46 protein-coding genes and 2 pseudogenes (2 of these 48 cut by a window edge) are annotated in these 57,671 nt (G+C 53.2%); 37 read left to right on the forward strand and 11 right to left on the reverse strand.

Features of this window, described 5'->3' with window-relative positions; genetic code table 11:
• From V8L70_RS12615 to V8L70_RS12695, 17 genes are all read left to right on the forward strand, one after another.
• On the forward strand, positions 1-259 hold the 3' portion of the coding sequence (locus tag V8L70_RS12615; RefSeq protein ID WP_336269499.1) for a glycosyltransferase. The gene continues 3,563 nt to the left of window position 1, outside the view; only the last 259 of its 3,822 coding nucleotides appear in the window; its start codon lies off the left edge, out of view; the stop codon is at positions 257-259.
• Positions 260-378: 119 nt separating this feature from the next.
• Positions 379-834, forward strand: coding sequence for a Stf0 family sulfotransferase (locus V8L70_RS12620; protein WP_336269500.1), 456 nt, complete (start codon positions 379-381; stop codon positions 832-834).
• 62 nt (positions 835-896) lie between these two features.
• The gene (locus V8L70_RS12625) at positions 897-1,121 is read left to right on the forward strand and encodes a hypothetical protein (protein ID WP_336269501.1); all 225 of its coding nucleotides are present in this window, start codon (positions 897-899) and stop codon (positions 1,119-1,121) included.
• Between the two features lie 174 nt (positions 1,122-1,295).
• On the forward strand, positions 1,296-2,303 hold the full coding sequence (locus V8L70_RS12630; RefSeq protein WP_336269502.1) for an NAD-dependent epimerase: 1,008 nt from the start codon (positions 1,296-1,298) through the stop codon (positions 2,301-2,303).
• A gap of 29 nt (positions 2,304-2,332) precedes the next feature.
• On the forward strand, positions 2,333-3,499 hold the full coding sequence (locus tag V8L70_RS12635; RefSeq protein ID WP_336269503.1) for a nucleotide sugar dehydrogenase: 1,167 nt from the start codon (positions 2,333-2,335) through the stop codon (positions 3,497-3,499).
• Between the two features lie 121 nt (positions 3,500-3,620).
• Positions 3,621-4,655, forward strand: a complete 1,035-nt coding sequence (gmd, locus tag V8L70_RS12640; RefSeq protein ID WP_336269504.1) for a GDP-mannose 4,6-dehydratase — start codon at positions 3,621-3,623, stop codon at positions 4,653-4,655.
• A gap of 27 nt (positions 4,656-4,682) precedes the next feature.
• Positions 4,683-5,585: a GDP-mannose 4,6-dehydratase gene (locus V8L70_RS12645; RefSeq protein ID WP_336269505.1), complete on the forward strand. Its 903-nt coding sequence runs from the start codon at positions 4,683-4,685 to the stop codon at positions 5,583-5,585.
• 54 nt (positions 5,586-5,639) lie between these two features.
• Complete coding sequence (locus V8L70_RS12650) at positions 5,640-6,539, forward strand: hypothetical protein (protein ID WP_336269506.1); 900 nt, start codon at positions 5,640-5,642, stop codon at positions 6,537-6,539.
• 91 nt (positions 6,540-6,630) lie between these two features.
• Positions 6,631-7,437, forward strand: a complete 807-nt coding sequence (locus V8L70_RS12655) for an alpha/beta hydrolase (protein WP_336269507.1) — start codon at positions 6,631-6,633, stop codon at positions 7,435-7,437.
• A gap of 120 nt (positions 7,438-7,557) precedes the next feature.
• On the forward strand, positions 7,558-8,631 hold the full coding sequence (rfbB, locus tag V8L70_RS12660) for a dTDP-glucose 4,6-dehydratase (RefSeq protein WP_336269508.1): 1,074 nt from the start codon (positions 7,558-7,560) through the stop codon (positions 8,629-8,631).
• A complete protein-coding gene (gene rfbD / locus V8L70_RS12665) occupies positions 8,628-9,500 on the forward strand; it encodes a dTDP-4-dehydrorhamnose reductase (protein WP_336269509.1) in 873 nt (290 codons plus the stop codon). Before rfbB ends, rfbD begins: the two co-directional genes overlap by 4 nt.
• 50 nt (positions 9,501-9,550) lie before the next feature.
• The gene (gene rfbA / locus V8L70_RS12670; RefSeq protein WP_336269510.1) at positions 9,551-10,438 is read left to right on the forward strand and encodes a glucose-1-phosphate thymidylyltransferase RfbA; all 888 of its coding nucleotides are present in this window, start codon (positions 9,551-9,553) and stop codon (positions 10,436-10,438) included.
• 30 nt (positions 10,439-10,468) lie between these two features.
• Positions 10,469-11,020, forward strand: a complete 552-nt coding sequence (gene rfbC / locus V8L70_RS12675; RefSeq protein ID WP_336269511.1) for a dTDP-4-dehydrorhamnose 3,5-epimerase — start codon at positions 10,469-10,471, stop codon at positions 11,018-11,020.
• 127 nt (positions 11,021-11,147) lie between these two features.
• A complete protein-coding gene (locus V8L70_RS12680; RefSeq protein WP_336269512.1) occupies positions 11,148-12,209 on the forward strand; it encodes a hypothetical protein in 1,062 nt (353 codons plus the stop codon).
• An 88-nt stretch (positions 12,210-12,297) separates the two neighbouring features.
• Positions 12,298-13,122 carry a SapC family protein gene (locus tag V8L70_RS12685; protein ID WP_336269513.1) on the forward strand — a complete coding sequence of 275 codons (825 nt, stop codon included), beginning with the start codon at positions 12,298-12,300 and terminating at the stop codon, positions 13,120-13,122.
• A gap of 2 nt (positions 13,123-13,124) precedes the next feature.
• Entirely contained in the window at positions 13,125-13,322 is a 198-nt protein-coding gene (locus tag V8L70_RS12690; protein WP_336269514.1) for a hypothetical protein, read from the forward strand.
• Positions 13,297-14,601, forward strand: coding sequence for a glycosyltransferase (locus V8L70_RS12695; RefSeq protein WP_336269515.1), 1,305 nt, complete (start codon positions 13,297-13,299; stop codon positions 14,599-14,601). The genes V8L70_RS12690 and V8L70_RS12695 overlap by 26 nt, the downstream gene beginning before the upstream one ends.
• A gap of 73 nt (positions 14,602-14,674) precedes the next feature.
• On the opposite strand, the gene V8L70_RS12700 is transcribed toward V8L70_RS12695, so the two are convergent.
• Positions 14,675-17,014 carry a DUF4214 domain-containing protein gene (locus V8L70_RS12700; RefSeq protein WP_336269516.1) on the reverse strand — a complete coding sequence of 780 codons (2,340 nt, stop codon included), beginning with the start codon at positions 17,012-17,014 and terminating at the stop codon, positions 14,675-14,677.
• A 215-nt stretch (positions 17,015-17,229) separates the two neighbouring features.
• Between V8L70_RS12700 and V8L70_RS12705 the strand changes: the two genes are divergently transcribed.
• The 13 genes and pseudogenes from V8L70_RS12705 to V8L70_RS12765 all read left to right on the forward strand — a co-directional run bounded on the left by V8L70_RS12705 (position 17,230) and on the right by V8L70_RS12765 (position 37,310).
• Positions 17,230-21,798: an ExeM/NucH family extracellular endonuclease gene (locus V8L70_RS12705; RefSeq protein ID WP_336269517.1), complete on the forward strand. Its 4,569-nt coding sequence runs from the start codon at positions 17,230-17,232 to the stop codon at positions 21,796-21,798.
• A 220-nt stretch (positions 21,799-22,018) separates the two neighbouring features.
• Positions 22,019-23,449 carry a phosphomannomutase gene (locus V8L70_RS12710; protein ID WP_336269518.1) on the forward strand — a complete coding sequence of 477 codons (1,431 nt, stop codon included), beginning with the start codon at positions 22,019-22,021 and terminating at the stop codon, positions 23,447-23,449.
• Between the two features lie 688 nt (positions 23,450-24,137).
• A complete protein-coding gene (locus V8L70_RS12715) occupies positions 24,138-24,485 on the forward strand; it encodes a hypothetical protein (RefSeq protein ID WP_336269519.1) in 348 nt (115 codons plus the stop codon).
• A 42-nt stretch (positions 24,486-24,527) separates the two neighbouring features.
• Positions 24,528-25,784 carry an ISL3 family transposase gene (locus V8L70_RS12720; protein ID WP_289143716.1) on the forward strand — a complete coding sequence of 419 codons (1,257 nt, stop codon included), beginning with the start codon at positions 24,528-24,530 and terminating at the stop codon, positions 25,782-25,784.
• 1,227 nt (positions 25,785-27,011) lie between these two features.
• The gene (locus tag V8L70_RS12725) at positions 27,012-28,577 is read left to right on the forward strand and encodes a hypothetical protein (protein ID WP_336269520.1); all 1,566 of its coding nucleotides are present in this window, start codon (positions 27,012-27,014) and stop codon (positions 28,575-28,577) included.
• The gene (locus V8L70_RS12730) at positions 28,577-30,916 is read left to right on the forward strand and encodes a tyrosine-type recombinase/integrase (protein ID WP_336269521.1); all 2,340 of its coding nucleotides are present in this window, start codon (positions 28,577-28,579) and stop codon (positions 30,914-30,916) included. The genes V8L70_RS12725 and V8L70_RS12730 overlap by 1 nt, the downstream gene beginning before the upstream one ends.
• Before the next feature lie 900 nt (positions 30,917-31,816).
• Entirely contained in the window at positions 31,817-32,428 is a 612-nt protein-coding gene (locus tag V8L70_RS12735) for a hypothetical protein (protein WP_336269522.1), read from the forward strand.
• The gene (locus V8L70_RS12740) at positions 32,425-33,969 is read left to right on the forward strand and encodes a DEAD/DEAH box helicase (RefSeq protein WP_336269523.1); all 1,545 of its coding nucleotides are present in this window, start codon (positions 32,425-32,427) and stop codon (positions 33,967-33,969) included. The genes V8L70_RS12735 and V8L70_RS12740 overlap by 4 nt, the downstream gene beginning before the upstream one ends.
• Positions 33,970-33,982: 13 nt before the next feature.
• Positions 33,983-34,972, forward strand: coding sequence for a site-specific integrase (locus V8L70_RS12745; RefSeq protein ID WP_336269524.1), 990 nt, complete (start codon positions 33,983-33,985; stop codon positions 34,970-34,972).
• A 257-nt stretch (positions 34,973-35,229) separates the two neighbouring features.
• Complete coding sequence (locus V8L70_RS12750) at positions 35,230-35,490, forward strand: type II toxin-antitoxin system HicA family toxin (protein ID WP_253926974.1); 261 nt, start codon at positions 35,230-35,232, stop codon at positions 35,488-35,490.
• On the forward strand, positions 35,487-35,822 hold the full coding sequence (locus V8L70_RS12755; RefSeq protein WP_336269525.1) for a type II toxin-antitoxin system HicB family antitoxin: 336 nt from the start codon (positions 35,487-35,489) through the stop codon (positions 35,820-35,822). The genes V8L70_RS12750 and V8L70_RS12755 overlap by 4 nt, the downstream gene beginning before the upstream one ends.
• 85 nt (positions 35,823-35,907) lie before the next feature.
• A pseudogene (locus tag V8L70_RS12760) lies at positions 35,908-36,772 on the forward strand (IS630 family transposase); the annotation flags it as partial.
• A 13-nt stretch (positions 36,773-36,785) separates the two neighbouring features.
• A complete protein-coding gene (locus tag V8L70_RS12765) occupies positions 36,786-37,310 on the forward strand; it encodes a transposase (protein WP_431313220.1) in 525 nt (174 codons plus the stop codon).
• A gap of 512 nt (positions 37,311-37,822) precedes the next feature.
• Here the strand turns inward: V8L70_RS12765 and V8L70_RS12770 are convergent.
• The 4 genes from V8L70_RS12770 to V8L70_RS12785 form a co-directional block, all read right to left on the reverse strand.
• On the reverse strand, positions 37,823-41,332 hold the full coding sequence (locus V8L70_RS12770; RefSeq protein ID WP_336269526.1) for a DEAD/DEAH box helicase: 3,510 nt from the start codon (positions 41,330-41,332) through the stop codon (positions 37,823-37,825).
• Between the two features lie 457 nt (positions 41,333-41,789).
• Entirely contained in the window at positions 41,790-42,947 is a 1,158-nt protein-coding gene (locus V8L70_RS12775) for an RNA-guided endonuclease TnpB family protein (RefSeq protein ID WP_336269527.1), read from the reverse strand.
• A gap of 207 nt (positions 42,948-43,154) precedes the next feature.
• Positions 43,155-43,877, reverse strand: coding sequence for a GntR family transcriptional regulator (locus tag V8L70_RS12780; protein WP_336269528.1), 723 nt, complete (start codon positions 43,875-43,877; stop codon positions 43,155-43,157).
• A gap of 38 nt (positions 43,878-43,915) precedes the next feature.
• On the reverse strand, positions 43,916-45,703 hold the full coding sequence (locus V8L70_RS12785) for an IlvD/Edd family dehydratase (RefSeq protein ID WP_336269529.1): 1,788 nt from the start codon (positions 45,701-45,703) through the stop codon (positions 43,916-43,918).
• Between the two features lie 208 nt (positions 45,704-45,911).
• Between V8L70_RS12785 and V8L70_RS12790 the strand changes: the two genes are divergently transcribed.
• From V8L70_RS12790 to V8L70_RS12820, 7 genes are all read left to right on the forward strand, one after another.
• Positions 45,912-46,883, forward strand: a complete 972-nt coding sequence (locus V8L70_RS12790; protein ID WP_336269530.1) for a tripartite tricarboxylate transporter substrate binding protein — start codon at positions 45,912-45,914, stop codon at positions 46,881-46,883.
• Positions 46,884-46,931: 48 nt separating this feature from the next.
• A complete protein-coding gene (locus V8L70_RS12795) occupies positions 46,932-47,435 on the forward strand; it encodes a tripartite tricarboxylate transporter TctB family protein (RefSeq protein WP_336269531.1) in 504 nt (167 codons plus the stop codon).
• Positions 47,436-47,536: 101 nt separating this feature from the next.
• A complete protein-coding gene (locus V8L70_RS12800) occupies positions 47,537-49,042 on the forward strand; it encodes a tripartite tricarboxylate transporter permease (protein WP_336269532.1) in 1,506 nt (501 codons plus the stop codon).
• A 27-nt stretch (positions 49,043-49,069) separates the two neighbouring features.
• Positions 49,070-50,191: a mandelate racemase/muconate lactonizing enzyme family protein gene (locus tag V8L70_RS12805; RefSeq protein ID WP_336269533.1), complete on the forward strand. Its 1,122-nt coding sequence runs from the start codon at positions 49,070-49,072 to the stop codon at positions 50,189-50,191.
• Positions 50,192-50,219: 28 nt separating this feature from the next.
• On the forward strand, positions 50,220-51,149 hold the full coding sequence (locus V8L70_RS12810) for a dihydrodipicolinate synthase family protein (RefSeq protein ID WP_336269534.1): 930 nt from the start codon (positions 50,220-50,222) through the stop codon (positions 51,147-51,149).
• A complete protein-coding gene (locus V8L70_RS12815) occupies positions 51,142-52,158 on the forward strand; it encodes a 2-hydroxyacid dehydrogenase (protein WP_336269535.1) in 1,017 nt (338 codons plus the stop codon). Before V8L70_RS12810 ends, V8L70_RS12815 begins: the two co-directional genes overlap by 8 nt.
• On the forward strand, positions 52,158-53,321 hold the full coding sequence (locus V8L70_RS12820) for an alpha-hydroxy acid oxidase (RefSeq protein ID WP_336269536.1): 1,164 nt from the start codon (positions 52,158-52,160) through the stop codon (positions 53,319-53,321). The genes V8L70_RS12815 and V8L70_RS12820 overlap by 1 nt, the downstream gene beginning before the upstream one ends.
• 93 nt (positions 53,322-53,414) lie before the next feature.
• On the opposite strand, the pseudogene V8L70_RS12825 reads toward V8L70_RS12820, so the two are convergent.
• From V8L70_RS12825 to V8L70_RS12850, 6 genes and pseudogenes are all read right to left on the reverse strand, one after another.
• Positions 53,415-53,775: pseudogene (locus V8L70_RS12825) on the reverse strand (IS5 family transposase); the annotation flags it as partial.
• 3 nt (positions 53,776-53,778) lie between these two features.
• A complete protein-coding gene (locus tag V8L70_RS12830) occupies positions 53,779-54,411 on the reverse strand; it encodes an Rpn family recombination-promoting nuclease/putative transposase (RefSeq protein ID WP_336269537.1) in 633 nt (210 codons plus the stop codon).
• Between the two features lie 212 nt (positions 54,412-54,623).
• Positions 54,624-55,301, reverse strand: a complete 678-nt coding sequence (locus tag V8L70_RS12835; RefSeq protein WP_336269538.1) for a GntR family transcriptional regulator — start codon at positions 55,299-55,301, stop codon at positions 54,624-54,626.
• 107 nt (positions 55,302-55,408) lie between these two features.
• Positions 55,409-56,362 carry a 2-hydroxyacid dehydrogenase gene (locus V8L70_RS12840; RefSeq protein WP_336269539.1) on the reverse strand — a complete coding sequence of 318 codons (954 nt, stop codon included), beginning with the start codon at positions 56,360-56,362 and terminating at the stop codon, positions 55,409-55,411.
• Positions 56,363-56,396: 34 nt separating this feature from the next.
• Positions 56,397-57,557: an alpha-hydroxy acid oxidase gene (locus V8L70_RS12845; protein WP_336269540.1), complete on the reverse strand. Its 1,161-nt coding sequence runs from the start codon at positions 57,555-57,557 to the stop codon at positions 56,397-56,399.
• Between the two features lie 74 nt (positions 57,558-57,631).
• Positions 57,632-57,671: the 3' end of a TRAP transporter large permease gene (locus tag V8L70_RS12850; protein WP_336269541.1), read on the reverse strand. The gene runs 1,235 nt beyond the window's last position; the window shows 40 of its 1,275 coding nt (coding positions 1,236-1,275); its start codon lies beyond the right edge, outside the window; the stop codon is at positions 57,632-57,634.

Genomic DNA, 57,671 nt, shown 5'->3' on the forward strand with positions numbered 1-57,671 from the left:
AGGGTTATGCTTAATGGATCTAAATTCAAATGCCCCCCCTAAGAGTCCTCCTCTTTTAGGCGATGACGTGCCTGTTGCTAATTTTGATGATTTAAAAATCAAGAATGATATAAGAATGATTAAGATGTATTCGCTTGTGAAGCATAGCAGACAGCTTACTGATATAGAGAGTCTTAAATTAAGAGAGGATGATGAATTTATGAGCGGCATGAATGCTTTTTTAAATGAAAAAGCCATTAATAATGGTGGTGCCTTATAGCTGTTTTTTTAATTTTCTCTAAGACATGGTGTTACAGCTATTGTGTTAGTTCAAGTTTGTATCGGCTAAAAATAAAAAATATCATATTCCATGTTTACTTTTTTTTAAGGGTTTTTAGAATGCGAGACATAATAGTTTTATCAACACAAAGAAGTGGTTCGACTTTTTTTTGTGAAAGCTTAGAAAATACTGACATTCTAGGTATTCCGAAAGAATGTTTTCTTTTTTTAGAAAGAAAAAAGCCAATTAATAGTGATGCAAGGAAAATTCAAAAAAAATACCCTTTACTGGATATTTTAAAAGAAGAGCGGGAGAAGCATACTACTAAAAATGGTATTGCTAGTCATAAAATTATGTGGACTAGTATGAGTAAAATATTGGCTAAAAACGGGGAGAATGAGTCAAATGGTTATAAGACACTAGAAGATATCAATTCAGTTTACAATAATCCTTTGTTTATTTTTTATCGTCGAAGAGATGATTTTGCACAGTGTTTATCACATTCTAAGTTAAGAAAAACAAAGCTGGCCCATATTCGCAATAAAAATCAAGAGCTTGAGTACAAAAAAAATTAGATGACATAAGTATTACGCTAGTAGATGTTTTGACTGATTATAGAAGGCTCAAAAGTTATGAGTTGTCTTGGATTAACGTAAATGAAATTGAACCTCTGGTTATTTATTATGAAGATTTTGTTGATAATCGAAAGAAAATTATAAGTGATATAGCAATGCTCTGTAGTGCTGGAGAATTTAACAGCTTGCCCAATGTTGAAATAAAAAAAATGTCTGCAGAAAAAAGAAGAGAAGACCTTTTGTTGCACGAACAGTATATGGCTGTTAAGAAAAAATATAATATTTAGTCTTGCTGCCTCGAATTAAGCTGCTGTGAGTCAATTTTAATGCAGCATCACCAAGCACAAAGGTTAATCATGGGTTCTTTAATTACCTAAATTATATTCACTTGCGCATCATTATTGCAATTTTTTATGGAGTGCAAGCTAAGCAATTCAACTAATCCGTAATGACGAGGCTTAATGTCAATTCTTGTAACCGGTGCCGCTGGCTTTATTGGCTCTGAACTCTGTCAGCGTTTGCTGGATCGAGGTGATACAGTGCTGGGTTTAGATAACCACAATGATTACTATGATCCAGATTTAAAAGAGGCTCGACTAGCTCGCCATATAAATCACCCTAATTATACGCATGTGCGCTTAGATTTAGCCGATCGTAGTGGGGTGGAGGCTTTGTTTGTCAAGTACAAGCCTAAGCGGGTGGTCAACCTAGCAGCTCAGGCAGGGGTTCGTTATTCTATTGATAACCCCTTGGCCTATATTGATAGTAATATTCTGGGTTTCGCCCATATTCTGGAAGGCTGCCGCCATCATGGTGTTGAGCATTTAGTGTATGCCAGTAGTTCCAGTGTTTATGGTGCCAACAAAAACATGCCTTTTTCTGTGCATCATAATGTTGACCACCCCTTAAGCCTTTACGCTGCCAGTAAAAAATCCAATGAGCTGATGGCACACACCTATAGCCATCTTTATGGCTTGCCTACCACTGGACTGCGTTTTTTTACTGTCTATGGCCCATGGGGTCGCCCTGATATGGCCCCCTTCAAATTTGCTAAGTCAATTCTGGCTGGCGAGACGATCAAAGTTTACAACTACGGCAACCATCGACGGGATTTCACCTACATTGATGACATCGTGGAGGGTGTGATTCGTGTACTGGATAAACCTGCACAACCCAACCCGAACTGGGATGCATTTCAACCTGATTCAGCAACCAGTACCGCGCCCTGGCGAGTGTATAACATTGGTGGTCACCGTTTAACGGGATTGATGGATTTCATCAGTTCGATGGAATCAGCATTAGGGTTAGAGGCTAAAAAAGAGTTTTTACCCATGCAGCCAGGTGATGTTCCCGATACCTATGCCGATGTTGAGGATTTGGTGACTGACTTTAACTATCAGCCCAACACGACTGTTGAGGCAGGTGTGCACCAATTCGTTGACTGGTACAAAGGTTTTTATAGGTTTTAAGTTTTTGAAATTATAAAGGAAGGTTTTAAGTGAAAATCGCTATCGCAGGAACCGGGTACGTGGGTTTATCTAATGCCATGTTATTGGCCCAGCACCACGAGGTGGTGGCGCTGGATATAGATGCCAAAAAGGTAGCGCTGCTTAATGCCGGTCACAGCCCAATTGAGGATACTGAAATACAAGAGTTTCTGGCCGAAAAAGCGCTTAATTTTACAGCGACCTTGGATAAGCATCAGGCTTATGCAGGAGCTGACTTTGTGATTATCGCTACCCCCACCGACTATGATCCGGAAACCAACTATTTCAACACCCGCACGGTGGAGTCGGTGATTGCCGATGTGAAGGCCATTAACCCTCAAGCGGTGATGGTCATCAAATCCACGGTGCCAGTGGGTTTTACCCAGGAAGTCAGTGTGCGCCTGGAGACTAGCAACTTGATCTTCTCACCGGAATTTCTGCGGGAAGGTAAAGCACTGCATGACAATCTGTATCCTTCACGGATTATAGTCGGTGAGCGTTCCAAACGTGCAGAGCGCTTTGCCGACCTTTTGCGTGAAGGGGCTATCAAGCAGGAAGTACCAACACTTTTTGTGGACAGCACCGAAGCCGAAGCCATCAAGCTGTTTTCCAACACCTACCTGGCAATGCGTGTAGCCTACTTTAATGAGCTGGATACCTATGCAGAAACCCACAACATGAATACCCGGCAAATTATCCAAGGTGTTGGGCTGGACCCGCGCATTGGCAGTCATTATCACAATCCCAGTTTTGGTTATGGCGGTTACTGCCTACCCAAAGACACTCGCCAGCTATTAGCCAACTATCAAGACGTACCCAGCAACCTGATCAAAGCCATCGTTGAAGCCAACAGCACCCGTAAAGACTTTATTGCTGAATCCGTCCTGCGCCGTAACCCTCAGGTGGTGGGAGTTTACCGCCTGATTATGAAAACTGGATCGGATAACTTTCGTGCCAGCGCCATGCAGGGGGTGATGAAACGCATTAAAGCCAAAGGCATTGAAATCGTGGTGTACGAACCCGTGCTGGAAGAAGGCACCTACTATGGCTCGCGTGTTGAGCGTGACTTGGGTACTTTCAAAAACCAATGTGATGTCATCTTGGCTAACCGCCTAGCCGAAGACCTGCTGGATGTGAAAGATAAGGTATATACGAGGGATCTGTTTGGTAGTGATTGAGGCTTAGGCGCTTTCTTTTTCTATCATAAAAGGTATTCGTCAAGCTAAAAAATTAGTAAAGAACACCAATGCCAGTGGTTGGTATATTCGATTGTATACAAAAAATTAGAAGGAGAGAGTAATGAAAAAAGCTATTGTTACTGGTGTCACGGGCCAAGACGGCGCTTACCTTTCAGAGCTTTTATTAGAAAAAGGCTACACCGTTTATGGCGCCTTCCGTCGTACCAGCTCAGTCAATTTCTGGCGTATTGAAGAGTTAGGTATTCAAGACCACCCTAACTTCCACCTTATTGAACATGATTTAACCGACCTTTCCTCAAGCATTCGGTTAATGCAAACGGCTCAGCCAGATGAAGTGTATAACTTGGCTGCCCAGAGCTTTGTGGGGGTGTCTTTCGATCAACCTATCACAACCGGTGAAATTACCGGGCTAGGCGCGGTCAATTTGCTGGAAGCGATTCGTATCGTGAATCCAAAGATTCGCTACTACCAAGCTTCTACCTCTGAAATGTTTGGTGAAGTGCAGCAAATTCCGCAAACTGAAGTTACCCCCTTCTATCCTCGTAGCCCTTATGGTGTCGCCAAGCTATATGCCCACTGGATGACCATTAATTACCGCGAGTCCTACGGCATTTTTGCTACCAGCGGCATTCTGTTTAACCATGAATCGCCATTGCGTGGCCGTGAATTTGTCACGCGCAAAATTACCGATGCCGTGGCCAAGATTAAGCTGGGTAAATTAGATACGTTGGAACTTGGCAATATGGATGCCAAGCGCGACTGGGGCTTTGCCAAAGAGTACGTGGAAGGTATGTGGCGCATGCTTCAAGTGGATAAGCCCGATACCTATGTGTTAGCCACCAACCGTACCGAAACGGTGCGCGACTTCGTCACCTTGGCGTTCAAGGCTGTGGATATGTCTATTCGCTGGGAAGGCGAAGCGGAGGATGAAATTGGCATCGATACCGCCACGGGCAACGTTGTTGTTAGAGTAAACCCTAAATTCTACCGCCCGGCTGAAGTTGAGTTACTCATCGGTAACCCACAGAAGGCCAAGGACGACTTGGGCTGGGAGCCGACCACCAGCCTGGAAGATTTATGCAAAATGATGGTAGAAGCTGACCTACGCCGTAACCAGCAAGGTTTTTCTTTTTAAGTAACCCTACCCACAGGAGCTAAGCCAATGCCTACCGCATTAGTGACAGGCGCGTCCGGCTTTACCGGCCACTACATGGTTGAGGCACTTGTGAATGAGGGGTTTCAGGTGGTGGGGCTGGGTAGCCGCCCCACCGCTGCCCATCAGACCCTGGCCTGTGACTTAACCGATGCTTCAGCGGTTAAAGCCTGTATTGAACGCGTCAAACCAAACTGGGTCATTCATCTAGCGGCCCTTTCATTTGTAGGCCATGAAGATCAGCGGGCGTTTTACGATGTAAATGTGTTTGGTACGCTCAATCTTCTGCAAGCATTAGCATCGCTTGAAACTCCCCCTGAGCGTATTTTGGTCGCCAGTAGTGCCAATGTTTATGGCACACCCGATATGGGTGTCATCGATGAAAGCATATGCCCAGCGCCCGTCAACCATTACGCTTGCAGCAAACTAGCTATGGAACACATGGTAGCCAACTGGTTTGAACGTTTACCGATTGTGATTACTCGCCCTTTTAACTACACCGGCCCAGGGCAAGATAGCCGCTTCTTGATTCCCAAGATTGTAGAGCATTTTGCACAAGAAAAATCAGCGATTGAGTTGGGCAACATCGATGTAAGCCGTGATTTTTCTGATGTGAGAGATGTGGTGGCGGCCTATATGGCGTTGCTGGAAAGCACCGCACAAAACAAGGTGGTTAATATCAGTTCAGGTACTGATACAGCGCTACGAGCCATTATTGAAAAGATCAGTGCCTTAGCAGGGTATGATATTGAGGTCAGCGTGAACCCGGCATTTGTTAGGCCCAATGAAATACCTCGGTTATGCGGTGCAAATGCAAGGCTGAAGCAGTTAACCGGATGGGAACCCTGTTACCATCTTGATCAAACGCTTGAAGATATGTTGAACGCTAGCAGGAATACGCGTGTTGAGTAGAGCCTTCGAGAAGACCAGTAGGGCTCATTTGGTGGTTAGAGGAACATCACGTTAATGACAACCATAGATGGCTTCATCGAAGCCACCGAATTCGAACGTCTTGCTTTGGATCGTTACCTGCCTTTGATAGGAGAAGAGCCTGGAGACACCTGGGATTTTCGCCAAGCGATGGAAGGTAGCGGCCCAATATGCCTTCAAGTGCATTTTGTCACTGAAGTCTCTCGGCGTGATGATGCGTTGCGAGCTGCGTTGTTGCCTCTCGTTTTCGGTGCCGCTTGGAAAGTGCTGGATCTGTTATTGGAGCTGGCGTTCTCTCGCGCAGGGCGCAAACCGGATCAAGAACGGGGCTGGTCTATCAAAAAGAAGTGTCGCCTAGCGAAGCAAGGTGCCGGAGATATTTCGCTGCTTGGTACGGAGGCACTCACTTGGCAAGCCATAGCTCAGCTTTATGCAGAGACTGCAGAACATCGACACTGCTTGGTGCACCGTACCGCTTCTTTTTCCGTTAGCCCCCTTCAATTAACCGGCACCAGTCAGGCTGGCGCTTTATTGCCACTGGATGAGCAAGAGCTCTATGCCTTTATTCATCTGGCACAGTTGGTGGCAGATGGGGTACGAAATGGGGGTGTATCACAACGCTCCGTCGATCACCTTCACCTTTGTTTGAGAAAGCTTGAGCGCCACACTGGCGTAAAAATGGAAGAAGGAGCCCCATTGCAGCCACCTCTGAATGCTAGGATAGCCCTTGAGTTGAATTCTCATGGGTTATGGCTAGCTGATTTTGCTTACCTGCATGAGCAACTAGCAAGACGCGCACCGCACCAACATGTAGACGTGCGGATAGAGATTCCCGGTGAGTCTGGCTATGAGTTGTTTGGTCATGTAGAGAACATTCCACAACAAACTGTAACTATCGACCTCAGCAAGCTTCCAGATTATTTGGCACGACGCTGAGTTCTAAGTTCCTGCTGCCTGCATGTATGGGATTGCTTCGTCGCAGGCTTCTCGCAATGCCACACCGGCCTTGGGAATGTTAAGGGTGTTTATGTACCAATTTGGCAACTTTGGCCTTTCGGTAGCACCGAGTGACCAGCCTTACGCGATGATTGTCTGCGCAGGCATTGGCGATATGGAAAAGGAAACGCCTGCCTTCGAGATGCGCGATAGCTGCCAAGAAGCGTTTGGACAGTCGGTTCATCAACTGTTTGTGCGTGATACCTCTCGAACGTGGTACCAGCGCGAACAAGGCTGGAGCGAGTTGGTAGAAGCCATTAGCAGTTACCTGCTTGAACACACCGTTGAGCATGTGGCTATCGTCGGCTTGAGCATGGGAGGCTATGGCGCGTTAGAACTTTCTCGCGCCCTCCCCCCTTCGGTCACCACATCATTAACTACCTTCAATGTGGTAGCGCTTTCTACCCGTACGCAGCTAATACCTATTCCTGAATTTGAAACACGTAACACTGAGCTAATACAGCAGGTGTATCAGTTACGCCAGCCTGCGCTCTGGCAGTCGCTTCACCCAAGCGCTTGTTACTCGCTCGTTTTTGCTGTGGATGAGTTGGAAGATACGCTACATGCGTGGTACGTGGCTCAGCGTCAAGGTATCCAGCTTCTGGCCTCTCCCGGTAGCCATAATATTGCGCATCGATTGCGTGTCGAGGGAAAGCTCACTCGTTTTTTGCAGCAGTTATTTTCCCCCTTGTTGCATGACAAGCTAGTTGATGAGATTGGCTTTTTCCCGCCAAAACCAGCGCATTTTGCATTAGCCATGGCACGCCACAACGGTGCCGCTGAAGCAGATCAGCAATGCCTCGCTGAAGCACTACCCTCTCGGGAACGGCCTAAGTAATGTGTTGGCACCACCACAGGCTTTGAGATTACTTCACTGTGCCTCATGGCAATGACTCAGCTCAGTCCGTTGCCCTCCCAAACGTCGAAACGCTATTGATCACCTAGGAATTTTTACATCATGATATTGGTTACCGGCGGTGCAGGGTTTATCGGCTCTGCGGTAGTACGCGAGCTTATTCAACACAGCGGCCACTTTGTGGTGAATGTGGATAAGCTCACCTACGCGGGTAACTTGATGTCGCTTGAACCGGTGGCAGGTAGCGATCGTTATGCGTTCGTTCAGGCGGACATTACCGATTCACAGGCAATGCACCGGGTGTTTGAGCAGTATCAGCCCGATGCCGTTATGCACTTGGCGGCAGAAAGCCATGTTGACCGCTCGATTGATGGCCCGGCGGCCTTTATTCACACCAATATCGTGGGTACGGCGGTGCTGCTGGAAGTGGCCCGCCATTATTGGAAGGGGTTGCAGCAAAGCGCGCCACAGAAAGCGGCTGCCTTTCGCTTTCATCATGTCTCGACCGATGAGGTATATGGCGATTTAGAAGGGCCGGATAGCCTCTTTACCGAACACACGCCGTACGCGCCTAGCTCGCCCTATTCGGCCAGTAAAGCAAGCGCCGACCACTTGGTGCGCGCCTGGCACCGTACTTACGGCCTACCCACCTTGATTACCAATTGTTCGAATAACTATGGGCCGTACCATTTCCCTGAAAAGCTGATCCCGCTGATGATCCTGAACGGCATGGCCGGTAAGCCGATGCCGGTTTACGGCAATGGCCAGCAGGTGCGTGATTGGCTGTATGTAGAAGACCATGCCCGCGCGCTGTTAGTGGTGCTGGAGAATGGTGTGGTGGGTGAAACTTACAATATTGGCGGGCATAACGAGCAGTCTAACCTGGCGGTGGTGGAAACGATTTGCGCCTTACTCGATGAACAGGTGGGCACGGCGCATTTAGCAGGAAGGAGCACGCATCGTGAGCTAATCACGTTTGTGGAAGACCGCCCTGGCCACGACCTGCGCTATGCGATCGATGCGAGCAAAATGGCGCGTGAGCTTGGCTGGGTGCCGAGTGAAACATTTGAAACGGGCTTACGTAAGACCGTGCAGTGGTATTTGAATAATAAACGCTGGTGGCAGGCAATCAATCGCCACGGTTACCAGGGAGAACGCTTAGGAGTGGTAGAGTGAACATTTTAGTAACCGGAGGGAGTGGGCAAGTCGGTTTCGAGCTGCAGCGCCAGCTGTGTTGTTTGGGCGAGGTGTTGGCCCCTTCACGCTTGGAACTCGACCTAACTAACGCTGCAGCGGTAGACGCTTGGCTCGATGAACACACGCCTGGCCTCATCGTGAATGCCGCCGCGTTGACCGATGTGGATGGCGCAGAAGAGACCCCTGAGTTAGCACAGCGCTTGAACGCGCAGTTGCCCGAGCAGTTGGCGGCCTATGCGGCGCAGCAGAACATTCTGCTGGTGCACTACTCGACCGATTACGTTTATGCCGGCACGGGCTCGGCCCCGTGGGAAGAAAGCGCCACCCCCGCCCCGTTAAACGCTTATGGCCACACCAAGCTGGCAGGTGATCAAGCCATTCAGCGCAGTGGCTGCCCTCACCTGATTTTTCGTACCAGCTGGGTGTACGCTGCGCGTGGCAACAATTTCATGAATACCATGCTGCGCTTGGGTGCGCAACGCAAAGCGCTTTCGGTGGTGGATGATCAGGTCGGCGCGCCGACCCCGGCGCGCTTAATTGCGCTGGTGACTCAATTAGCGATTAATAAGGGCATTGAAAGCGGCCTTTATCACCTTGCTCCGCGTGGCAACACCAGTTGGTTTGGTTTCGCATGGGCTATTTTCGAGCATGCCAAAACGTTGGATTTGCCGCTTACCATGGGCGAAGAGCAGCTAACGGCAATCACGACCGCGGCTTACCCAACGCCTGCCCAGCGGCCGCTTAATTCACGTTTGTCGTTATCAAAATTAGAAACGGCGCTGGGCATTGAGCTACCCAGCTGGCGTGTGCAGCTTGTTAACACCTTGGAAGAGCGTTGCCTGTTTTAGGTAATGGCTAACGTCATATATAAGCGCCAACGACACAGGAGTTTTGTTTAATGCGCCGCAAAGGGATTATTTTAGCGGGGGGAACCGGCACGCGCCTTCACCCTATTACCCTGGGTGTTTCTAAACAGTTACTGCCCATTTACGACAAGCCGATGATTTATTACCCCATCTCGGTGCTGATGTTGGCGGGTATTCGGGACATTTTAATTATCTCCACGCCCCAGGATTTACCGCAGTACCGCAGTTTGTTGGGCAGTGGCGAACAGTTTGGCGTTACGTTTGAGTATGCGGAACAACCACGCCCGGAAGGGTTGGCGCAGGCGTTCTTGATTGGCGAAACATTTATTGGCAGCGACCCGGTCTGCTTGGTACTGGGAGACAACATCTTTCATGGGCAGCATTTCACCGAAAAGCTGTTACGCGCCAGCCAGCAGCCTAGCGGCGCGACGATTTTCGGCTATTGGGTGAAAGACCCTGAACGCTTTGGCGTGATCGAATTTGATGAGGATGGCAATGCGGTGGGCATTGAAGAAAAGCCTACGCAGCCAAAATCAGACTACGCGGTGACCGGGCTTTATTTTTACGATAACGACGTGGTGGAAATCGCCAGGCAGGTGACGCCTTCTGCCCGTGGTGAGTTGGAAATCACCAGTATTAATAACGCTTATTTGCAGCGTGGCGATTTGCAGGTGGAGCGTTTTGGGCGGGGCTTTGCCTGGCTGGATACTGGCACCCACGACAGCCTGTTGGAAGCCAGCCAGTATGTGCAAACCATTGAGCATCGCCAGGGCTTGAAGGTGGCGTGCCTGGAAGAAATTGGCTGGCACAACGGTTGGTTGAGCCGTGATGCCTTAGCCCTAAAGGCAGAAGCGCTGGCGAAAACCGGCTATGGGCAATACTTGCAGCGCCTGCTGGCCGCTCCTTCCGCCACCCGCTAACGTTAATGGCTCCCGTCTAAGGTAATGGCAATGTTGTTTGAGCAATTAGATATTCCTGACGTTTGGTTGTTAACCCCGAAGGTGTTGGGTGATTCACGCGGTTTTTTTATGGAAACCTTTCGCCAGAGTGAGTTCGAAGCCCGCTGCGGTCAGTACACCTTTGTGCAGGACAATCACAGTAAATCAAAACAGGGCATTCTGCGTGGTCTGCATTACCAACTGGAAAAGCCCCAGGGCAAACTGGTACGCGTCACCCAAGGGGAAGTGTTCGACGTGGCAGTGGATCTACGCCAAAACAGCCCGACCTTTGGGCAGTGGGCGGGGGTTTACCTCAGTGCAGAAAATAGCCAGATACTCTGGCTACCACCCGGCTTCGCCCATGGGTTTTATGTCACCAGTGAAGCGGCTGAATTTCAGTACAAATGCACCGATTACTACAATCCCGGCGATGAGTATTCCCTGCGCTGGGATGATCCCAAAATAGGAATCGACTGGCCGTTAGTCGATGGCAAACCGCCCACCCTTTCTGCCAAAGATGACCAGGGGCAGGCACTGGCATGGGCCGATGCGCCTGTGTTTTGATCGCCCCCGTTTTGATGCGACTTTTCACCTCTTAGTGTTGTTTCGGTGGGAGGCAGCCTTAGCTCGCGATGCTTTCGCTTTTTGTTTTTTTCACTGTTATATATTTTGCTTTTATAAAGGAATCATCATGGAGCCGTTACCAATCAACGTGAGCAGTATGCCCTCGACTGTTGAGATGCTTGCCGAGGCGACGAAGGGCAGCGCTGGCGTTGCTGTGATGCCAACTGTTATGACTAACCAGGCGTGGCACGAAGCTGTTCGCCAGCACGAGGGTGAACAGTGTTGGGTATGGTGTTTCATGGCGCCTTGGGAGTGGGCGTTGATGCAACCCGAGGTGCCTTCTGAGCAGAGCTGGCTGGCATGGATAGACGCCCAGCGCCAGGTATTGCAGTTACGCCGCCTGCTGGGGCCGCAGTTACAGTTTGTGCGGGCCACCCAATTGCCGCGTTTTCTCGCCTCTTTGGATCAAGCTGCTGATCAAGAAACACCACACAACTTGCCACTGTTCGCCTCGGCGGCTGACCCTGAACTGGCCACTACCTTGGCAACACTGCACCTTGAAATAGTGCCTCATAGCCAGGCGTTGGAATCCGCTTGGGAAGTGTTTGAAACCCTGGAGGCGGCTGCCTGGTTACCTGAAGGGGCGGCTCCCTTGTTTCGTGATTCATTGGCCAACACCCACGTAAATTGGCCGCTGTTATTGCCGCTATTACATGCCGGGTGTGAGGCACCGGCCCTCCGTGAGCAGGTAGGCCAGCATAAGAAGGCGTTGGAAGAGCACGAGCAGGAAGTAGCCGCTCTGCGCTCACAGCAGCAATCTCAGCAGCAGGCCAGCCAGCGCGAGCGAGAAGAAGTGGAAGAAGAAAACGCGCTATTGCTGGCACAGTTACACCAAGTACAGGAGGAGTTGGAAACGTACTCTTTAAACCAGCAAGCCCTGGAGCAACGCGAAAAGGCTCTACAGGATGACGTGAGCCAATTGCAGAAGCGCCTTGCTGAACATCAGACGGAGCAAAGCGAGCTACAGGAGGAGAATGACCTGCTGTTGAGCCAGCTCCATCAGGTTCAGGAAGAGTTGGAGCGTTATTTCCTCGCTAATCGCGAATACCAAGCAGCAATGGGGAGTGCCCGTCAAACGTTTATCCGTGCTAGGGCACAAGTGAGCCAGTTGGCGCAGAAAGCCAGCTAAGCGCTGTGTTGGCTGTGTTGATAGCTGCCCCATTGTAGGCGGATATTTAAAGCCGCTTGTTTACGTTGATGTTACTTAGGAGCACAGGATGCCACTTGATTACCAGCCGATTAGCCCGGTGAAGCACCGAAATGCGGGTTGGAAGCGCCCTGCTCGCTATTTTTATGCCGCCGATGATGTGGTGGCGCCCGTGGTGATGGCAGAGCTTTCCCATGTGCTAACCAGTATGCCCTTGGCCTTTGTGCATGCTGATGAAGAGGCGCCTTTTCAGTTAGTGGCGGTGCAGTCACTGCAGCCTGGCCGTAATGTGTATGTGGCCCCGGATGGCCGCTGGTTGGGTCAATACATTCCGGCTTTCTACCGCAGCTACCCTTTCCGAATGCTGGCCATTGGCAGCACCACGCAAACGGCGCTTTGCGTAGACACCTCCCAGGGGTGCTTTCTGGAGCAGTGCCCCGAAGACGCTGAATCGCTTTTTAACGAGAACGGCGAGCTGAGCGAAAGCCTGGAGACGCTTAAAACGTTCATTAGTGCGTTTGAAAAAAACCGCATAATGACCAATCAGTGCGTGGCAGAGTTAGCAGCCGCGGGGCTGATTGAGCCGTGGGCGGTGCATTTAAGCAATAGTGAAAGCCACGTAAGCGAAGCGGAATCAGCCCAAGATGTTAAGGGTCTTCACCGGATCAACGAGGCGAAGCTGAAAGCGTTACCTGCTGAAAGCCTGCGTGAACTGGCGGTTTCAGGGGCGCTTTCGATTGCCTATGCGCAGTTGTTTTCGGAACAGCGTTTACAGCACGTGGGTCGCCGGTATCGCCTGCACAGTGAATGGCAGCGCCACTTGTCAGAACAGACCAATATCGAGGCGTTGCTGGATGAGGAGGATGACGACCAGCTTTTTGATTTTGGAAATTAGGCGTGTTCTGGAACCGCGTGCCCACCCCAAAGTTTTTGTTTTTGCGGTTCTGCGCGCTCTTTTCTGCCCAGATCATCGCTCGTGAAGGGTCGCAGTTGCAGGGCTGGCTCCAGTGGCTGGTTTATGCTGTTGCCGGCACTGTGCTGGTGTGGGCGTTGTTAGGCATTTTCCGCTATGCCTATCTACATTGGCGTCGTTGACGATGCGTTATTAAAAGGCTCTATTTTGAGTTTATTGCCACATGCCCGGGTGCTGATTATGCACCCAAATTTTCCCGGTCAGTTTCGCCATTTAGCCCCCGCCCTGCAGCAGGCAGGGGCCGACGTTCGGGCTATTTCCTTTAGTACTGCGACCAGTGAAACGGGCGTTGCTGTGACCTACGCCACCTTTGTTCGCGGTAACCCTGCCACGTTGGACCCCTGGTTGCATTCGCTGGATAGCAAGATCATCCGCGGCCGATCCGTCGAGCCCATTTTGCACCAGTGGCAAGCGGAAGGCTGGCAGCCGACGCTGGTGATTGGCCATACCGGCTGGGGTGATATGCTGGGCGTTGCAGATATTTTTCCAGAGGCGCTACAGCTGGGCTGGTTTGAGTTTTTTTATCACACCCACCAAAGCGATCTCGACTTCGACCCTGAGTTTCCTCCTAGCGATGCGCTGCGCACCAAGGCACGGCTTAAAAACCTGTGGCCGCTATGGATGCTTGATCAGGTGGATCATGGGGTATGCCCTACCTATTTTCAGCGCGACACCCATCCATCGGTATATCACGATAAGTTAAGCGTTATCCATGAAGGTATTGATACCAATCGCTTTGTGCCCAAAGCCGATGTTTTCATCACGTTGGGGGACGGTTTAACGCTGACTCGTCACGATAACGTCGTGACGTTCTTTAACCGAGACTTAGAGCCTCTCCGCGGCTATCACATGTTTATGCGGGCGTTGCCTGCCCTGCTTGAGAAACACCCCGATGTTCACGTGTTAATCGTGGGGGGCGATGGCGTGAGCTATGGCGCTCCCCCTGAAAGCGGGAGCTGGAAGCAGCATTATTTGGAGGAGGTTGGCCGCCAGCTTGACCCCAAGCGGGTACATTTTTTAGGACGCGTGCCCCACAACACGCTGATAGGGCTGATGCAATTGAGCCGCGCCCACGTCTACCTTACCTACCCTTTCGTGCTTTCCTGGTCGTTGCTGGAAGCGATGAGCTGCCAGGCGCCAATTGTAGGATCAGACACGGTCCCGGTACGCGAGGTGATTACCCACGGTGAGAACGGTTTGCTGGTTGATTTTTTTGATCAGCAGGCGCTGGTGGAACAGATTTCATACTGTTTGATGCAGCCTGACGCGGCGCGCTTACTGGGCGAACAGGCCCGCGAAACGGTGATAGCGCAGTACGATTTACACAGCCGCTGTCTACCTGCCCAGCTTGCGCTTATTGATTCCCTGCTAGAGAAGCAAAAACCCCAGGCGGCCTGTTAGCCGCCTGGGGTTGGTACACCTTGTATTAACTTTTATTAATACCTTTTTTAATAGCTTTATTTATTAATTTTCTTTACGCAAACAGCTGCAGGCTTTCATCGGATTCTGAGATACCGACCATGACGGCTCCTTGTTCAACACCGGCTTCCAACTGCCCTACCCAGTAGGCTTTACCGGGCGCATCTGCTTCGCGTTCCAGTACATTGGCGTACATCAGGTCAACGAAGCCGCTTTGGTCTAGCTCGCCGTGCAGTTGAATGAACTCTTGGGAAGCAATAAAGCTATTGGCAATAGCGACGGCGCCCATGTCATCACTCTGATTTGTCCAGTAGCCCAAGCCTGTGCCGTCTGCTGCGCGGTCGAAGGCGGCGTCATATAGGCGCAGTAGCGGGTCAACCGGCTCATCGAAAACCGCATCGCTACGCTCGTCGAGGTTTTGAATGCGCAGGTCTTCGCTGGCGGGGGTTTCTTCTTCGCTGAACGGTGTTTCGCTGAACATGTTGGCCATGTATTCCGCGAAGGCATCCTGCTCGGTGCCTTTTTCGGCGAAGGTGAATTGGCCGTCGTCTGCAAAGGTTTCCATCAGGTCCACGCGGTCTTGATATCTGCCTTCGCCCAGCGGGTAACCATCGCCACCATCGGCCAGGAAGCCGAGCGTCACGACCTTAATCGTCTCTTCAGCATTGCCGACCAAGCGGCCATTGGCCACCAGTACATCGTTGGCGCTGCCATCTTCATTGACGATGACCGCATTCTGAATGCGCTCGCCAGCGGGCTGGCTCACATCAAAGCTGTATTGAATGCCGCCGACCTGGGCAAATTGACCAGCAGTAACACCCGGCGCTGAAGCGGCCACGGCGTGCTCAAGCACGTCTAACAGGGTGCTACGCGTGACGCTGATAATGGTCAGGTCGTTATTGAAGCGTAACGATGACGCGGCATCCAACTGCGATACCCCACCTTCCGGCTTGCCGATAACTGCGTTGGCCCCTGGCGCTTGGTAGCTAGGCTCGCTGTCGCTGCCTTCCACGACCACATCACCAATCGGCTCACGAATACCACCGCCGTTCTTGAACGATACCATGACCTCTGCGTCCTGCTGCTTGGCGTACCAGAGGTTGGCATCGGCGGTTAGGTTACCCAGGTTGGTTTCTTCGGTACGGACGGCTTCCCGCTCCCCTACCAGATACACATCGGTCAGGCCGAGGATATTGCCATCCTGTTCGGCAACGAAGTCACCGACGGCGCCCACGAGTTCTTCTGCCACGTTACCCTTTGTGCCTTCAGCAAAGGCGCTTTCCAGATCACCCCATAGCGCTTCTACCTGCTCATCGGTAGTGGCGTAGACACCTGACGAGTTTTCATCGATGGAGTCGGCAATAACGCGACCCTGTTCATCGAACTCGACGACCAGCTCGGCCACGTAGCGCCAGCCACCGTCGGTGTTCACAACGACCACATCGTTGCCGGAAGCGTCTTGGGTCACAATCGGGTAGGTATCGTAGGGCTCACCGGCGCCAGGGAACAGGCCGCGATCCTGATCTTCCTGGTCTGCCAGCAGGCTGTTGGAACCACCGGCCATGACGATGTCTACGCCATCCAGCAGGGTCGCCAGCTCTTCTTCGAACTGAATTTGCTGAAGGTGCGAGCTGAGAATGATTTTGTTGATGCCTTGCGCCTGCAGGTCATCAATGACGGGCTGAATAAGGTCGGCCAGCGCCTGCATGTCGTTGCTGCCGCCGGTAAGCACATCAACACCGCCTGGTGAGGAGATGCTTTCCAGAATTTGGGTGGTGACACCGATAATGCCGATTTGCTCACCGCCACGCTCTGCAATCACGGCGGGGGCCAGTTTGGGAGGGGTGGCCCCTGCGAGTAGTTCATCCAAGGTTGCCTGGAAAGCGTCTTGGCTGGACAGTTCGCTAGTCGCCAGCTCGCTTAGCGCGGCATCGCCAGAGAAATCCAGGTTGGCTGAGAGGTAAGGGAACTGTGAACCCAGCCACTCTACTTCTGCTGCTGTTGCGCCGTTAACCACCGGGGCGATCATGGCAGCGATCAGGTCGGTGCCTAGGTCGAACTCGTGGTTACCGAGCGTGACTGCGGCGGCATCTGCCAAGTCCATTAGCAGCGTTTCAAGACGCCCAGAGGCTGCCGTAATACCACTCATTGAGCCAGCTTCCAGCCCATAAATCTCTTCTACCGCTGCTTGGAAAGCCGCTTGCAGGCTTGAGTCGCCCGCGGCGTTCAAGTAAGGGCCAGGCAGTACTAAATCGCCCGAGCTAACAAACAACGAGTTGGCGTACTGGTCTTCCAAGTGATCGACGATAGAAATGAAGTTGGGAGCGTTTAGCAGATCCCCACCGCCCCCTTCCATATCGGCTGCGTGCAGAAGTTGAAGCTGAAAGTTACTCATGGCAGTTCCCTTATTAAACATTGGCGATATTCGGCACATGAGAGATTACGCAACCAACCATTGCAGAAACATGACAATTTAAATAAAAATGATACCTGCTTGTAAAAATAAGAGGGATAATAAAACCGTCATAAAAACAAAATGCTAGCGTCATTTAATTGCCATCCCCCGTCCATAGATTAGCTTCCTCTATTGTCCCAAAGGCGGCTGATGCAATGACAACTTTTGAACTTGTTTCTACGTTATATCGTGATTTTTTATTACGTGAGCCGGACGAGGCTGGTGTTAATTATTGGGCTGATCGCCTGGATAGCGGCGAGCTCGATATCCCCTCCGTTATTAACTCAATAACGGCGGGTGCGGAGTTTCAGCAAGAGATCCAACCTGTAATGGATCTCTATAATGTTCAGTTTTTGCGCCCTGCCGACCCTTCAGGCCTCGCTTATTGGGTCAATGAGATTCGTAATGGCTTAGCCATTGAAGAGGTTGCCTCTAATTTTCAGGCATCCGTTGAGTTTGAAACCACTATTTCAAATTTAGATGACGCTGCTTGGCTCAGCCAACTTTATGGCAATGTGGTTAACCGCGAGCCTGATGCTGAAGGGTTGGCTTACTGGCAATCCATGTTGGCTGATGGGATGCCCCGCGATGCGCTTGCTTCCACCTTTTTAAACAGCAATGAAAGCGTTGAACAGGCAACGGTTCGGGTATTAAAGCCTTTGCTTGGTGATGATGCCGGTGGTACGACAGACGATATCGAGTCTCTTTTAAATCGTTATGTTGAAGAGATTGAAAGCGAGCTAGAGACGCCTGAAGAGCCTGAAGAGCCTGAAGAGCCTGAAGAGCCCACTAATCCTACTAACCCCTCCAATCCTACCCAGCCGGAAGACCCTGAAACACCAGACTTTAATCTGGGCGAACGTTACCACACTGGCACATCTGATGCCTCTGCATCGATTGCGGTTGGCGATGGGTTAATGCTGGTGGCCGATGACGAAGACCAAGTGCTGCGCCTTTATGAGCGCGACAGCGACGGCGCACCGTTGGCGGAAATTAACCTCAATGAAGCCTTGGGTTTGAATGACACTCAAGAAGTGGATTTGGAAGCCGTGGCGGTTCATGAAGGCACCCATTACTGGTTGGGCTCGCACGAGAGCAGCCAGCGCTCGATGCTGTTTGCTACCAATGTCAGTGGTGAGAATGCTGATAATTTAAGCATCGATGTGACGGGCCAGTTTACTGATTTAGCCAGCCAGTTAAGCGCCTGGGATGCCGATAACGGCCATGGTTTGGGCGACAATGCGCTGAGCCTTTCCTTAGGGGTGAATGTTGAAGGGGCCACGTTTATCGGTGATTCCCTTTATCTTGGCCTGCGCTCGCCGCTAGGTAACGGGTTTGCCCAGTTGGTGCCGGTAGAGAACGCCATTGACTTGGTGGCTGGCACCGCTAACGAAGCGGCGTTTGGTGATCCCGTGCGCTTAGACCTGGATGGTCGTGCGGTGCGTTCTATTGAGCCCGCAGGCGATGAAGGGTATCTGATTCTGGCTGGCCCGGTTAACGATGACGACGGCGTCGGTTTTGGCCTTTACCTGTGGGATGGCGCCCAGGCCGTTCGTGAAATCGACGGGTTGGACCTCAATACGCTGCCAGATGCGTTGACGGCGAAGCCTGAGTCCATTTTTGACGTCACTATGACGGACACAGGTGCTTCCGCGACCGTGCTGTATGACAGCGGTACGGTGGATTGGCTGGACGATGGCCAAGAGTCGAAGGATCTACCTGCTGATGAGCAGCGCTTTATCAGTACAGACATCGAGTTTAGCTTGCCGAACTTTGTGCCCCAGGCCGGTGACATTGCGATCACGGCGGTCGGTGCTACCGAAAAAACCTTCCAGTTTGTTGCTCTGCAAGGGATTAGCGAAGGCGCGGAAATCACCTTTACCGATTCGGGCTGGGTGGGCGATGAGTTCCGCGCCAGCGAAGGCGCCGTTAAGTGGACAGCACCTGAAGGCGGCGTCGCGGCGGGCACAGTGGTGACTTACACTAAGGATTCTGCCCAATTCAGCATTGCTAACAGCAGTGACTTAGGTAATAACGGCTTCAACCTTTCGGTAAGTGGTGACCAGATTCTTGCATTCACCGGCGACGCTACTAGCCCCGAATTTATCTATGCGGTACAAACCAATAGCGACACTTGGCAGGAAACCGCTGACTCCTCTAATAACTCCGCCCTTCCGCCGGGTCTTGAAGCAGGTGTCACGGCCGTTGCCGTTGGCGATGCACGTAACGCGGCTTTTACCGGCGATGGTTACGGCACCGCGAATGAGTTGCTTAGCGTGATTGGCGACGCGGCAAATTGGTCATTTGAGTACGATACCTTACCTACCAATGCCACTACTGATTTTCAGATAGGCACCACCGATGCCCCTTATGTCCCGGGTGAGTTGGATATTGGGTTGGCCATTACCGAAATTTGGTCGGGTCAAAGCGGTTCTGATGTGACGGCGGACTGGTTTGAAATTACCAACCGCTCTAACGAGACGCTTGATTTCAGCACGATGCCACTTTATTACGACGATGACAGCGCTGACCCAGTCGATGCGGTTGAAATTCAGGGGTTAACTACCCTGGCTGCCGGTGAATCTGCCATTGTGATGGTGGATGGCGGTGCCGATTCCGTCGCGGAGTTCCGTTCAGCGTGGAGCAATCTAAACAACATCGATACGCTGAAAATCGGTTATGCCGAGGACGCTTCTGGCCTGGGCAGCGGTGGCGATGCAGTCACGCTTTGGCAAGGTGATCCACGGGTTGATGGTAACCAGGTGGCAATGGAAGCTTATCCTGATACGGACGGTTTCGACGCGGCATCCTGGGATGTGGACCTAAAAGCCTTTACGACGAGTGAAAGTAACGGCGCACTTAGCTCTGCCATTGCCGGTGGCGATAACAGCGATGTGCCTGCGCTGGCCTCGCCTAGCGTTGCCAATGAGCCGCAGGTGGATATTACGCTGATCTCCGAGGTGCAGGGCGATACCGCTAGCAGCTCGCTAGAGGGCGAGACTGTCACCCTGGAAGGCATCGTGACGATGGTGGCACCGGGCTTGGATGGTTTCTTCCTGCAAGAAGAAGATAGCGATAACGACGATAATGATGCGACGTCGGAAGGTATCTTTGTTTACGCAGGCAGCGGTAGTGGTGATTGGTTATCACAGCTTTCGGCTGGTAACCAGATCCGCATTAGCGGTGAGGTATCTGAATATTTCGAGAAAACACAGCTAAGTGCTGATCGCGATAGTCTGGACGTGCTGACTGACGTGATGCCCCTGCCTGAAAGTCAGCGTGTTGTTATGCCATTTACTGACCAGCAAGGCCTGGAAGCCTTTGAGGGTATGCGTGTTGCTATCGAAGCACTGGACGGTGAGCCGTTAGTCGTTACTGAGCTTTATGAGTTGGGACGCTATGGCGAAGTGACACTGTCATCGGGTGGCCGCCTGGAGCAGTTCACCGAAGTCAACGCACCTGATGTGGAAGGCTATAGCGCTTGGCTTGAAGACGCCGAAGCCCGCACCATCAAAATCGACGACGCAAATTCGACCCAAAACACCGACCCAATTATCTATGGTCGTAACGGTGAAGAGCTTTCCGCGACGAACCCGCTGCGTGGCGGCGACGAGCTTCAGACCCTCGAAGGTGTGCTTGATTACAACTTTGAAGAGTGGAAGGTGCAAAACGTCGATGGCCTCGACTTTACCGGCGCAGACCGCCCCGCAGCACCGGATGCAGAGGCTCTTGGCAACGCTGGTATCACGGTCGCTTCGTTCAACGTGCTGAACTACTTCAACACGCTGAACGAAAACGGCAATAAAACGGTTACTTTAGGTGGCACCGAGCATGACCCACGGGGAGCCAATAATGCCGAGGAGTTCGACCGCCAGGAAGCCAAGATCGTTGAAGCGATTAATACCAGCGGCGCGGATGTGGTCGGCCTGATGGAGATCGAGAACAACGGTTACGGTGAAGATAGCGCATTGGCTGCCTTGGTCGACGCATTAAATGCGGATGTACTGAGCAAAGGGATCACGGACGTTACCTGGGCTTACAGCATTACTCGTGATGGGGAAAACAACGAAGTTAGCCCAGGAGATGATGCGATTTCCGTAGGCGTTATCTACAACAGCCAAGCAGTAACGGCTGTTGGTAGTGCGGCCACTAAGACCGATGGTGCTTTCGCGACGGCAAACCGTGCGCCGGTGATGCAGACGTTTAAAGACAGCGATGGCGAAGAGTTCTCCGTCGTAGTGAACCATTTCAAATCCAAGGGCAGTGTGGTTAACGGCGAAGATGCCATCGGTGATGGTCAAGCCAACAACAACCCCACCCGTGTCGAAGCTGCCGAGGAGCTTAAAGCTTGGCTGGAGAGCAACCCAACCGGCAGCACTGACGGTGATGTTCTGATTCTGGGTGACTTGAACGCCTACGCCATGGAAGACCCCATTACTACTCTCAAAAATGCAGGCTTTGAGCTGCTAGATGATGATTATAGCTATGTATATGATGGGTTCTGGGGTTCGCTGGACCATGCTCTTGCCAGTGAAACGCTAGCCGGGCAAGTGACGGGAACCACGACCTGGCATATCAACGCGGATGAAGCGTCGGCCCTGGATTACAACACCGATTTCACTAACGATCGCCAGGATGACAACCTGTACGCGGATGATGCATTCCGTAGCTCAGACCACGATCCGATTTTGGTGGGTCTGAACTTGGGCGTTGTTGAGGCTTAACGATGGCAAGTGTGGGTTAAGTAACTGAAGTGAAAGACAACATGGCCTCCGTTTGCGGGGGCTATTTTTTTGGCACCTGTCACTACGTTTAGCCCCAGTAGGAAATAGCTTTAGCCCGCGATGATTCAAGCTTTCAGCCTGCTCACCGCCAAGGCGGCACATAGCGCTTCCCGCCCGGGGTGTTAAACTCGCTGTAGGCATTTTTTCCAGGAGAAATACGTTGACTTCAGTACGTTCCACTACCGCAATTATTAATGACAGCGGCATCGCCTTTGGTACCAGCGGTGCACGAGGCTTGGTAGAGCAGTTTTCAGACGAGGTATGCGCGGCCTTTACCGTAGCCTTTATTTCAGCCATGCAGGCGTCGTTTTCGGTGGAGCGTATTGCGTTAGGTATGGACCGCCGCCCAAGCAGCCCGGCCATGGCGGCAGCCTGTACCAGTGCTGCCCATGCGCTGGGAATCAAGGTGGATGACTACGGTGTGTTACCAACGCCTGCATTGGCGCTGAAGGCAATGGCGGATGGCGTGCCCTGCATCATGATTACCGGCAGTCATATTCCGTTTGACCGTAACGGTATCAAGTTTTACCGCCCGGATGGCGAGATCACCAAGGCGGATGAAACCGCTATTCTTAACGCTGAGGCGGCCATGCCTGCCCTGCTGGCGCCCGCGCGCGGCGATGTTTCTGAAGCTGCTAATCAGGCCTATTCGGAACGGTTCACTCATTGGTTTCCTGGCGAGCCATTAAAAGGTTGGCGGGTAGGTTTATATCAGCACTCTGCCGCCGGGCGTGATTTGAACGCGCATATTTTGAGCGAACTAGGGGCTGACGTGGTGGTATTAGGCCGCAGTGAGGCGTTTGTGCCTGTCGACACCGAAGCTGTTAGCGATGAAGACCAGGCCCAAGGAAAAGCCTGGGCCGCTCAGCACCAATTGCATGCGCTGTTTTCAACCGATGGCGATGGCGACCGCCCCTTGTTAGGCGATGAAACGGGCACTTGGCAGCGAGGAGATATTGTCGGATTACTTTGCGCTCGCGCCCTGGGCATCGAGGCCCTCGCAGTGCCGGTCAGCTGCAATACGGCCATTGAAGCGTGCGGTGCCTTTCAAGTAGTGGAACGTACACGTATAGGCTCGCCGTATGTGCTGGACAGTATGGCCAAACTTAGTCAGCGCTTTGCGCGAGTGGCGGGATTCGAGGCCAACGGTGGTTTTTTACTCGACAGCAAACTGGAAAATGATGGCCGTGAGCTCGCGGCACTGCCCACCCGCGACGCGCTACTGCCCGCGCTTACGCTAATGATAATGGCCGCCCAACATGGGGTTAGCCTTTCTCAACTCATCGCTGACTTGCCTGCCCGCTATACTGCAAGCGACCGGCTCAAGGATTTCGCCACTGAGAAAAGCCGTGCGTTACTGACCAAATGGCAAGCCTCACCTGAACTAATGAAGCAAGCGCTAGGCTTACCGGCCGATATTTCTACCATCAACACTACCGATGGGCTGAGAGCCACGCTGGATAATGGCGATATCGTGCATCTTCGCCCCTCCGGCAACGCCCCCGAACTACGCTGCTACAGTGAATCAGCCTCGCAATCAGTTTCCTCAGCGCTGGTAAAACAAAGCTTGGCTGCGCTCGCCAAACTGTAGCCCCTATAATGGCGCTGAGATGGCGATAAGCATTTGAAAATGCAGCCAGCAAAAATTTTGTTGACAAAAGCAAAAGCATACAAGTAAATTATGTATGCTTTAATACAAAATATTGTTATATACAGAATTAATTTCATAGTTAATTTTGTGTGTAGCAACAGCGCGAAGCTTGAATTAGCGCTATATGAATTCTGAATTTATCAATGAACAATAGTTTGTTGCTGAAGCATCATCAGTCAGTACACATACTAATTGTCTGCCAGTTAAATTGGTAAATCAGCTTCACTTTTCAAAATGGTTCCCTCTCGATAATTAACTGAAAATCGAGTGTCAGGAATCCCCCAACACAAATGTGCCTATAAGTTGGCGACTGCACTCTTCTGATGCAGTCCTACGCCAACAATTTTATGGCCCTTAATTTCTAACCTTACCTAACGATCCGATGCGGCCTTTAGTCCGCATTGGGCATTTATGTGTGCGCGATTCCAAGGATCGCCATCCCAGACGTGGCCAAGTAGTGATGTCTTTTCACCATGGCTCGAACTGATTGCATGACATGCGACATCGATCGCAATGAAGAAAACGCCTGTTTCAGGCTTATCTCACGCCGCAAATTTATTCAAGCAATACGCCTGAGCGGCCGGGCAACTTTTTTTCATTATCAATCGTCAAGTACTCAGGTGAGACCATGCTCAATCAATTTCTTTACCAATTTTTTCGCAACATGCTGTTTAGCGTACCCGTCAGCTACATCGACATCCCACTGTATGAATTGTTGCATCAGCCCGCTCCCACCATCGTGGGTACGATGCGCGGTGTTTTGCTGCAAACACCACCTATCGTTTTGACTGGGCCAGACCTGCATCAGCCAGAGCTGCTCAATCCTAAAACACTAAACGCAGCCCTTCAGATGAGTCAGCATATTGATAAGAAAATCGGCTCATTACAGACGATTCAGATTAATACTGACCAACTGCCACCAGGTCTTGTATACCTTTTTGGCTCTTCGACGTTGGGTGTGGAATTCGCCCCCTGAGCTGGGCCAGAATATGACCTCCACAGCGGCAGGAGGTATGACATGGACGGCACCCAGATTCTAACACTCGGCCTGGGCTTGGAAGCGCCCTGGATCCTCAAGAACCAGTACCTGGATACCGCCGTGTCGCCCCACCGCCTGGACCTCTATGTCGAGGCGGAGCGAGGCAGTCTCTATCCCTGCCCAGAATGTGGTAAGGCCTGCCAAGCTCATGACTTTGCCGACAAAACCTGGCGGCATCTGAACTTCTTTCAGCATCACTGTTACCTGCATGCTCGCGTGCCGCGCACGAAGTGTCCTGACCATGGCGTCAAGCGCATAGAGGTGCCCTGGGCCCGGCCGGGCAGCGACTTTACCCTGCTGTTCGAGCAAGCGGCCATGTCACTGGTCAAGGAGATGCCGGTACTGGCCGTCTCCCGCCAGTTGGAGATTTCCGACAAACGACTATGGCGCATCGTGCACCACTACGTTGGCCGCATGTTGGGGGAACTGGATCTGTCCAAGGTGGTGACGGTCGGCGTGGACGAAACCGCCTCCCGGCGCGGTCATCGCTATGTCACGGTGTTCCTCGACATGCAGCGCAAGCGGGAACCGGTTATCTTTGCCGTCCCAGGCTGCGGCAAGGATGCCATCCAGGCTTTCAGCGCCTTCCTGGCGGCCCATGGCGGCGACCCGAATAATGTGGTCGAGGTCGTCTGCGATATGTCGCCAGCCTTCCTTAGTGGCGTGACCGAGCACCTTCCCAAGGCCGAGGTAACGGTCGACTGGTTCCATATCGTACAGACCTTCACCAAGCGGCTGGACGAGGTACGCAAGAAAGAGCGCCGGGAGCAGGGGCACCCCAAGTCGCTGCGCTGGGCCCTGCTGAAGAACCTGGATAACAAGAACCTGACACCCAAACAGCTTTCGGCGCTCCAGGAGTTGGTAGCCGATCAGAGCGCCACGGCCGATGCCTGGGTGATCAAGGAGAAGCTACGCTGGATCCAGAAGGCTCCAACGCCCAGAGCGGCTCGGTGGCGCATCACGAACTACCTCAAGGTCATGCAGGCGGCGGTGTCTGAAAAGTCACTGCTGGAGCCGATGGGGAAAGCCCTGGCGACGCTTGAGCGGCACGCCGACGCGGTGGTCAGACGCTGGCTCTCGGGACTGACGAACGCAAGACTGGAAGGAATGAATGGTCTGTTCCAAGCGGCTCGGTCACGGGCACGTGGCTACCGGAACGAGGCCAACTTTATCGCCATGATCTACCTGATTGGGAGCCCGGTGGGCCGCCTATTCGATCAGGCCAAATCCACGTGAAGTGACGAAGAACCACCTTTTTAGGGAGCTCTTAGACCATTATCAACGCATGTTGTTTATCTCCATAGATCCTCACAATGGCGAGAAAACTTGGATGCAATTCATACGTCTGGTCGAAACAGATCCGCATCTCAAAGCATTAATCGAACACTATCTTTGCGACGACGAGGTGCTAAGCGTACGGCACTACAAATGTTTACTAATGGGTTTTGTTAAAGAGCGCTCAATACACACCGCCCTTCAAACACTCCGAAAAAGCGACAGTACTAGCGCATATGACGACGTCCACTTACCAACCCCTAACGAAGAAGATAGCGCGCAAGAAAAGACATCGGTCCCGTTGCCAACAGACCAGCAGCCCGGCCAGCCGACCTCACACGATGAAAACGGGGCGCTAACACAGCGTACTCTTAACGGGCTCACGAATATCAAAAAAGCCAGTGGCGGTCGATAATCATGAGCGACATTTTTTTATTACCCAGCGAGATAAAAAACAGCTGGCAGCCCTGGCTTGAACAGCCTGCAGTTACGCCGCAGCAACGCCAATGTGTACGGCGTGTGATTCGCTATACGCTGCCTCCTCCTTGCCGTACGAGCTTATTAAAAGCAGTCACGGCATACGACAGGGATCATAGCGAAGACAATACGTCGCCAATTGTGCAAGCGTTTGTAAAAAAAGTTGGCCTGGAGACAGCGTCGTCTCGACCTTCAAAGCAAGCCTACCCGCTTTTTTATGCCGCTACCCACCCAGATCATCTTGGAGGGGAATCGTCTCTGAGAACGCTATGCCGACAACAAATCAGCGCCTGGTTTTCAAGGGTGTCAGCCGATGCCAAGGCGACGCTGTATTACAATCATCTTATCAAGTGCAGGAGCATTCTTGAGATAATATGCGAATCCCAAAGCACGGAGGCGACTGGCATCACCCAGCGCCTCGGCTTTTTGATTAGCCTGGCCGGCAGTAGCGAACTCGCCTCCCGCATCGCACAAAATTCAGACTATTATCAATTCTTTCTCGACATCAGCGAAGGTCATCGAGATCCTGGTGTGCGAATACGAAACGTCACAAATCGAGAGCCTGGCTCTCGTTTCCAACCCAAAGACATTTGGCATGACCAGGTTCTATCTCAGCTGAAAAAAGCAGCTCCAACAGCTTCCTATAAGAAGGTAACCCTAGCCGATCACGTCAGTGATGACACCTCCCCAGCAGAAGCTCAGCAGTGTGGCATGCGTGCAATCAATAATGCCCGCGACGCTACCGACGACGATGAAACGTCCGTTGTATTTCAACGCCAACAATTCTCAACGTTTACTCCCAGCGACGACCAGCTGCTGGTTCGTCGAATCGTTCGTGCATCAGCAACCAGCGCGATTGCTCACGAGAGTGATCTACACCGGCTGCCGCCAGAGCGGGTCTTGAACGTGCTCCAGAGCGACATGCGTGCTATCCACCGCACTACTGTGTTGCTACTAATCGCGACAGGCTTGCCTGTATCCAGACTGGCGACACTACGCTTAGCAGAAGCGAGCTTCATGCAGCCGGGTTCGACACTGCCAGATGACGATGCCCCGCGCTGGGAGCCCGTGAGTGCGACCCTTGCGTACCGTCTCACGGACGGTCCCTCGGATAACCCCGCCACGGCTAACCGATGGGTAGTACTAAGCCTTCCCCGCCACATGGGGGACAGTCTGACCACAACATTCGATGGAGATCCCCCTGTTGATAAGGTCTTCGTCACGATCTTCAAACACCTGACGAGTTACCTCAAGCGTTACAGCCGTGACCGGCCGGGCGTGAACATCACGCCGAATCGACTGGCCGCAAGCAGCTGGGCATGGCGCCGCCCGCGGTCACGGGATGATGTCTCAGCGCAGTGGCTCAGCGGCACGCTCGGGCTTGGACTATCAGCTCCCGCCGCTTACCGGCGAGTGGAGCGTCTAGAGATTCAACAAACATTCGACCAGGTCTTGATAGCGCTGGGGGTGCCGCTCGACCGTGATACGTCAAGCCTTTCGCCGCTAATCGCTGGTATTAGCAAGACCTCAGGCTCCCCATATGCTGTGTCACCGAGCGCATTCAAACCGGTGCTCGAGGCATTGCGGCGTGCGGTTGGCGATACCCACGCAGCACGACAACACCCACACTGCCGAGGGTTACAAGGCCGTGACGAGTTGGTCGCGCTGGCACAGCGACTCGCCACTCACACCTACCTCAGTTGGTTGCTGGCCACCGGCACGCGCCCCGTCGGACCAGCCACGCAAAATCGACTGAGCGGCACGCGGATGTGGATCCGTGACAAAGCGTCAAGCCAGGGTAATGAGAGCCGCGTCATTCCGATCGTTTCTACTATTAGCGATGCGCTCAAGCGACATCAGCGCTGGACCACGCATGCTATTGCCGAATGGCAACGTCTCGGCGGTATGGTCGAGGATCAGCGAAGCACTCGACGGGACACTCCTGCTTGGTTCAGCCCCGGGCGAGGTAAAACCACCCTGCTGATTCGCAATATCCAGCATCGGGATCTGCCGCCCTTATTAGCCAGTCTGCCATCGCTGCCAGCCATCGTGTCTCACTGGCCAGATAATGTGACTCGACATTCCCTCGCTACTTGGCTGAGGCATCGATGTACCGATGCTGATATCGACGCACTGCTGGGTCATGCGCATAGCGGTGTCAGTATCACCTCTCCTCGTGCCTCTGCGTGCATTGGTTCGCAAAATGGTTTGCGTCGTGCACTGCGTGAGTGGTTAAGCGCTTGCGGTTACACCGCCTTAGCTTGGGAGACGCTGTAATGACCGCTCTACTGAAGGCGGATATGTCCTCATTTATTTTGGGAGAATGGCGCGCCACCAAACATCCGCTGCTGCATCAACGGCGGGCGGTGGACACGCAGTGGATTGTGAACGCCGCTTTTGAACACGCACCTTCCCAGCCGGAAACAAACGCGCCTTCCTTGACGCTGAACCGCGATGACACACGCCGGATCATACGGGCTTTTTTTGACTGGCGACGGGAGACGGAACGGCCGCTCACTCAAAGAGACGCGCAAACGCGTGTCACTCGCGTGTTGCAATCACTCAATGAATTTCCTCACCTCACCGCGCTGCTACCGCCGACGAAAACGCTATACCACCGCGAAACGGTGATGCCACAAAAAGGGGTGATTTTGGAACGCGCGGAGCAGGTCATCGCGCTGGACCGTCACTTGGAGGCTTGGGCGCGTGAATTCGACACTTTGGATGGTTGGTTGCTGTTATTCGCGACCCGACTGATGACACGGCTAGGCATGGGAAATGCCGTATTGCTGGGCACGCTTGCACAGTTAACTCGGCTGCACGTAGAGAATGAATGGCTTCTAATCCCGGCCTTCCCCGGCGCCGACCTTGCAGCATCGTCGGCTCATTATCGCTTAAAGCTGCCTAGCGCCCTTTGGCGGCCGCTAAGGGCGATATTGACACGCTGGCCCGGCCCAGCCGATGGGTGGCTGTTTGCAAATGATAATAGAGTAGTCGCAAGTGATCTAAGCGTCAGAACACGCGCACTCACCCAGCGTTTACAGCGGGCTACCCGCGTGTGCTTAAAGACAATGAGCCATCACTCCCGGGCAAGCGAATGGAAGAAGCTTGGCACATGGCCATCTCTGTGCCAAGCGAGCCGCTACGTGCCGGTGCTGCAAGGGACACCCGCGGTGTATGCCACGCTACTCAAGCAATATCCTCTGCCGACCGACTCCCCCATGCCACTGCTTGCTGGCCCTTTCGCCTACCGCTCTTTACGCATTGAGCGCGACACCTCGCTACCAGTCGACGAGGGTACTTCGGCATTACCGACACTAGGGCATGACACACAGCCGCCCGGGGTGCGCTCGCTGGACACCTCGCTACTGCCGGTCGATTGGCCACGGAAAATCAAACGCCTCCTCCAGCAATTTCTCGCCGCCGCCCAACGGCTCACTCCGTCTAAAACGGTGCATGCGCAGAAACACGAGCACTCGATGCGACAGCTGCTCACTGACTATGAAAACCAACTCGTGGACATGCTGCCGGTGGCGGGCAGCTATGGCCAATGGCTACTTCACTGGGCTTATCACTTGCTGCGGACAAAACAGCACAAGCTCTCCAGCGTACGGACATATCTTTCACGTCTCACACCATTACCGTTACTGCTAAACGAAGGCACTCTTTATCTCGCGGACTGGGATGATGAGTTAGTATCGGAACTGCAGGCCGAAACACTCAGCGAGATGTCATGGAAGCCTGCCACCCAGAACGCTTTTCAGCAGACATTTCGTCAATTTTTGCGGTTCTGTCAGGAGAATGGCATGTTGGAGGACGTCAACCTTCCCCCAACTTCGCAAACACACGCCGTCAGCACATTACGTACGAAAATCATGACTCCGGCACATTTTCATAACCTTTGGCATGGGCTGACGCAGGGGGCCAAGGCGGGGGAGCAACGTCAACTGCTGGCCTTGGTCATTGCCATGGGGTTTTATGGCGGGCTGAGAGCATCGGAAATTCTCTCGCTCACGCTCAACGACGTGGTGATAGATCGTCTTCAAGATGCCCCCACGTGCTGGATCGAAATCCTAGGGGGAAAGACACCAGCGGCACGACGCCGGGTGGCCTTTCATGTATGGGCTCCACCGTCGGTCGTTGATGCACTCAACGCGTGGGTTATGCATCGCAGTGCCCTTGTTACTCGACAACAACGACGCAGTGATGTCGCACTATTTGGTCCGACGGGCGACTCCAACGCATTCACCCGCGCCTCACTGATCACACCGGTGATTGGCTGGATGCGTGAAACCGTTGGACCCGGCGTTGACTTCCATGGGCTGCGTCACGCCGCCGTCTCGTGGACACTGCTGCGACTGCATGCCGCTCAGACGCCGGGATTTGCGGAAACACTGGCGCATTTTCCCCACTGGATGTTTAAGCCTGAAGGGTTGGAGGCGCTATTGCGCCATCTCTGCGGGGCCGAAGGCAACGACGCCATCGCTAGAGGCTCCTTATTGTATCGGTTGGCCAAATGGATCGGCCACCGTGACCCCGGCACGTTGTTGCAGCACTACGCGCACACATTGGGACTGATTCACAGCGATATACTGTCGCCCAAACTAAACCGATAGATAGCTCGCTCCCCAATACGTCCTGTCGCGTGTACCAACAAACAAATGGCCAGCCCATTTAGTGTTGGAACCTTAGACAGAGTGTATTTGGGGGGCGGGAAGAGAGTGACAGTAAACAGTTCTCATATCTGGCAGGGACGGCTGCAATAAGTATCGAGAGAGTATTACTGCCAAGGAGACATAACTTAAAATGCCGCATGATTGGCAATAATAATATAGGGAAAGTCGATTTCACTGTTGCTTTAACGCCTTGGCGCAGAGCGGTACCCGACCTATTTACTAGCCAAATTACTCTTCCAGAACTCTTTATCACCACCAAAATTGTCCAAAGTCGTTACTGCTTTTATGCGGCTCCTGAGTGGCTTTTAAACAATTTACATCCAAGACAGATGGCCAAGCAATTCAATAGGCTTATTATTGATAGTGTCTTTTGTACTTTACATGCCTGTAATGCCCTGATAGCTTATAAGTGTTGAGTCAAATGGCTCGACCGGGTTTTGGCGACTCGAGCACACAAAGATGCGCAAGCGCCCCTACCATGGCCGGCGCTTTATTTATGCCTGCCATGTTTATGGCGGTCGTGCGTGGGAGACCTTCGGGTCTGCCGGTTTCCTTTGTGTCCGGTTCGCCAACCTGCGTACGGCCGCCCCCATCCTGTTTGGCGACAGCGGGGACGGCTCCAACACAAAGGAGCTCAACCATGGCACGACCTACTCTTTCCTATTTAAGTAACTTTTGTGCGTGCATCGCCGCCCACAAGGCAATAACTCAAGCTGCCCCCACCTCCCCTAGCATCGAACATATCTACTCTTGTGTTGACGCACTTCACATCCAGAAGGCCAACGCACTGACGTGTACCCTCAAGCAAGAACACCGTTGTGACACAAAGGGGATGCGCCCATGAGCCAGCCGACATCTACCTTGCTACCGCCACGTAAACCACGTCATTACAATCCACTGGGCCGCATGATCGGTGAAGCCCTGGATAGCCAGCTGCTGTTTTTTGCTCAGAACAATACAGCGTTTACCATTCCTAAGGCGCGCGACATGTTACTGGCGTTACCGGAATTGATGGACTGCGACAAAACACAGCTGCGCTATTACGTTCGCGATCGAGTGCACACACTGGAAAGTCAGGGGCTTGCCAAACGCGTGGATGTCGAGGGCAAAAACCGCACGATTTTCCGCATGACACTTGATTATACTGCGGATGAGAACTTAGAACAGGCAGAGGCAGTAGCACCTAATACAGTTCCCTCCATGCCACAGCCAGACAGCGATGACCTGCTGACGTTCCTGGAAAAAGACCGTCATCAACTAAGTACCCGCATGCACGTCGCTATTAGCGAAGCGGAGTATTACAAAAAGGTACTCGACCAATACCCACACGAAAAAGCTCGGATTACACCTTTACTCCAGGTGGCCATTGAGCAGAGCGACCGACTTAAAGGCGAATGGGATGCCAATCTCACCTTACGGCACCATCTGACCGTCAAGGAGGATTGCGCATGAAGTCGCCCTCTTCTTCTCATGTGGTTGATGATGCCAGCACTTCGCTGCCGCCACTACGTCAATGGCAATCTGACTGTTTACAGTACGCTCTGGCCAACCTCACCCCACAAACACCCCATTTTCTCTGCCAAGCCACTCCCGGCGCTGGGAAGATGCTGCTAGCAGCGGTGCTCGCTAACGCGTTGATAATGCGCGGTGACATCGACTACGTTGTGTACCTCGGCCCGACGCGGGCCGTGGTTAAAGATGCCAGCGATACTCTAGGAGCGGTGCTTAATAGTTCTATGGATGGTCAGCTTGGCGCTATTGGTGTCGCCCTAACCTACCATGCCCTCTCAAACCGGTTAGCCGCATTAAAGCGCCTCTGTCAGGGTTTTCGTGTCTTCCTTATTTGGGATGAAAGCCATCATGCGTCTGCCCCCGGCGGGCAGATCAACGAAGCCAACCAGTGGGGCCTTGCGCTGCTAGCATTGGAACGACATGTGCGCTACACCCTCGCATTGTCGGGAACGCCCTGGCGCACCGATGGCAGCTGCCTACCGATGTTGCGCTACATTGAAGCCACCCACAGCGCTTCCCAAGTCGATGACAACGCACAAGCCCCGTCATCTCAACAGCGCCTGACACCCGATTACGTTTATACGCTGAAAGAAGCGATTCGGGATGGCATTTGCCGCTTTCCGCATATCGCACTGGTCGATAATCGATCCATCGGGTTAACACGGTTTCATCCGCGCACAGGGCGAAAAGAAGCACGCCAATATTCCAGCATTCCACAACTTCTCCGTCACCCCTCCGTACATTATGCCAATGTCATACGCGACGAGGCGCCCATTGAACATCTATTAACACTCGGCATCGCATGCTTGAAAACACTTCGCCAACAAACGCCAACGGCGGGAGGACTGGTCGTCGCGGCCAGCATTTCGCACGCCGAAGAAATCGCCCAACGGCTAGAAGATGCGCAACAAACCGTTTCCCTCGTCACGAGCAACGATCCGACTGCTCACGCCAAATTAGAAGCATTTCGTGACGCCGACACGTCTTGGATTGTCTCCGTTGGCATGGTGACCGAAGGGGTCAACCTGCCGCGTTTAAGGATTTGCTGCTACCTCAGCCATGTCCGAACAGAGCAGTTCTTTCGCCAAGTGCTTGGGCGCATTATTCGTCGACAGGGCGCAGAGGATGGGACGTGCTACTTCTACGCACTTAATGAAACCTTTTTACGTCGTTTTGCTCGGCGGTTAAATGACGACCTGCCCGATGACCTAGCCAACGTGACCTCCGCTGGCAACACGGTCCGCCCAGCCGATGATGCGACTCAAGTTCAGCCAGTACCTGATCTAGAAAAAAGCATGGCGAACCCAACAGAGACGCCCCCCTCTCTAGCCGCCACCAAAAGTGAAAAGGCGAAAAACGATGCAGGTATAGCGTTTAGCTTTCAAGAACCTCACCACGGGCAGGTATCCAACACCGAGGCAGATGTCGCGTTTTCGCAGGCGTTCTTTGAACGCCTAGTCGCGCTACGTCTGGCGGATTGAGCGGAGCCTTGTTATGACAACCCATCGCCAATCTAACCCTCTCACTCCAAACGCAAACGGGTATACCCAGAATGAGCTTCACGTCGATAGCGCCGGTCTGTCGCGAGACGCTCGGCGGCTACTTTCCGAAAGCGTTTCGCCTAATACTGTCCGGGCCATGCGTGCTGATCTGAAAGTGTATCAACAAGCGGCTGGGCAGCTACCGGCCACAGAGACAGATATTGCCAATTACTTATCAGCACAAAATGCCCTGGGGAAAGCCCCAGCGACGATAGAGCGGTATGCTAATTCGCTGCATATGTGGCATCGCTATCACAATTTGCCCTCGCCGGTGAAAACCATGGCCGTGCGCAGTGTGCTCCGCGGTATTAAGAAGAGCCGTGACATGCGTCAAGCATCAGCACCGGCGCTACGCCTTAAAGAGCTACATGTGATGCTAGATGTCATGGATCGCGAGACACTCCATGGCCTGCGAGATAGCGCCATGTTTCTGCTCAGTTTCTATGGCGCATTCCGACGCAGCGAAGTCGTGGTGCTTACCTGCCAGGATATCGAATGGCGTCCCGAAGGTATCGTGATTACCTTGCACCATAGTAAGGCCAATCGCTCGGGCAGAATCGAAACCAAGAGTTTGATGCGCGCACCGACAGATAGCCCCTATTGCCCAGTGACCATGCTGGAGCGCTGGCTGGCGAGCTCGAATATTACGAGAGGCGCTATTTTTCGCGGCATTAGCTCTAAAGGGCGACTGGGGGCTGGGCGGATGACCACTCAAACCCTTTACGTGAGGATGGGGAAAATGCTTGAACGCGCGGGGCTGGCTCCTCAGGGATATACACCGCATAGCTTTCGAGCAGGATTCATTACCGAAGCGCATCTTCGCGGCAAGAGCGATATCCAAATCAAACGAGTAAGCGGTCACCGTGATCAGAATACTTTTGAACGCTACATTCGCATCGCCGACGAGTTCGAAAATAACGCAGGGGATTTCTTTTCATTATGAAAATGTGCACATAAAAAGACGACGCCACCAGGGGGAAGCCGCTCAACTAGCGTATCTCTTAAACACACCGTCAACTACCCCCGCCTTCAGGCGGGGGTAGTTGACCCGCTTCAGCGTTCTACTCTTTTTATTCAATCCAGATGGCAGCAAATTCTACGCCATCTTTGCAGCTCAACCCAGTACGTAGAACTTGACGCAATGCTGAGTGACGCCTAAGATTCTTCCAATAAACTCATAGTACCAAAAAGCAGTACTAAATGACGTTGAAACGCAAGCACGCGAAAACACTGGCCGCCATCTTTAGTCGTCCTGTTTCAGGCACCATCGCATGGAGCGACATAGAATCTCTGTTCGTGGCGCTTGGTGCTGAGGTTAATGAGCGCGAAGGCTCGCGCATCGCGGTTGTGCTGTTCGGCGAAGTGCGCGTATTTCACCGTCCGCACCCATCGCCAGATACAGACAAGGGTGCCGTTGCCAGTATCCGTAAGTGGTTAGAAGAGAATGGAGAAGCCCCATGAACAACATCATGGCTATCGACGGCTATCGCGCCGTGATTCAGTACGATCCAGAGGTTGAAATGTTTCGCGGCGAGTTCATCGGACTTAACGGCGGCGCCGATTTCTACGCCGACAGTGTCTCCGATCTTCGCAAGGAAGGCCGGGTATCCCTCCGCATTTTTCTTGAAGAGTGCGAGCGCCTCGGTATTCAGCCATCCAAGTCCTATTCGGGCAAGTTCCAGGTTCGCCTACCTGCTGAAATTCACGAGCATGCAGTAGATGCTGCTACTGCTAGGGGACAGAGTCTAAACCAGTTTGTGGCAACCGCCATCGAACATGAGATTCGCACCTAATACCAACCCCGCTTTTGCCTACTAAGTGCCTAACCTAAAATTTTCGGGCAATATCCATGTCAGGACTGATGACACGGACTGAACCATGGAAAAACGCTTTGTTGCGCCTCTCACAGAATCTGAACAGCAGACGCTGGTCTCCGCCTATCGCCAGGGTGAGAAGCGGGCTCTCCGTCGTCGGGCGCATGCCATTCTATTGAGTCACCAACGCCACACGATTAACCAAACCAGTGAGATATTGCAGGTTCGCCGCGATGCCGTGTCACGATGGTTCCAGCAATGGGAAGAATCTGGCCTTGACGGGCTCATCGACAAGCCGCGTAGTGGGTGACCCCCTCCCTTGATGAACACGATCACATGCGACTGCAAGCATTGGTGGCTGAGCATCCCCATCAGATTCGTGCCTTGCAGGCTCGCTTTCAAGAAGAGACCGGCAAGTCGGTCGCCACGGTGATATTGCGCCGGGCATTGAAAAAAATGGCCATAGTTTCAAGCGCATTCGGCACTCACTCAAGGCCCAGCGTAACGAAACGGACTTTCGCAACACGCAGGCCCTGATGAAGGCGCTTCATGAGCGAGAAGATCAAGGCGAACAAGAGCTCTATTACTTTGATGAGTCAGGTTTCTCACAAGCGTCGTCGGTGCCGTATGCGTGGAGTCCTATCGGCAAGCCCTGGGAGATAACTGCCTACTCCCACAGCCAACGGCTGAATGTGCTGGGGTTCCTAAGCCGAGCCGGAAAGCCGGTCTCCCACACGACAACCGAGGCAGTGACCACGGAAACGGTTATCGAAGCGTTTAACCAGTTTGTGGCCCAGAAGGATCCAGACACCTTCGCCGTCGTAGTGCTCGATAATGCCAGCATGCATCGCTCCAAGGCATTCAGACGCAAGAAGGCGGAATGGATGTCGCAGCGTGTGTATCTGATCTACCTGTCGGCCTACTCACCATAACGAACTCTCGATGCTGATGCGTGACTTGATAGCCGAGCAAATGGCGGAGCTGGATCGACTCAATGAGCGTATTCAGTCACTGGATAAGCGCGTGGAGCAGATGAGCCGTGCGGTGATGCCTTGTCGCCAACTGTTGGCGATTGAGGGAGTGGGATCGGTGGTCGCCACGCAGCTCTATAGCGCCCTCGGTAACGGCGACGCGTTCAAGAAAGGTCGCCAAGCGTCAGCCTATCTGGGGTTAACGCCGACACAACACAGCAGTGGTGGCATCGCGAAGATCAAGGGCATTGGCCGAACGGGCCAAGTCTCGCTGAAAGCCGCCCTGATACGCGGCGCACACTCGGCCATCAACAGCGTGGGTGACAAGCAGGATGCCAAAAGCCGTTGGCTACGCGCGCTGGTCGCACGCGTTGGTAAGAACAAAGCGGCGGTCGCGTTAGCGAACAAGACAGTACGAACCGCCTGGGCGGTTCTGCACAGCGGACAGTCCTATTGTAGAGAGTTTAACGACGGTTCCGCGCTGATGGTGAGCTAAGCGGTAGCACCATCAGCGCCTAAGCGCCGACAGGCGGCCACCTTGTTGCCGAGCAACGATCGATGAAAAACAGGTCAGACCGACCTTCTCGCAACCTGATTAGTGCGATGGCTGAAAAAGCCTACGCCTCGTTGAGGTGAGAAGGCGCGCGACGTTCATCAGGGTCAGGGGATAGCGTCCCTATTAAGACCGACTATACGCACGCATCGGCTTATGTTGTTCATCATCGTCGCTTGCAACCGGGGAGTAGTCCCTATACGCACTAAAAGTAAGAGGTTTTCCGCGCTGACTGATAACGCCGGGTTTTTTTTCATTGTGAAACGTGCGCATAAAAAGACGACGCTACAAGGGTGGCAGCCGCTCAACTAACGTATCAAGCCTCATACCAATGCGTAGGTTGCGCGGCTGTTTTAATTAAAGTCTCTGATACTGAAATGTTAAGTGCACCGAACAAACAAAAATCTGAGCTCCCGACACGAAGCAATCGCTTACTAACCCACCCAATAGGGTAGCTACGCTACCGGCGCGAACAGCAACGCCAAATCCTCTTCGTCAAACAGTGGGCCATCGTCCTGCCGTTCGGCACTTCCCTCCAGTATTGACGCGGCTAAATGGGCCTTCCGTGACTGCAAGTCATGAATGCGCTCCTCCACCGTGCCAGCGCAAATCAACTTGTATACAAACACCGGATTTTGTTGCCCCATTCGGTGAGCACGGCCTGTCGCCTGGGCCTCAACCGCAGGATTCCACCACGGGTCATAATGAATCACGGTGTCCGCTGCCGTAAGGTTAAGTCCCGTACCACCGGCCTTCAGACTGATTAAAAACACCGGAATCTCTCCCTCCTGAAATTGCGCCACTCGCTGTGTACGCACTTTTCCGGGCGTGTCCCCCGTCAGCGTCGTGTAGAGAATGCCATCCCTCTCCAGGGCTTGACCAATGAGGTCAAGCATCTCGGTGAACTGTGAAAATACTAAGATGCGCCGCTTCTCTTCGATTAAGGTCGGCAACAGGTCTCGCAGGTGTTCTAACTTAGCCGAACGCGTAACCTTCTTAGCGCTATCGAGCTTGACCAGTCGCGGGTCGCAGCATACCTGACGTAGCTTGAGTAGCGCATCCAACATCACGATGCCTGAGCCGCCGAGTCCACGTTCGGCAACGGCTTGCTGCACACGTTGGTGCTGAGCCAGACGCAAGCTTTCGTAAAGCTCGCGCTGGGCGCCTGCCAATGTTATTTCGCGCTGACTTTCGGTTTTATCCGGCAACTCGGCAAGCACTTGGTGCTTCGTCCGTCGCAGCATCAATGGGCTAATCCGTCGCGATAGCTGCTCGCGCACCGTGCTATCGTTCTCTTTCTCAATAGGTGTGCGGAAGTGTTGGCCGAACCATTGCTGACCACCCAGCACCCCCGGGGCCACAGCATCCAACTGGGCCCACAGCTCCCCTAAATGATTTTCAAGTGGCGTGCCCGTCATCGCCAACGCCCGCTTGGCATTAAGCTCACGAACCGCCCGGGCCGTCTGGCTGGCAGCGTTCTTAATCGCTTGGGCCTCATCGAGCACCAGCAGATCAAAGTCATGCTCCCGCAGCCTTTCCAGGTCACGGATCAACAGCGCATACGTCGTAACGACTAGATCGGCGTCGACTAGCGACGTTTCAAACTGGCGCTCACGCTGCGCTTTGCCGCCCTGTAAGGCCACCACCTTAAGGTCCGGCGCGAAGCTTGCTGCCTCGGTGCACCAGTTACCTACCAAACTAGTGGGAACAACCACCAAAGTAGGCCCCGTAAGAGCGCCACGCTCGCGCTCATCGAGCACATGAGCCAACACTTGGACTGTCTTGCCGAGCCCCATGTCATCGGCCAAGATGCCACCCGTACCGAGCTCAGAAAGAAAGCGCATCCAAGCCAAACCACGAGACTGATAGTCGCGCAGCTCGCCCACGAAGCCCTGTGGTGTCGGCAAGGTAGAAGGTAATGCATTTAATCGCTGAGCTAGCGCAGTGACATCCTCGCGACCTGCCCAACGTTCGCGTTCTGCCAACGGCGCCACTTGCTCGGCCGCCGTCAGCGGCAACTTCACCGTTGATGAAGGGTCACGCTCATCACCTAACCAATCAAGGATCGGCGCCATCAATGCGCGCAACCGAGACAAGGGTAACGTCAGGCGGCGACGCTCATCTAATTCAAGCGTCCAGCTCGCATCGTCTGCCTCCTCTTGAGTAGGTTCGAGCGGAAAATCCGACCGCTTGAGTAACTGTCGCAGGATCGGCAGAAGGTTAAGCCGCTCTCCTTCCACATCGATATCCAGTGCCAAATCAAACCAGCCATTACCCGCAGGCTCCAGTTCACCGTACCACGCCTCTGGTTCGAGATAGATCGGCTCCTCAGGGAAGTCGTCGCTGAGTTCGACTAGGCAGCCCGCTTGGCGCAGCCTATTAATCATCTCCCACCACCCGTCGGGATCGGCCAGATGGGTCGACCATTCGGCGGCACTTGAAGGCAGCGCCCCCTCAATGGGCAGCAACAACGCCCAGGTCGGCAAATCCAGGTGACTAGGTACCGGGTGAAGCTCGGTCAGTTGCTCCAAGGTCACCATACCCGACGGCAGAGTACGCATTAGGGCCAGCTCAGCCTCAGGATCGCGCTGTACCGTCAATCGCTCACCATCTCGGTATCCTTTAGCGGTCTGCCCTTCTTCGGGCGGCACTTCTATGCCGTCATAATCGAAGCTGACCACGGCAGCACCGACCTGGATCCAACGAGGCAGTGGCGCCCCGTGGCGATACCCAAGCTGGCCCTCAGCAACCTCCATGATGACCTTGAGTCTCGGTGTCACGTCCTTAAGAATTTGCTCTTTCACCCGCTTGGGGATTGGTAATTGATCAACAAGCGATGGCGACTGACGAAATCGCTCGCTTAGCCATTCACTGTCTTCGGGAGGGAGCGACGGTGACTGGCGCAGTTTGGCCAGCAGATCAGGAGAGCCCTCCAGGTAACCAAACAGTCCTCGGTCAGTATCGAGATAGCAGAGTCCGCGACCCGCCCTGAGGAACACCGCATCGGTGGAGAGAACACCTTCAGGCTCTGTGGTAGGTTGCAGTCGTTGCACTCCCTCGTTATCTGCCTCCCAGCGAGGAACCAGCCGACAGGCAGGTCCGAGTTCAAGCCTTGTACCGGTCTGCTTACCATGAAACAGCAGGGGTGGCGTCTCACTCTCCAGCAATGCCGACAGCGCCCGAGCTTGAAAAGGGTGTGACACCAACGCCGACTTACGCTGATGATTTGTCCAAAAAAGATCGGTCTCGCCATGCATCAGCTGGTCGATCGCTTCCTCCTGCTCCGGGAGCCAACCCGTCTCAGGTACCGGAAACAGGTCTCCAGAGGGACTCACTTCGATCGCACGTGGCGAGACCCAACCGTTACCCTGTGCCCGCTGCTTGGAGGGACGAAGCCACACAGGAAACACCGTTAAAATAGGATCGCTGCCAACCCGTTTGCGGCTATCCAGGAACAGTCCAAGACGATATTCAGTCCCCACTCGACGATCATCTGATACAGGTTCCGCCAGGTGCTCTAATTGCTCTATCCACCTTTCCCAGCGCTGCTTGAGTTGTGCTTCCTTGTTGCTATTAGAAGAGATACTGGGGGAGTGAGGAGTGCTTTCTGCGACCACCGCAGGCCCATTACCCATCTGGTTCAGAAACGTCTGTATCAACGCTACCCCATGCTTGCAGTTTATGCCGACCGGGCAGCTACAGTCGGTAAACACTTCATCTTCGAGGCCATGGATACCTGTCTCGACCTTGGTGCGGTAAGGCCGTTGTTGGTTACCCGACACCTCACCTTTCAATATCAGCCGCTCTTCTTCCTGTTGAAGGTTAAACTCGCCCAGCACGCGATGCTGGGCCGCATAGTGTTTACCGCGCTGCAACGTACGGTCGTCGAAGAAGCTTTGCCAATCATTCTGATGAAGGGCGATAAATAGCGCTAAGGCATTGTTGTTAAGAAGACGCTCAGACACAAAGGCCTCATAGGGATAACGGGAAAACTTAAAAACGGCGTTGCCCTGCTCTCAGACACAGGTCATAGCTACCAGCAAAGCCCGTTAAGCGGATCAGTATTGCTTTTCGGGGCAGCTAGCCTCCCGGCGGCAAATACTATCGGTGCTCAATCACACGACCTAGTTGCTCGCGTTAGCGCTTAGCAGCAATGGTTACCCGACGTCCTGCAAGTCTCGCTCTCGGCAGGAAGCTAACCTTGAACGTTCGGCACTCTCACCCAATGAGCTTGCCTTCGCTTAACGCTCAGCCGACTATAATTCTACAATTTTGCGAAATAGCGCAGCCGTTTCATAGTGCTTGTTGACCTCCTCACCGCCCTGAAGGGCGGTGATTCCCGGTTGTCACCTTCCGGGTTCCTGCTTCATAGCCCGTTGCCGTTGGTGATGGCACCGCCGGTCTTACACAAGCTCCACAGGCTTAACCTCCCGTAAGCCCTACGGTAGTTTTTTCATGCTGGCGCAGCTTGTCGGCGCCCGCCAGAATCGCCTTGCCCGCCTGCAAAATGTTGCGGGCAGCGTTTATGTCGCGGTCAATATCTTGGGTGCCGCAGCCAGGGCAATCCCAGGTGCGGACAGTGAGCGGCATTTTCTCGGCAATGTGCCCACAGTGAAAACAGCGCTTCGAGCTGGGATACCACTTGTCGATCTGGACGAAATCGCGCCCGTAGCGTTCGGCTTTGTAGGCCAGTTGCTGGGTGAGCTGCTGCCAGCCTACGTCGCTGATGGCCTTTGAGAGTGAGCGATTTTTCAGCAGGTTTTTGATTTGCAAACTCTCAGCAGCGATAACTTGGTTCTCGTGAATAAGCTGCGTGGAGAGTTTATGGGTGGCGTCACGGCGCTGATCGGCCAACTTGGCATGTATTTTGGATACCCGATGCCGTGCCTTAGCGCGGTTGTTGGAGCCTTTTTGCTTACGGCTTAACTGCCGCTGCGCCCGCGCCAACTTGCCTTCGGTGCGACGCAAAAAGCGTGGGTTGGGAATTTTGTCGCCGTGGCTGGTAATGACGCGGTGCGTCAGCCCCAGGTCGATGCCCACCATTTTTGGTGTAACGGGGAGCGGCGTGATCGCTTCTTCCACCAAAAAGCTAACGTGGTAGCGACCAGCAGTATCGCAGCTCACCGTAATACTGGTCGGCTGACCGGAAAAATGACGGCTCCAGTGAATGTCCAACGGGTCTTTATGCTTAGCGAGCCATAGCTGGCCGTCGCGCCAGCGAAAGCCGTTGGCCATATAGGTAGCCGACTGCTTGCGCTGCTTTTTCTTGAAGGTGGGATACCGCGCCTGACCTTTGAAAAAGTTGCTAAACGCTCGATCCAGATGCCGGAGCGATTGTTGCAAGCAAACGTTAGACACCTCTGCCAGAAACGCGGTGTCCGACTGCTTCTTGAGCGTGGTAAGCGCTTTTGCCGTGGCATTGTAATTCATGCGCTCCTGGCGCTCGAACCAGGTATCGGTACGCTGGCGGAGAAAGTGGTTGTAGACGTACCGGACACAGCCAAACGTCCGAGCAAGCTGGTCGGCCTGCTCAGGCGTTGGATAGAAGCGGTAGCGATAGGCGCGGTGTACGGTCGTCATGGATAAAATCTAGCGTGTTAAATATAGCATGTCAACAAAGAGGCGCTTCGCGCCTCGCGCTATCCTTCCTACGCACTAAAAGTACGAGGTTTGACGCGCATTTTGATCAATAAGATAAAGCCCAGCCGGGCGACCGGCTGGGCTTTATGATGTTTGACGACTTTTTAAACGTAGCTAAGACACACAGGTTTCTACAAGCTGAGCCACTTAATCTTGAGTTCCAGAATAAAGTTCTAAGTAGCGGTTCTTGGAAGGTAGTAGATGCTGGCGACACAGCTCAGACAGGCGTTCGCGGTCTTCGTCGCGAATGGCGTCAATCATCAACTGGTGTTCATTTCTGGCTTGAGCTAGAGCATCGCGATCCGTAATCGCGATGAAGCGGATGCCATGAGCCTTCTGAGCGAATTCATTAATGGTAGCGTACAAGTATTCATTCCCGCAGGCTCTGAATAAGGTGCGGTGAAAAGCGATGTTCATATGAAACACCTGCCTAAGGTTGTGAGCGTCCACAGCTTCGCTGTGACACTGATGAACCTCCTCAAGCTCTGTAAGCCATTCCTGCGGAGCCGGCAATGGCAGCCTACTGACTGCCGCTAGTTCGAGAATCTCGCGCATAGCGTAGATATCCTCAACCTCTTCCGGCGGATAACTCCTGACGAAAGCGCCTCTGTTTTTGATGCGCTCAGTCAATCCAATGGTATCAAGTTGGAAGAGAGCCTGGCGAACAACGTGTCGTTTGCAGTCGAAGCGCTCCATCATGGCCTCTTCGACCAGCCGCTCACGCGGGTGCAATCGGCCGAGCACAATATCCTCTTCTACAGCGCTCACGATGTCATCGACACCATTTGCAGATGTAGCGGATTTAGTCACGGCGCCACTTGCGGTGAGCGGCTGGGCGGTTCGGTTCAAGATCGCTTTCTCAGCATTCATTGCAGTACACAAGGAAAGTAAGTGTATCAAAATCGCTTTCAGGCTTCATGCTGTCTCGGTATCCGGCACGTAGGTTCAGGTCGGCAAGCACGGAAATCGCACCCCTGTTCGGCTTGAAGGATTTGCTCCATAAATAGGCGTCGATAGCCCAATAGGGGTGCCCCGCCCTCCTCACCCTTGAAGGCTTGGCGTCGAGCATCAAGCTCTTTGTCCTCCACATCTAGGTTCAACTGATTGTTAGCAACATCCAGCGATATGAAATCGCCATCGCGTACCAACCCAAGGGGGCCGCCCTCAGCGGATTCTGGGGAGACGTGGAGCACGATAGTGCCTGCCGCAGTGCCACTCATGCGTCCGTCAGAAATGCGCACCATATCTTTGACGCCTTGAGCGGCGAGTTTCTTGGGAATCGGGATGTAGCCCGCTTCGGGCATACCCGGCGCTCCCTTGGGCCCGATATTCTGTAGTACTAGCACGTCGTCAGCTTGCACATCTAGGCCTGGGTCATCAATACGGTTCGCCAAATCCTCCAACCCCGTGAATACCACTGCACGACCGCGATGTGTCATAAGTTCTGACGAGGCGGCGGATTGCTTAATAATGGCGCCGGACGGTGCCAAGTTGCCACGCAATACGGCTATGCCACCCTGAGCGTAGACCGGGCTGTTCATTGGCCGCACGACTTTCTGGTCGATGAGATGGACGGCGGCATCGATGTTTTCTCCCAAGGTATGACCATTGATGGTCATGGCGTTCAAGTGTAACAACGGTTTCAACTCACGTAGCAAGGTGGGCAGGCCGCCTGCTCGATGCAAATCTTCCATGTACCCTTCTCCTGATGGCTTGAGATCCATCAGTACAGGGGTTTCCTGGCTCATTCGGTCAAATGCCTCAAGATCAATGTCGATGCCCAAGCGCCCTGCGATAGCGGTCAGATGAATCAAGGCATTAGTGGAGCCGCCTAAGGAGAGCAGTACACGCAGGGCATTCTCGAAAGCTTCAGGGGTGAGAATTTGATCTGGCGTAACGCCTGCGTGGGCAAGCGCGACGGCTTGGGCGCCTGACTGCTCGGCAATGCGTTGCCGATCAGCGTAAACAGCCGGGGCGGTAGCGCTGTTAGGTAGCATTATGCCCAGTGTCTCGGCCAGACAGGCCATGGTGCTCGCGGTGCCCATTACCGAGCAAGTGCCCACGGTAGGAACCAGCTTGTCGTTGACTTCGTTTATTTCCGCCTCGTCGATGTCATTACCACGGTAGGAGGCCCAGTAACGGCGACAGTCGGTGCAGGCTCCGACGCGCGTACCACGGTGTGAGCCTGCAAGCATGGGCCCGGTAACGACTTGGACTGTCGGAACGCCGGCGCTAGCAGCAGCCATCAACTGCGCGGGTACGGTCTTATCGCAACCGCCGATCAGTACCACGGCATCCATCGGCTGGGCACGAATCATCTCCTCCGTATCCAATGCCATAAGGTTACGCAGGTACATGCTGGTGGGGTTAGCGAAAGATTCATGAAGGGTAATGGTGGGAAAGTCTACTGGTAAGCCGCCAGCGAGCATGACGCCACGCTTAACGCTCTCGACCAATCCAGGCACATTGCCATGACAGGCATTGTAGCCACTGTAGGTATTGGCAATCCCAATGACCGGACGCGAGAGTGCATCATCCGTATAACCCATGCCCTTGATGAAGGCCTTGCGCAGAAAGAGCGAAAAGTCTGCATCACCATAGTTGGTTAGTCGATTGGACATGCCCAAGGTAGGGCCTTCAGATGTCGATTCATGACGCTCATGGCCGTTGCTATTGTTTTTAAAGTTCTGGCTCATTGCGGTTTCCTCTATTTTGTTCGCGGTTTCTCGGAGGGGTCCGTAAAGACGGTTCTTGATCATTAGGCTAGGCGGTATAAATCTAGCTGGCAAGATTATTAATAATATTATTGACAATATAATTGATATGCAACTACGTTGGATAGTGCAAGCACGCCTTGCGCAACCATGTGCATCACAACGACAAACAGCACTTGAGGAAATAACAATGCAAATCCGTAGCATTTACACAGCGTCCCTACTATCCGCCCTGATGCTTTCAGGCGCCGCTCAGGCGGAGTATTCAGCAGCCGATGAGATTAAGGTGCTTCAAGGATTTAAGGCAGGTGGAGGTAGCGATACCTTGGCCCAGTTGACCCAACCATTTTTGCGAGAATCCCTGGGCGTGGAATTTATTAATGAATACATTCCCGGCGCCACAGGCGCGATTGCATGGACGCGGCTAACCCAACAGTCGGCAAGTGATGGCAGCGTCATCAGCATCACCAATACCCCGATGCTGATGACGAACTACATCATGAATGACGCTATTAATTACTCAATCGACGAGCTAACGCCCATCGCCAACGTGGTAACCGACCCAGGCGTTATCGTGGTGCCGGAAGACAGCCCCTATCAAACAGTGGAAGATTTTCTCGCTGCTGCCGAGGAACGCCCCGGTCAGATTACGGTGGCAAATTCAGGCGTAGGCGGTGATGACTTCTTTTCAACCATCATGATTGAGAAGGCAACGGGTCTGTCCTTCCAAAAAGTCCCTTTTCAGGGCGATGGCCCCTCTGCGACAGCAGCCCTGGGAAGCAAGGTCGACGCCAGTTTCAATAACCTTGGTAATGTCTATGGCCACATCCAGTCGGGCAGCCTGCGCCCCCTCGCCGTCTTCACCAAAGAGCGTCTGGATATCCTGCCTGATGTGCCCACCATGATTGAGAAAGATATTGATGTCGTGGCCGGCTCTTCACGCGGTTACAGCGCACCAGCAGGCATTCCAGATGAAGCACGCGATGAGCTTATTGCTGCCTTTGAAGCTCTAAAAGATAACGAGGAATTCCAGCAGACGGCTCAGGAACGTGCCTTGAATCTCGACATTCAGACCGGTGACGACTACGGCCAGATGATGCAGGACATGGAAGGCCAATTCGAAGAGATCTGGGCTGATGTCAAAGATGAGGTCACCCAGTAAGTCGCTGCACCGGCAGAGGGAAATGGCGAATCGACAAAGGGGTATGAAATGAACATAAGTCGTCTGGTCTTGGGTTTTTTCGCCATTGGCATTGCAGCGACCTTTTATATCACTGCGATGGGCTATCCCGCTAAGGCGGCGAACATGCCCCTTATCTATTCGGTTGTTGTGGCCTTATTAGGAGCTGCGATGGTGGGTCAGGAGGTATTTAATATCCGGCGGCGTCGCCAGATGTCGGCTGATGGAGCAGCAACCTCTACTCATAATGCCCTTTCGGAGGAGGCAACCGTAAACGGTCAGGCTAGGCGCCGCAAGCCATGGAAGGCCATGCTGACCTTCCTGCTGGCCGCGGCCTACCTTTATAGCATTTCGATATTGGGGTACCTGATCGCCACTGTTGGCTTCATGGTCGTGGCATTGGCGATGATCGGGCATGTTTCATGGCGCTTCGCCGCCATAGGCATTGTGCTGCTGATCACGGTGGTATGTGCGGTTTTCATCGGCTTTCTGGGCCTACCTGTCCCCCTACTGCCGCCCCAATTTTCCTCATAACGACAATTAGAGCACTTCTTGTCCCCAGTTCGTATTACTTAGCATGTAATGACAACGTGCTGGGGGTGGGTGCCTGACGCAGGCTTCTGGAGTCTAGTCATATGGATAATCTTGTTCTGGTGGGCCTGACCAACGTCATGTCGTTCACCAACATTGCCCTGATCCTGGGCGGTACCCTCCTGGGGCTGTTCGTGGGTGCCATGCCAGGGCTCTCAGCGACCATGGCGCTGGCGCTGCTATTACCCCTCACCTTTGGTATGAACCCGGCGTCAGGACTTAGCATGTTGGCCTCACTCTATGTGGGGGCCTCCTACGGTGGCTCAATCGCCGCCATTTTATTGAAGACGCCCGGCACCCCCTCGGCCGCAGCGACAGTTCTCGATGGATTCCCGCTATCGCAACAGGGCCAGGCCGGGAGAGCGTTAGGTGTGTCGCTCTTCGCTTCTTTCATCGGTGGTCTGCTGAGCGGCATCGCATTGCTCACAGCAGCACCGTTGCTTGGTGTATTGGTGCTCAAGTTTGGCCCTATCGAGCTGTTTGCGATCGCCGTATTGGGCATCACCATCATTGGATCTTTATCACAAGGTTCGGTAATCAGTGGTCTGCTCTCGGGCACCTTGGGTCTACTGTTGAGCACGGTAGGCATGGATCTGATCACCGGCACGCCACGGATGACTTTCGATGTCATTAACTTGTTCTCGGGTATCGAGTTTACCGTCGCGCTGATCGGCCTATTCTCTATCCCTCAGGCGTTGATACTGATCGAGAATGCCCATGGTGCCCAGAAGGTGGCAAGCAAGATCACCGATAGGTTGATTCCGCCTCTCGCTGAGATACGCCGCTTGTTACCCAATATCTTCCGTTCCAGTGGCATCGGCATCATTACCGGCCTCATACCGGGTACCGGCGGTGATACTGCCAGTTGGTTCGCTTACAACGAAGCCAAACGCTTTGCCAAAGATAAGAGCCGCTTTGGCAAGGGGGACATCGCTGGGGTGGCGGCACCTGAAGCGGCTAACAATGCGGTAGTGGGCGGTGCTTTGATACCCACTATTGCCTTGGGCATTCCTGGCAGTTCCTCTACCGCCATTCTGCTCGGTGCGCTAATGGTCCAGGGTATTCTACCGGGGCCTAACCTGCTCACGGACTATGGAGATGTCACTTATACCCTGATCTGGGCGGTGATTATTGCCAACATTGGCCTACTGCTAGTGGGGCTGCTGTTTACCCGACTCTGCGTAAGTGTGACACGTGTACCAGACAGCTTTGTGGCTTGCTCAATCATTACGCTGTGCGTGATTGGCGCCTTTGCTATCAATAACAGCTTGTTTGAGGTTGGGTTGATGCTGGGCTTCGGTCTGTTTGGCTATTGGATGAATAAAGCAGGTGTGTCACCAGCACCAATGGTAATCGGTTTGATTCTCGGCCCAGTCATGGAGACCAGTTACCAGCAATCGATGCTAATCGGGCAAGGCAACTTGAGCATCTTTTTGACCAGCCCTATCGCTGTCGTGCTTCTCTGCATTGCCGCCCTCTCAGTACTCCAAGCGACACCCTTCTTCCGCTGGGTGCGGTCTGCACTGCGCCCACGAACTCAGACCGAATAACCCCCACACTTAATTCGAGGATTCATCATGACAACGATAACCGAAGTGCGTGCTCGAACGGTCAATGTACCGCTGGATAACCCCACTAGCTTTTCCAATCGTCAGGTACTCAAGCGTGATTATGTGCTCGTCGAAGTGGTTGGCGATGATGGCCATATAGGCATTGGATTTTGCTATGGCGGCAACAATGCTGGCTCACTAGTAGCTAATGCAGTAAGGGAGCTATTGAAGCCGGTGCTGTTGGGGGCGGACGCTCATGCCACCGAAGCACTGTGGCAGGCAATGTACCAGGAATCGCTGCTGCATGGTCGCAGCGGTTCGGTAATGCGCGCCATCAGCATTCTGGATACAGCGTTATGGGATCGTAACGCCCGCGCCGCAAACCTACCGCTCTATAAGTATTTGGGCGCCAGCGATACCCACAGCGTGCCGGCTTATGCCAGTGGGGGCTACTACCTGGACGGCAAAACTCCCGCGATGCTTGGTGAAGAAATGGCCGGCTACGTAGCAAAGGGCTTCACCGCAGTGAAGATGAAAGTGGGCCGAGAAGATTTGGCTGGAGAGGAGGCACGTTTGGCGGCGGTGCGTGAGGCAGTGGGTCCTAATGTGCAAGTGATGATGGACGCCAACAATGCCTGGCGTGATCTGCCGTCGGCACTGGCCTTTATGCGAATGGCCGAGCCCTATAATCCGTTCTGGATCGAGGAGCCTTTCAGTCCTGATGACATCGACAATCATCGCCGCTTGGCGGAGCGCACCCCAGTTCCGGTGGCCACCGGCGAAATTGAAGCAGGCCGCTGGCGTTTCAAGGAGCTGCTGGACAAAGAAGCCGCCATGATTTTGCAGACCGATGCGGCGGTTTGTGGAGGCATCACAGAGTTTCGGCGTATCGCCGCAACGGCTGCCAGCTATGGAGTGGATATTTATCCGCACTGGTTCCACGACTTGCATATCCACCTGGTGGCATCGGCGCCCAACGTAAAAATGGTTGAGTTCTTTGCCGACGATCAGGTGCTTAACTTCAGGCGGCTTGTGGATACGCAGTTAGAGTTTGCCGACGGGCATCTGCTGCTGCCCACCGCTCCTGGCCTTGGCTTCGGATTTGATCAGGCTGCGCTTGAGCGCTACGCCATCGAGCCTTGGCACTAATTGAATAATAAACAATAAGGAGAAAGTCATGTCACAATTGAGTGGAGACGTCTGGTCACCCGTCATTACCCCCTTTGGCGCCGACTTGGCGCCGGATACCCAACGTTTTGTTGCGCATTGCCAGTGGCTGGCTTCAAATGGCGTTGGCTTGGCCGTGTTCGGTACCAATTCCGAGGCCAATTCAATGACAGTGTCTGAAAAGCAGACGCTGTTAAAAGCGCTGGTGGATGGCGGTGTCGATCCCTCCAGGATTATGCCCGGCACCGGGAGCTGTACAATTGATGATTGCGTGGCGCTGACACGCGAGGCGGTGGACGCTGGCTGTGCCGGTGTGCTGATGCTACCGCCTTTCTATTATAAGGGCGTTAGCGACGAAGGCTTGTTTCGCTACTACAGCGAGGTGATCAACCGTGTCGCAAATTCGCGCCTACGGATCTACCTCTACCATATCCCACCTGTCACTCATGTCCCGCTCTCGTTTGAACTGATCGAGCGTTTACGTGACGCTTTCCCGGGCATTATTGCCGGCATCAAGGACAGCGGCGGAGACTGGGCACACACCCAAGCCTTAATAGAGCGCTTTGGTGGGGAAGATTTTGCTGTGTATGCCGGCAGCGAACGATACCTGCTGGATACCCTTCGGGCAGGGGGTGCTGGCTGCATTAGTGCCACTGCCAATGTCAATCCGGCGGCCATCGTTGAGGTGGCAAGGCATTGGCAGGCGGACGATGCCGACGAGCGTCAACAGCGCCTTAACGTTGTGCGTGACCTGTTTGAACAGTACCCACTGATCCCTGCCATGAAGGCGGCAACAGCTTATTTCTCAGGAAAAGACGCTTGGCGGCGTGTGCGACCGCCCTTAGTGGAGCTGGAGGAGCAGCGTGCGTCTGAACTCGTGTCTTCGCTTAAAGCGACAGGATTTCAGATGGAAGGCGTAGATGAGGCGAACCATGGCTGAGCAATTAAAATCGTGGCGTATTGTCGCCGTACGACGGCTCAGTGAGGCTCAGCTTGAGGCGCTTTCCGAGGTTGCCGAGGTCGACTACTTCGAGGACGTGGACGAATCAAACCGCGCTGACTTTATGGCAGCGCTTTCCAAGGCTCATGGCCTAATTGGCGGCAAGCTGGAACTCAACGAGGCAATGTTGGCCGAGGCACCAGCGCTACAAGTGGTTTCCACCATTTCAGTGGGTTATGACCACCTGCCTCTTGAGGCACTTAACCGGCGCGGCATTCTGCTCTGCAATACGCCCGATGTGCTGACTGAAACCACCGCCGATACGGCATTTGCGTTAATCATGGCGACCCAGCGTCGGCTAGTCGAACTAGCCAACCTGGTTCGTGAGGGTGGCTGGCGTGCACATATCGGTGCCGAGCACTTCGGAGTGGATGTACACAGCAAAACCCTCGGCATTGTGGGTGCAGGCCGTATTGGTGCGGCGATTGCCCGGCGTGGGGCGCTGGGTTTTGGCATGCCTATCCTCTACACAGCCTCTTCCTCTAAACCTGCCCTTGAACAGCACTTAGGGGCGCAAAGGCGAGAGCTAAATGACCTGTTAACCGAAGCGGATATCGTCTGCATTAGCGTGCCCTACAACAACGATACACATCACTTAATTGACGCCGATGCCCTAGCACGCATGAAACCGACGGCTGCCCTAATCAATATAGCGAGAGGTAAAGTGGTCGACGAGCCAGCACTGATCGAGGCACTCCACTCCGGCCAAATACGTGCCGCTGGACTAGACGTATTCGCCGAAGAACCTCTCCCATCCAGTTCGCCTCTGGCAGCCATGGACAATGTCGTGACGACGCCACACATAGGCTCTGCGACCCATGAAACCCGTGAGTCTATGGCTCAGTTGGCAGTCGATAACCTATTGGGAGCGCTAACCGGAAGCGGTCCTCTCAATGCTGTGAATGAAGACGCTTGGCGTCGGGTTACTGCTGATACTAAGGAGGCATGATGCCTCATCGCTTAGAACACATCTTGAGTCTTGACGATTTCGAGCGAGCAGCTAAGCGCCACCTACCACGACCGCTGTTCGGTTACGTGGCGAGTGTGGCTGAAGACGGCAGCACTGCCCGCTCAAGCCATGAAGCCTTCGATCAATACGCATTTCTTCCGCGCGCATTAGTGAATGTCTCTGGCGTGTCGACTGAAACCGAGCTCCTTGGCCGCCGCTATGCCTACCCTTTTGGTATAGCACCCATGGGTATTAGCGCCCTAACTGCCTATCGGGGAGACCAGGTACTGGCACAAGCAGCATCAGACAGCGGCATCCCCATGATTGTCAGTGGTACATCGTTGATCCCCATGGAAGAGCTTTCGGGGACAAATGGCTCGGATTGGTTCCAGGCTTACCTTCCCGGAACCCCGGAGGAAATCGACGCCTTGCTGGCACGTGTTGAGCAGGCCGGATTTACCAATCTGGTGGTCACCGTGGACTACGCTGTACCACCGAATCCTGAGAATCATCGTCGTGCGGGCTTCTCTTCGCCATTACGCCCAAGTCTACGGCTAGCTTGGGATGGCTTGGTGCGGCCGCGATGGCTATTCGGCACTTTTCTGAAGACATTGTGGCATCACGGTGTTCCGCATTTCGAAAATAATGCGGCGACACGTGGTGTGCCGGTACTGGCAAAGAACGTCAATCGTGATTTTTCTGGCCGCCGGCATCTTGATTGGTCGACGCTCGATCAGGTTCGGACACGGTGGAAAGGTAATCTAGTGGTAAAAGGTATTCTGCACCCAGACGATGCACGGCGTGCTGTTAGCGCGGGTGCCGATGGTTTAATAGTTTCCAATCATGGAGGCCGACAGCTCGATGGCACTGTAGCCCCACTCACTATGTTGCCTGAAGTGCTGGAGGCGGTCGCTGGAGCAGTGCCGGTGATGATCGACGGCAGCTTTCGACGCGGTAGCCAAGTACTCAAAGCACTTTCGTTAGGTGCAAGCTTTGTGTTTATTGGTCGTCCCTTTAACTATGCGGCCAGTGTCGCTGGTGAAGCCGGTGTGAAAAAGGCTGCCATGCTTCTAGGTAGCGAAATAGAGCGCAACATGGCGCTGCTTGGTATAACAGATGTGGAGAAATTGACCCCCGATTTGTTACGGCGGCTAAATCACTGATTGTTAGAATCAGTTTTCTGAAAAGAGATTGTGGTTTAGGAACCTACAAATCTCTTTTCAGGCTAGAACTGTCGGTTAGGGCCTGTTGACCTTTCACATGGGTAGCCGTAAAAAACCGCAGGCCAAGGCCACCATGCTTTCGTAGTTTCGTTTGAGTTTGTCATACCGCATCGCTATCGCGCGATACGGCTTCAATCGGGCAAACGCGTTCTCGACGAGATGCCGATAGCGAGATAACCCTTTGTCTAAACTGTTATTCTTTTTTTTGAATTGCGCTTTCGTGTAATCACGGGGCGCATGCCCTTTGCTTCGACCTGCTCACGGATACGCTCACTGTCATAGCCCTTGTCAGCTATCAGCGCCTCTTCTGTCGGCAGGTTGTCTATCAACGCCTGAGCCTGTGTGCTGTCTTGTACTTCCCTCCCGTTATCCTGAAGGCGTTGGGGAGTCCGTGGAATCAGTGCTGAGTCTCGGCACGTAGTTTTTCCACTTCTTCAATCGGCAGCTCTTCAATCTCTGCGATCAGCTGATCGTTAATTTCGGTCAGCGCTATCAGCTTGCGGGCTGCGTTACGTTTGCTTTCAAATGCTCTCTTCTCAGCTTCCTGCAAAACCTTCTGGCGCTCTTTATGAGCCCAGTTCTCTAGGTTCTCTGCCAACATACCTTTATCCTTTACCAAACTATTGAGCTGATCTAAGTTTACGTCAGCTCCGAGCCGCTGTAGATGGCGCTTTAACCAGCGGGTAATGATCTTGTCGATACGCTCTTTGTTCGGATCGGCCTGAATAATCGCCACAATCCGATCGACCGCCTGCTGTAACCCTTGTCGGTCAGTAGAGGCTTTCTCGATACTAAACACTCCGCTCAACGGCGTCTGGCGCAAGCCCAATTCGTCATTAGGATAGCGCGCTTCATCGACTAGGTAATAGCGTAGGTGGGGCTGGTAGACCTGCAGAAAGCCCGGCGGTTCCGGTGTAACCATCTCGTAGATATCCAGCGGTGCCGTCCAAGGTTTCGAGCCGTTGTGGAGGACGACCGGAAACACTGGCGGCAGGCCTTGGCCGGGGGTGATAACTTTATTTTTGAGCAATTCGCTGTAGATTCAAAACGATCGTTCACCCCCCGATGAAAAAGGCGGGCTCAGCGCAGTGGAAAAAATTGCGGCCGATTAGTTCTATCTCTGGGGCTTATCCCGGTGCGTAGTTTCAATCTGTCGGCCACCGACCCCGCGCAACCTGACGGGAGGGAAACACTGTACTTCTGTGTGCGGCGACCTGTTAGGTATTAACTTTCAATCCCCTACTAGCTATTAATATATTCCGAGTAAGCATCAGCCAGTTTGGCTAGGTTCGTCTGAATATAAGAGAGATGAATTTGCATGGCATCTAGCGCCTGTGCCGGTTCGCGAGACTCAATGGCACTTATCAAGGCAGCATGCTCACTGATAATGGATGGAATACGCTGCTCTTCAAGAAATAGCATCCGTACACGGTTGATATGTAGACGTACAGGATAAATAACGTCCCATACTGCACTATAACCGGCTGCTTCCGCTATTTTAGCGTGTAGTTCTTCGTCAAGGCGCTCGATGTCAAGGTAGGTCTTTCTACGACAGGCAGCTTCCTGCTCATCAAGATTTATCTTCAGATCAATGATCTGCTGTTCAGTACATTGCCTAGCTGCATCCTGGACTAGGGCACACTCAAGTGTGGAACGCGCGTAATGCGCCGCCATCACAGTATCCTTCTTAATTGGCGTGACGTAAGTACCCCGCTGTGCAAGGATATCCACGAAGCCATCATACTGGAGCCGGATCATCGCTTCCCGTATCGGCGTCCGGCTAAGACTGAATTCATCAGCAAGCTCTTTTTCCGAAATCTTTTCTCCCGGCTTCAGAGACAGGTTAATTATCCTGTCACGTATAGTGGCGTATGCGAAGCTGCTCGTAGAGACTGCTTGATTGCTCTTCATTATATTCATACTCAATATTCCAGCAGGGCCATAAATTCACCGATATCAGCTTCGCTTAAGTGACTATAGCAAGCCACTCAAGTACGAAACGAAGGCTATCATCAATATCTCACTAGTTAGTTAACCGGCGTTATTAATGGTAACCCCTTGAAATGGCAGCGCAAATTTTCAACCACCAAATCACGCATGGAAAAACGGGTCTCCCAAGTTCCACTTCCGGCGTGTGGCTGCAGAACGACGTTTTGCATGTGTTTTAGCGGTTCGGGCACATGTGGCTCGTTGCGAAAGACATCAAGACCTGCCGCCCCCAAGGCTCCGGTCTCGAGAAGCTCGATAAGACTATCTTCGTCAATCACACTGCCTCGTGAGACATTGACCAGACAGCCAGTGTTGCCTAGAGCAAGCATGACCTCACGGTTTATGATCTTGTCAGTGTTAGCACCGCCCGGCAATGTCACGATTAGAATGTCACTCTCCTCAGCAAGTCGAACCAAGTCACTATAAAAGCGATATGGCAACTCAGGTTTTTCAGTGCTTGCATAATATTGCAAAATACACTGAAACGCCTGCAGCCTGCGAGCGATAGCCTTGCCAATGCGCCCCAGGCCGACCAGGCCAACACGCTTGCCATTGACCTGAGCTGAGAGCGCCATGGGGCCTTGCCTTTCCCAGGAGCCGTCACAAACGTATCTGTGCGCAGCAACGATATTACGCCTTACCGCAAGCGTTAGCCCCACTGCTAGATCGGCGACATCTTCAGTCAATACATCCGGCGTGTTAGTTACGGCAATATCACGCCGGGAGGCCTCGCCGACATCGACACCGTCATACCCCACCCCAAAGCAGCTTATGACTTCCAGCGCAGGCAGCCGCGACATAAGTTCGGCGCTTACTTGCTGTTCTCCTGTATTCACCACGGCACGGAAATTGCCTTCACAAGCTTCAAGACACGCCTCAAGAGAGCCATGCAGCCAGTAGGCGATAGGATTCGCGAATTCGCTTATTGCCTCAAGAATATCGGGGGACTTGGGGCCAAAAACAAGAACATTCGGAATGTTTTGAGTATCCATAACTAGTTCCATGCTGATGGAAAGTGGGCAAACATCAACGAGACGATGACACCATTAGAGATGCAGAATCGAGTTCCGAGAGGTCGTTACAGCCTAGGAGGCCGAGTATTCGATCCATCTCCTCACGGATGATGTTCAATGCATGCTCAGCGCCCTCCTGGCCACCTGCCCCTAAGCCATAGAGTGTGGTTCTGCCGAGTAACACAGCGTCGGCTCCCAATAGCCGGGCCTTCAGGACATCGCTGCCACGTCGGAAGCCACTGTCGACGAGTATGGCGAGCTGATTCCCGACTTCTGCTCTGATATCGGCAATTAGCTCCATCGGGGAAACGGAGTAATCCAACTGACGCCCGCCATGGTTCGAGAGTACGATCCCGTCGACACCGACTTCTACTGCGGTGGCTGCTTCTTCGACAGACAGAATACCTTTTATGACAAGCCGGCCCTTCCACTCGTCCCGGAGCCAACGGATGTCATCCCAGTTAAGCGAAGGATCGAGCTGTTGGCCTAACACAGCGGCTGCGCCCTTTACCGACGTCTCGCCAGGAGGCAGCAGGTCGCCAAGATTCTTGAATTGAGGTATGCCATCGGGAATTAGTACATCATTGAGCCAGCGCGGCTTGGTTAACACGTGCAACTTGTTTCTCATAGTTAGCACTAAAGGTCGTGAATAGTTTCTTCTGTCCCACTCACGGTTACCAAATATAGCACTGTCGGTAGTAACAACGATCGTATCGTAATTGGCCTCCTTGCAGCGCTCGACTAACTTCTTAACGTAATCACGATTGCGATAGAAATAAATCTGCATCCAATGCCATAGGCCATCTATCTTAGAGATGTCTTCCAAGGAGGTGGTCGAGGCATTGCTGAGGGTAAAAGGAATACCGTAGTGTGTCGCTGCCCTAGCTAACTTCGTATCACCATCCTTAGTCACCATGCCATTGAAGCCGGTAGGCCCGATCAGCACTGGCATAGAAATTTTTTTACCAAAAATTGACGTCTCCAGGCTGCGCTGCTTGCTAACCTTCGTTAGCGTTCTGGGAGTAAAGTAATACTTGTCGAAGATCGCACGATTACGCTCAAGAGTCACTTCATCGTCTGAGCCGCCATGAATATACTCATAGACAAAATTAGGTAGACGACGCTTGGCAATCGCACGTAGCTCCTCGACATTGACAGCCTTGCGGTAATTCAATCCTGAGTAAGCACACCTATCCATTTTATACCTGCTATATATTGGTTAATTCTGATCAGTTGATTAGTGCTTACCTACTTTGACAACCATTCCATGGGAACAGTAACTATCTGC

The sequence above is a fragment of the Vreelandella arctica genome (genome assembly GCF_037070215.1).
GTDB lineage: Bacteria > Pseudomonadota > Gammaproteobacteria > Pseudomonadales > Halomonadaceae > Vreelandella > Vreelandella arctica.

Coding starts and splice junctions, on each gene's coding strand:
- V8L70_RS12805 (WP_336269533.1), top strand. CDS start 49,070: ATGACAACGATAACCGAAGTGCGTGCTCGAACGGTCAATGTACCGCTG.
- V8L70_RS12795 (WP_336269531.1), top strand. CDS start 46,932: ATGAACATAAGTCGTCTGGTCTTGGGTTTTTTCGCCATTGGCATTGCA.
- V8L70_RS12680 (WP_336269512.1), top strand. CDS start 11,148: ATGGAGCCGTTACCAATCAACGTGAGCAGTATGCCCTCGACTGTTGAG.
- rfbA (WP_336269510.1), top strand. CDS start 9,551: ATGCGCCGCAAAGGGATTATTTTAGCGGGGGGAACCGGCACGCGCCTT.
- V8L70_RS12735 (WP_336269522.1), top strand. CDS start 31,817: ATGAGCCAGCCGACATCTACCTTGCTACCGCCACGTAAACCACGTCAT.
- V8L70_RS12765 (WP_431313220.1), top strand. CDS start 36,786: ATGCTGATGCGTGACTTGATAGCCGAGCAAATGGCGGAGCTGGATCGA.
- V8L70_RS12715 (WP_336269519.1), top strand. CDS start 24,138: ATGCTCAATCAATTTCTTTACCAATTTTTTCGCAACATGCTGTTTAGC.
- V8L70_RS12630 (WP_336269502.1), top strand. CDS start 1,296: ATGTCAATTCTTGTAACCGGTGCCGCTGGCTTTATTGGCTCTGAACTC.
- V8L70_RS12755 (WP_336269525.1), top strand. CDS start 35,487: ATGAACAACATCATGGCTATCGACGGCTATCGCGCCGTGATTCAGTAC.
- V8L70_RS12740 (WP_336269523.1), top strand. CDS start 32,425: ATGAAGTCGCCCTCTTCTTCTCATGTGGTTGATGATGCCAGCACTTCG.
- V8L70_RS12750 (WP_253926974.1), top strand. CDS start 35,230: ATGACGTTGAAACGCAAGCACGCGAAAACACTGGCCGCCATCTTTAGT.
- V8L70_RS12835 (WP_336269538.1), bottom strand. CDS start 55,301: ATGAATATAATGAAGAGCAATCAAGCAGTCTCTACGAGCAGCTTCGCA.
- gmd (WP_336269504.1), top strand. CDS start 3,621: ATGAAAAAAGCTATTGTTACTGGTGTCACGGGCCAAGACGGCGCTTAC.
- V8L70_RS12775 (WP_336269527.1), bottom strand. CDS start 42,947: ATGACGACCGTACACCGCGCCTATCGCTACCGCTTCTATCCAACGCCT.
- V8L70_RS12785 (WP_336269529.1), bottom strand. CDS start 45,703: ATGAGCCAGAACTTTAAAAACAATAGCAACGGCCATGAGCGTCATGAA.
- V8L70_RS12745 (WP_336269524.1), top strand. CDS start 33,983: ATGACAACCCATCGCCAATCTAACCCTCTCACTCCAAACGCAAACGGG.
- rfbC (WP_336269511.1), top strand. CDS start 10,469: ATGTTGTTTGAGCAATTAGATATTCCTGACGTTTGGTTGTTAACCCCG.
- V8L70_RS12725 (WP_336269520.1), top strand. CDS start 27,012: ATGCGTGCAATCAATAATGCCCGCGACGCTACCGACGACGATGAAACG.
- V8L70_RS12705 (WP_336269517.1), top strand. CDS start 17,230: ATGACAACTTTTGAACTTGTTTCTACGTTATATCGTGATTTTTTATTA.
- V8L70_RS12840 (WP_336269539.1), bottom strand. CDS start 56,362: ATGGATACTCAAAACATTCCGAATGTTCTTGTTTTTGGCCCCAAGTCC.
- V8L70_RS12685 (WP_336269513.1), top strand. CDS start 12,298: ATGCCACTTGATTACCAGCCGATTAGCCCGGTGAAGCACCGAAATGCG.
- V8L70_RS12815 (WP_336269535.1), top strand. CDS start 51,142: ATGGCTGAGCAATTAAAATCGTGGCGTATTGTCGCCGTACGACGGCTC.
- rfbB (WP_336269508.1), top strand. CDS start 7,558: ATGATATTGGTTACCGGCGGTGCAGGGTTTATCGGCTCTGCGGTAGTA.
- V8L70_RS12645 (WP_336269505.1), top strand. CDS start 4,683: ATGCCTACCGCATTAGTGACAGGCGCGTCCGGCTTTACCGGCCACTAC.
- V8L70_RS12780 (WP_336269528.1), bottom strand. CDS start 43,877: ATGAATGCTGAGAAAGCGATCTTGAACCGAACCGCCCAGCCGCTCACC.
- V8L70_RS12655 (WP_336269507.1), top strand. CDS start 6,631: ATGTACCAATTTGGCAACTTTGGCCTTTCGGTAGCACCGAGTGACCAG.
- V8L70_RS12820 (WP_336269536.1), top strand. CDS start 52,158: ATGCCTCATCGCTTAGAACACATCTTGAGTCTTGACGATTTCGAGCGA.
- V8L70_RS12620 (WP_336269500.1), top strand. CDS start 379: ATGCGAGACATAATAGTTTTATCAACACAAAGAAGTGGTTCGACTTTT.
- V8L70_RS12790 (WP_336269530.1), top strand. CDS start 45,912: ATGCAAATCCGTAGCATTTACACAGCGTCCCTACTATCCGCCCTGATG.
- V8L70_RS12700 (WP_336269516.1), bottom strand. CDS start 17,014: ATGAGTAACTTTCAGCTTCAACTTCTGCACGCAGCCGATATGGAAGGG.
- V8L70_RS12695 (WP_336269515.1), top strand. CDS start 13,297: ATGCCTATCTACATTGGCGTCGTTGACGATGCGTTATTAAAAGGCTCT.
- V8L70_RS12810 (WP_336269534.1), top strand. CDS start 50,220: ATGTCACAATTGAGTGGAGACGTCTGGTCACCCGTCATTACCCCCTTT.
- V8L70_RS12730 (WP_336269521.1), top strand. CDS start 28,577: ATGACCGCTCTACTGAAGGCGGATATGTCCTCATTTATTTTGGGAGAA.
- V8L70_RS12650 (WP_336269506.1), top strand. CDS start 5,640: ATGACAACCATAGATGGCTTCATCGAAGCCACCGAATTCGAACGTCTT.
- V8L70_RS12800 (WP_336269532.1), top strand. CDS start 47,537: ATGGATAATCTTGTTCTGGTGGGCCTGACCAACGTCATGTCGTTCACC.
- V8L70_RS12720 (WP_289143716.1), top strand. CDS start 24,528: ATGGACGGCACCCAGATTCTAACACTCGGCCTGGGCTTGGAAGCGCCC.